55 protein-coding genes and 3 pseudogenes (2 of these 58 cut by a window edge) are annotated in these 55,617 nt (G+C 70.5%); 26 read left to right on the top strand and 32 right to left on the bottom strand.

The genetic code is table 11. The annotated features are described in order from the left end of the window. From M2157_RS18645 to M2157_RS18630, 4 genes are all read right to left on the bottom strand, one after another. Positions 1-268, bottom strand: partial view of a nucleoside triphosphate pyrophosphatase gene (locus tag M2157_RS18645; protein WP_280865760.1) — the 5' portion only. 353 nt of this gene lie to the left of the window's left edge; only the first 268 of its 621 coding nucleotides appear in the window; its start codon is at positions 266-268; its stop codon lies beyond the left edge, outside the window. 4 nt (positions 269-272) lie between these two features. Continuing rightward, positions 273-401 (bottom strand): hypothetical protein, encoded by a 129-nt coding sequence (locus M2157_RS18640; protein WP_280865759.1) that lies wholly within the window; start codon positions 399-401, stop codon positions 273-275. A gap of 75 nt (positions 402-476) precedes the next feature. Continuing rightward, entirely contained in the window at positions 477-686 is a 210-nt protein-coding gene (locus tag M2157_RS18635) for an acyl-CoA carboxylase epsilon subunit (protein WP_280862899.1), read from the bottom strand. Between the two features lie 17 nt (positions 687-703). Next, positions 704-2,296 carry an acyl-CoA carboxylase subunit beta gene (locus tag M2157_RS18630; RefSeq protein ID WP_280862898.1) on the bottom strand — a complete coding sequence of 531 codons (1,593 nt, stop codon included), beginning with the start codon at positions 2,294-2,296 and terminating at the stop codon, positions 704-706. 111 nt (positions 2,297-2,407) lie between these two features. Between M2157_RS18630 and M2157_RS18625 the strand changes: the two genes are divergently transcribed. After that, positions 2,408-3,271, top strand: a complete 864-nt coding sequence (locus M2157_RS18625; protein WP_280862897.1) for a biotin--[acetyl-CoA-carboxylase] ligase — start codon at positions 2,408-2,410, stop codon at positions 3,269-3,271. Between the two features lie 151 nt (positions 3,272-3,422). Then, complete coding sequence (locus M2157_RS18620; protein WP_280862896.1) at positions 3,423-4,517, top strand: adenylate/guanylate cyclase domain-containing protein; 1,095 nt, start codon at positions 3,423-3,425, stop codon at positions 4,515-4,517. On the opposite strand, the gene M2157_RS18615 is transcribed toward M2157_RS18620, so the two are convergent. After that, positions 4,514-5,155, bottom strand: a complete 642-nt coding sequence (locus M2157_RS18615; RefSeq protein WP_280865758.1) for a hypothetical protein — start codon at positions 5,153-5,155, stop codon at positions 4,514-4,516. The genes M2157_RS18620 and M2157_RS18615 overlap by 4 nt on opposite strands. Positions 5,156-5,352: 197 nt before the next feature. Between M2157_RS18615 and M2157_RS18610 the strand changes: the two genes are divergently transcribed. The 3 genes from M2157_RS18610 (at position 5,353) to hutH (ending at position 9,900) form a co-directional block, all read left to right on the top strand. Then, positions 5,353-6,174: an enoyl-CoA hydratase-related protein gene (locus tag M2157_RS18610; protein ID WP_280865757.1), complete on the top strand. Its 822-nt coding sequence runs from the start codon at positions 5,353-5,355 to the stop codon at positions 6,172-6,174. A 926-nt stretch (positions 6,175-7,100) separates the two neighbouring features. Beyond that, positions 7,101-8,249: a GGDEF domain-containing protein gene (locus M2157_RS18605; RefSeq protein ID WP_280862893.1), complete on the top strand. Its 1,149-nt coding sequence runs from the start codon at positions 7,101-7,103 to the stop codon at positions 8,247-8,249. Between the two features lie 82 nt (positions 8,250-8,331). Continuing rightward, on the top strand, positions 8,332-9,900 hold the full coding sequence (gene hutH / locus M2157_RS18600; RefSeq protein ID WP_280868234.1) for a histidine ammonia-lyase: 1,569 nt from the start codon (positions 8,332-8,334) through the stop codon (positions 9,898-9,900). A gap of 43 nt (positions 9,901-9,943) precedes the next feature. Here hutH and M2157_RS18595 read toward each other — a convergent pair whose 3' ends face one another. Both M2157_RS18595 and M2157_RS18590 read right to left on the bottom strand, forming a co-directional pair. Then, positions 9,944-10,702: a hypothetical protein gene (locus tag M2157_RS18595; protein ID WP_280865756.1), complete on the bottom strand. Its 759-nt coding sequence runs from the start codon at positions 10,700-10,702 to the stop codon at positions 9,944-9,946. A 42-nt stretch (positions 10,703-10,744) separates the two neighbouring features. Next, the gene (locus M2157_RS18590) at positions 10,745-11,026 is read right to left on the bottom strand and encodes an LPXTG cell wall anchor domain-containing protein (RefSeq protein ID WP_280863808.1); all 282 of its coding nucleotides are present in this window, start codon (positions 11,024-11,026) and stop codon (positions 10,745-10,747) included. A 130-nt stretch (positions 11,027-11,156) separates the two neighbouring features. Between M2157_RS18590 and M2157_RS18585 the strand changes: the two genes are divergently transcribed. Together M2157_RS18585 and M2157_RS18580 are read left to right on the top strand one after the other, a co-directional pair. Next, positions 11,157-11,501, top strand: a complete 345-nt coding sequence (locus M2157_RS18585; protein ID WP_280862891.1) for a hypothetical protein — start codon at positions 11,157-11,159, stop codon at positions 11,499-11,501. Positions 11,502-11,706: 205 nt separating this feature from the next. After that, a complete protein-coding gene (locus M2157_RS18580) occupies positions 11,707-12,972 on the top strand; it encodes an Ig-like domain-containing protein (RefSeq protein ID WP_280865755.1) in 1,266 nt (421 codons plus the stop codon). Positions 12,973-13,049: 77 nt separating this feature from the next. On the opposite strand, the gene M2157_RS18575 is transcribed toward M2157_RS18580, so the two are convergent. Further along, positions 13,050-13,235 carry a hypothetical protein gene (locus M2157_RS18575; RefSeq protein WP_280865754.1) on the bottom strand — a complete coding sequence of 62 codons (186 nt, stop codon included), beginning with the start codon at positions 13,233-13,235 and terminating at the stop codon, positions 13,050-13,052. 563 nt (positions 13,236-13,798) lie between these two features. Here M2157_RS18575 and M2157_RS18570 point away from each other — a divergent pair. The 3 genes from M2157_RS18570 to M2157_RS18560 all read left to right on the top strand — a co-directional run bounded on the left by M2157_RS18570 (position 13,799) and on the right by M2157_RS18560 (position 19,595). After that, positions 13,799-15,265, top strand: coding sequence for an ABC transporter permease (locus tag M2157_RS18570; protein WP_280865753.1), 1,467 nt, complete (start codon positions 13,799-13,801; stop codon positions 15,263-15,265). A 122-nt stretch (positions 15,266-15,387) separates the two neighbouring features. Beyond that, on the top strand, positions 15,388-16,071 hold the full coding sequence (locus tag M2157_RS18565) for an ABC transporter ATP-binding protein (protein ID WP_266521617.1): 684 nt from the start codon (positions 15,388-15,390) through the stop codon (positions 16,069-16,071). Positions 16,072-16,271: 200 nt separating this feature from the next. Beyond that, positions 16,272-19,595 carry a S8 family peptidase gene (locus M2157_RS18560; protein ID WP_280868233.1) on the top strand — a complete coding sequence of 1,108 codons (3,324 nt, stop codon included), beginning with the start codon at positions 16,272-16,274 and terminating at the stop codon, positions 19,593-19,595. Between the two features lie 65 nt (positions 19,596-19,660). On the opposite strand, the gene sigJ is transcribed toward M2157_RS18560, so the two are convergent. Further along, entirely contained in the window at positions 19,661-20,560 is a 900-nt protein-coding gene (gene sigJ / locus M2157_RS18555) for an RNA polymerase sigma factor SigJ (RefSeq protein WP_280865752.1), read from the bottom strand. Positions 20,561-20,664: 104 nt separating this feature from the next. On the opposite strand from sigJ, the gene M2157_RS18550 reads away from it, so the two are divergent. From M2157_RS18550 to M2157_RS18540, 3 genes are all read left to right on the top strand, one after another. Beyond that, a complete protein-coding gene (locus M2157_RS18550) occupies positions 20,665-21,144 on the top strand; it encodes a nuclear transport factor 2 family protein (RefSeq protein WP_280862886.1) in 480 nt (159 codons plus the stop codon). Beyond that, on the top strand, positions 21,141-21,683 hold the full coding sequence (locus M2157_RS18545; protein ID WP_280862885.1) for a YceI family protein: 543 nt from the start codon (positions 21,141-21,143) through the stop codon (positions 21,681-21,683). The genes M2157_RS18550 and M2157_RS18545 overlap by 4 nt, the downstream gene beginning before the upstream one ends. Positions 21,684-21,747: 64 nt before the next feature. Further along, complete coding sequence (locus M2157_RS18540) at positions 21,748-22,518, top strand: antibiotic biosynthesis monooxygenase (RefSeq protein ID WP_280862884.1); 771 nt, start codon at positions 21,748-21,750, stop codon at positions 22,516-22,518. 7 nt (positions 22,519-22,525) lie between these two features. Here the strand turns inward: M2157_RS18540 and M2157_RS18535 are convergent, their stop codons facing one another. Then, positions 22,526-23,428, bottom strand: coding sequence for a helix-turn-helix transcriptional regulator (locus M2157_RS18535; protein WP_266521631.1), 903 nt, complete (start codon positions 23,426-23,428; stop codon positions 22,526-22,528). 183 nt (positions 23,429-23,611) lie between these two features. Between M2157_RS18535 and M2157_RS18530 the strand changes: the two genes are divergently transcribed. Continuing rightward, the gene (locus tag M2157_RS18530; protein WP_266521634.1) at positions 23,612-24,652 is read left to right on the top strand and encodes an NAD(P)-dependent alcohol dehydrogenase; all 1,041 of its coding nucleotides are present in this window, start codon (positions 23,612-23,614) and stop codon (positions 24,650-24,652) included. 368 nt (positions 24,653-25,020) lie between these two features. Here the strand turns inward: M2157_RS18530 and M2157_RS18525 are convergent, their stop codons facing one another. The 3 genes from M2157_RS18525 to M2157_RS18515 are packed head-to-tail and all read right to left on the bottom strand — an operon-like array spanning position 25,021 to position 28,176. After that, positions 25,021-26,076 (bottom strand): iron ABC transporter permease, encoded by a 1,056-nt coding sequence (locus M2157_RS18525; protein ID WP_280868232.1) that lies wholly within the window; start codon positions 26,074-26,076, stop codon positions 25,021-25,023. A 56-nt stretch (positions 26,077-26,132) separates the two neighbouring features. Next, complete coding sequence (locus M2157_RS18520; RefSeq protein WP_280868231.1) at positions 26,133-27,065, bottom strand: iron ABC transporter permease; 933 nt, start codon at positions 27,063-27,065, stop codon at positions 26,133-26,135. 58 nt (positions 27,066-27,123) lie between these two features. Continuing rightward, positions 27,124-28,176: an iron-siderophore ABC transporter substrate-binding protein gene (locus tag M2157_RS18515; RefSeq protein WP_280862883.1), complete on the bottom strand. Its 1,053-nt coding sequence runs from the start codon at positions 28,174-28,176 to the stop codon at positions 27,124-27,126. 309 nt (positions 28,177-28,485) lie between these two features. Between M2157_RS18515 and M2157_RS18510 the strand changes: the two are divergent. Both M2157_RS18510 and M2157_RS18505 read left to right on the top strand, forming a co-directional pair. Beyond that, a pseudogene (locus M2157_RS18510) lies at positions 28,486-29,723 on the top strand (transposase). 15 nt (positions 29,724-29,738) lie between these two features. After that, positions 29,739-30,110 carry a VOC family protein gene (locus M2157_RS18505; RefSeq protein WP_280868230.1) on the top strand — a complete coding sequence of 124 codons (372 nt, stop codon included), beginning with the start codon at positions 29,739-29,741 and terminating at the stop codon, positions 30,108-30,110. A 39-nt stretch (positions 30,111-30,149) separates the two neighbouring features. On the opposite strand, the gene M2157_RS18500 is transcribed toward M2157_RS18505, so the two are convergent. The 3 genes from M2157_RS18500 to M2157_RS18490 all read right to left on the bottom strand — a co-directional run bounded on the left by M2157_RS18500 (position 30,150) and on the right by M2157_RS18490 (position 32,956). Then, positions 30,150-30,602 (bottom strand): SRPBCC domain-containing protein, encoded by a 453-nt coding sequence (locus M2157_RS18500; RefSeq protein WP_266521643.1) that lies wholly within the window; start codon positions 30,600-30,602, stop codon positions 30,150-30,152. A 133-nt stretch (positions 30,603-30,735) separates the two neighbouring features. Beyond that, the gene (locus M2157_RS18495) at positions 30,736-31,656 is read right to left on the bottom strand and encodes a DUF5829 family protein (RefSeq protein WP_280868229.1); all 921 of its coding nucleotides are present in this window, start codon (positions 31,654-31,656) and stop codon (positions 30,736-30,738) included. A 184-nt stretch (positions 31,657-31,840) separates the two neighbouring features. Then, positions 31,841-32,956, bottom strand: a complete 1,116-nt coding sequence (locus M2157_RS18490; RefSeq protein ID WP_280862881.1) for an AI-2E family transporter — start codon at positions 32,954-32,956, stop codon at positions 31,841-31,843. Positions 32,957-33,123: 167 nt separating this feature from the next. On the opposite strand from M2157_RS18490, the gene msrA (M2157_RS18485) reads away from it, so the two are divergent. Further along, a complete protein-coding gene (gene msrA / locus M2157_RS18485) occupies positions 33,124-33,636 on the top strand; it encodes a peptide-methionine (S)-S-oxide reductase MsrA (RefSeq protein WP_266560245.1) in 513 nt (170 codons plus the stop codon). A gap of 44 nt (positions 33,637-33,680) precedes the next feature. Here the strand turns inward: msrA (M2157_RS18485) and M2157_RS18480 are convergent. The 4 genes and pseudogenes from M2157_RS18480 to M2157_RS18465 all read right to left on the bottom strand — a co-directional run bounded on the left by M2157_RS18480 (position 33,681) and on the right by M2157_RS18465 (position 36,821). Next, positions 33,681-34,687: pseudogene (locus M2157_RS18480) on the bottom strand (MerR family transcriptional regulator). Positions 34,688-34,690: 3 nt separating this feature from the next. Then, complete coding sequence (locus M2157_RS18475; protein WP_280865751.1) at positions 34,691-35,374, bottom strand: HEAT repeat domain-containing protein; 684 nt, start codon at positions 35,372-35,374, stop codon at positions 34,691-34,693. Positions 35,375-35,449: 75 nt separating this feature from the next. Then, positions 35,450-36,043, bottom strand: a complete 594-nt coding sequence (locus M2157_RS18470; RefSeq protein WP_280865750.1) for a hypothetical protein — start codon at positions 36,041-36,043, stop codon at positions 35,450-35,452. Between the two features lie 31 nt (positions 36,044-36,074). Then, positions 36,075-36,821 (bottom strand): SDR family oxidoreductase, encoded by a 747-nt coding sequence (locus M2157_RS18465; RefSeq protein WP_280865749.1) that lies wholly within the window; start codon positions 36,819-36,821, stop codon positions 36,075-36,077. Positions 36,822-36,928: 107 nt separating this feature from the next. Between M2157_RS18465 and M2157_RS18460 the strand changes: the two genes are divergently transcribed. Continuing rightward, on the top strand, positions 36,929-37,768 hold the full coding sequence (locus M2157_RS18460; protein ID WP_280862877.1) for a helix-turn-helix transcriptional regulator: 840 nt from the start codon (positions 36,929-36,931) through the stop codon (positions 37,766-37,768). Between the two features lie 552 nt (positions 37,769-38,320). Here the strand turns inward: M2157_RS18460 and M2157_RS18455 are convergent. Next, a complete protein-coding gene (locus tag M2157_RS18455; RefSeq protein WP_280865748.1) occupies positions 38,321-38,836 on the bottom strand; it encodes a DUF4291 domain-containing protein in 516 nt (171 codons plus the stop codon). After that, positions 38,787-39,164 carry a helix-turn-helix domain-containing protein gene (locus tag M2157_RS18450; RefSeq protein WP_280863802.1) on the bottom strand — a complete coding sequence of 126 codons (378 nt, stop codon included), beginning with the start codon at positions 39,162-39,164 and terminating at the stop codon, positions 38,787-38,789. Before M2157_RS18450 ends, M2157_RS18455 begins: the two co-directional genes overlap by 50 nt. A gap of 101 nt (positions 39,165-39,265) precedes the next feature. On the opposite strand from M2157_RS18450, the gene M2157_RS18445 reads away from it, so the two are divergent. Further along, positions 39,266-39,931, top strand: a complete 666-nt coding sequence (locus tag M2157_RS18445) for an NAD(P)-binding domain-containing protein (protein WP_280862875.1) — start codon at positions 39,266-39,268, stop codon at positions 39,929-39,931. A gap of 49 nt (positions 39,932-39,980) precedes the next feature. On the opposite strand, the pseudogene M2157_RS18440 reads toward M2157_RS18445, so the two are convergent. From M2157_RS18440 to M2157_RS18425, 4 genes and pseudogenes are all read right to left on the bottom strand, one after another. Further along, a pseudogene (locus M2157_RS18440) lies at positions 39,981-40,136 on the bottom strand (DUF4291 family protein); the annotation flags it as partial. Positions 40,137-40,298: 162 nt separating this feature from the next. Further along, positions 40,299-40,637: a hypothetical protein gene (locus M2157_RS18435; protein ID WP_280865747.1), complete on the bottom strand. Its 339-nt coding sequence runs from the start codon at positions 40,635-40,637 to the stop codon at positions 40,299-40,301. After that, the gene (gene msrA / locus M2157_RS18430; RefSeq protein WP_280865746.1) at positions 40,630-41,295 is read right to left on the bottom strand and encodes a peptide-methionine (S)-S-oxide reductase MsrA; all 666 of its coding nucleotides are present in this window, start codon (positions 41,293-41,295) and stop codon (positions 40,630-40,632) included. The genes M2157_RS18435 and msrA (M2157_RS18430) overlap by 8 nt, the downstream gene beginning before the upstream one ends. A gap of 184 nt (positions 41,296-41,479) precedes the next feature. Continuing rightward, positions 41,480-42,598, bottom strand: a complete 1,119-nt coding sequence (locus M2157_RS18425; protein ID WP_280865745.1) for a hypothetical protein — start codon at positions 42,596-42,598, stop codon at positions 41,480-41,482. 194 nt (positions 42,599-42,792) lie between these two features. Between M2157_RS18425 and M2157_RS18420 the strand changes: the two genes are divergently transcribed. After that, the gene (locus tag M2157_RS18420; protein ID WP_280862871.1) at positions 42,793-43,950 is read left to right on the top strand and encodes a cystathionine gamma-synthase; all 1,158 of its coding nucleotides are present in this window, start codon (positions 42,793-42,795) and stop codon (positions 43,948-43,950) included. A 12-nt stretch (positions 43,951-43,962) separates the two neighbouring features. Here M2157_RS18420 and M2157_RS18415 read toward each other — a convergent pair whose 3' ends face one another. From M2157_RS18415 to M2157_RS18405, 3 genes are all read right to left on the bottom strand, one after another. Next, positions 43,963-44,211 (bottom strand): hypothetical protein, encoded by a 249-nt coding sequence (locus M2157_RS18415; protein ID WP_280862870.1) that lies wholly within the window; start codon positions 44,209-44,211, stop codon positions 43,963-43,965. Positions 44,212-44,272: 61 nt separating this feature from the next. Continuing rightward, entirely contained in the window at positions 44,273-44,776 is a 504-nt protein-coding gene (locus M2157_RS18410) for a sigma factor-like helix-turn-helix DNA-binding protein (RefSeq protein WP_280862869.1), read from the bottom strand. 139 nt (positions 44,777-44,915) lie between these two features. Next, positions 44,916-45,419, bottom strand: a complete 504-nt coding sequence (locus tag M2157_RS18405) for a MarR family transcriptional regulator (protein ID WP_020118471.1) — start codon at positions 45,417-45,419, stop codon at positions 44,916-44,918. A 162-nt stretch (positions 45,420-45,581) separates the two neighbouring features. Between M2157_RS18405 and ilvA the strand changes: the two genes are divergently transcribed. From ilvA to M2157_RS18390, 3 genes are all read left to right on the top strand, one after another. Continuing rightward, positions 45,582-46,811, top strand: coding sequence for a threonine ammonia-lyase (gene ilvA, locus M2157_RS18400; RefSeq protein WP_280865744.1), 1,230 nt, complete (start codon positions 45,582-45,584; stop codon positions 46,809-46,811). A 183-nt stretch (positions 46,812-46,994) separates the two neighbouring features. Beyond that, positions 46,995-47,975, top strand: a complete 981-nt coding sequence (locus M2157_RS18395) for an ATP-binding cassette domain-containing protein (RefSeq protein ID WP_280865743.1) — start codon at positions 46,995-46,997, stop codon at positions 47,973-47,975. Beyond that, the gene (locus tag M2157_RS18390; protein WP_280862866.1) at positions 47,972-48,817 is read left to right on the top strand and encodes an ABC transporter permease; all 846 of its coding nucleotides are present in this window, start codon (positions 47,972-47,974) and stop codon (positions 48,815-48,817) included. Before M2157_RS18395 ends, M2157_RS18390 begins: the two co-directional genes overlap by 4 nt. A 66-nt stretch (positions 48,818-48,883) precedes the next feature. On the opposite strand, the gene greA is transcribed toward M2157_RS18390, so the two are convergent. Further along, the gene (gene greA, locus M2157_RS18385) at positions 48,884-49,384 is read right to left on the bottom strand and encodes a transcription elongation factor GreA (protein ID WP_057607641.1); all 501 of its coding nucleotides are present in this window, start codon (positions 49,382-49,384) and stop codon (positions 48,884-48,886) included. Positions 49,385-49,552: 168 nt separating this feature from the next. Next, on the bottom strand, positions 49,553-49,951 hold the full coding sequence (locus M2157_RS18380; protein ID WP_280862865.1) for a DUF4307 domain-containing protein: 399 nt from the start codon (positions 49,949-49,951) through the stop codon (positions 49,553-49,555). A 136-nt stretch (positions 49,952-50,087) separates the two neighbouring features. Between M2157_RS18380 and mca the strand changes: the two genes are divergently transcribed. Next, positions 50,088-50,948 (top strand): mycothiol conjugate amidase Mca, encoded by an 861-nt coding sequence (gene mca, locus M2157_RS18375; protein ID WP_280868228.1) that lies wholly within the window; start codon positions 50,088-50,090, stop codon positions 50,946-50,948. Beyond that, on the top strand, positions 50,941-51,201 hold the full coding sequence (locus M2157_RS18370) for a hypothetical protein (RefSeq protein WP_280862864.1): 261 nt from the start codon (positions 50,941-50,943) through the stop codon (positions 51,199-51,201). Before mca ends, M2157_RS18370 begins: the two co-directional genes overlap by 8 nt. 168 nt (positions 51,202-51,369) lie before the next feature. On the opposite strand, the gene M2157_RS18365 is transcribed toward M2157_RS18370, so the two are convergent. Then, the gene (locus M2157_RS18365) at positions 51,370-54,573 is read right to left on the bottom strand and encodes a tetratricopeptide repeat protein (protein ID WP_280865742.1); all 3,204 of its coding nucleotides are present in this window, start codon (positions 54,571-54,573) and stop codon (positions 51,370-51,372) included. Positions 54,574-54,723: 150 nt separating this feature from the next. Between M2157_RS18365 and M2157_RS18360 the strand changes: the two genes are divergently transcribed. Continuing rightward, positions 54,724-55,617: the 5' portion of a thioredoxin domain-containing protein gene (locus M2157_RS18360; protein ID WP_280862862.1), read on the top strand. The gene runs 1,137 nt beyond the window's last position; only the first 894 of its 2,031 coding nucleotides appear in the window; the start codon lies at positions 54,724-54,726; its stop codon lies beyond the right edge, outside the window.

Genomic DNA, 55,617 nt, shown 5'->3' with positions numbered 1-55,617 from the left:
CCGGCTTGCCCAGTGCCTCGCCGTCCAGGTCGAGCACCGAGTCGCAGCCGATCACCAGCGCACCCTTGACCTCGGGCTTCGCGGCCACGACGGAGGCCTTCGCCTCGGCGAGGGCGAGTGCGAGATCGGCGGGGGTGGGGGCGGTGACGGCGTCCTCGTCGACCCCGCTCACGAGTACCTCGGGGGTGAGGCCCGCCTGCCGCAGCAGGTTCAGGCGGGCGGGCGACTGGGAGGCCAGGACGAGTCGGCGGCGCGGCTGGTCGGTCATGCGGTCAGCGTAGTCCGATCACAATCATCGCGAGCACCATGGCCATCGCCAGGAAGATGCTCAGACGCCGAAGCATCTCCTGCGTGTCGCGCAGTTCCTTCGGCGGTTCGTTCTCGGGATCGGACCACAGCATGGTTTCCAGCGTGCGGCGATTTCGCGGAGGGCGCCTGAGTACGCGTACTCAACTTCTCCGAAACGGTCCGGGGCCCTACCCCGGCCAGTAGGTGCGCGCCCATGAGGTGGGCCCTGGCTGGGGCAGGTGATGGCCCGCGATCCGTGACGGGTCGGACCACGCGGCGCTTTGCTCCTCGGCGCCGGACGGCGTTGTCGCCGCCGCCGCGGCGCGTGCCCGGACCACCGCCAGGGCGGCGGCGAGCTCCTCCGGGGTGGGGTTACCCCGTACGACCTTGATGTTCATGACGGCTCCCGGCAGGGCTAGAGGGGGATGTTGCCGTGCTTCTTGGGGGGCAGGGACTCGCGCTTGGTGCGCAGCTGGCGCAGTCCCCGGACCACATGGCGGCGGGTGTCCGACGGCATGATCACGGAGTCGATGTAGCCGCGCTCGGCCGCGATGTAGGGGTTGAGGAGGGCGTCCTCGTACTCCTGGATCAGGCGGGCGCGGGTCGCCTCCAGCTCTCCGGCCGCCTCCGCCTCCGCGATCGTGCGGCGGTGCAGGATGTTGACCGCGCCCTGGGCGCCCATCACGGCGATCTGGGCGGTCGGCCAGGCGAGGTTGAGGTCCGCGCCGAGGTGCTTGGAGCCCATGACGTCGTACGCGCCGCCGAAGGCCTTGCGGGTGATCACCGTGATCAGGGGAACCGTGGCCTCGGCGTAGGCGTAGATCAGCTTGGCGCCGCGGCGGATGATGCCGTCGTGCTCCTGGTCGACGCCGGGGAGGAAGCCCGGCACGTCGACGAAGGTGATCACCGGGATGTTGAAGGCGTCGCAGGTGCGGACGAAGCGCGCCGCCTTCTCGGACGCGGTGATGTCGAGGCAGCCGGCGAACTGCATCGGCTGGTTGGCCACGATGCCGACCGGGTGGCCCTCGACCCGGCCGTAGCCGGTGAGGATGTTCGGCGCGTACAGCGGCTGCGTCTCGAAGAACTCGGCGTCGTCCAGGATGTGTTCGATCACCGTGTGCATGTCGTACGGCTGGTTCGCGCTGTCCGGGACGAGCGTGTCCAGCTCGCGGTCCTCGTCGGTGATCGCGAGGTCCGCCTCCTCCGGGTAGACCGGCGGCTCGGAGAGGTTGTTGGACGGCAGGTACGACAGCAGCTGCTTGACGTACTCGATGGCGTCCTTCTCGTCCCCGGCCATGTGATGGGCCACGCCGGACACCGCGTTGTGGGTGCGGGCGCCGCCCAGCTCCTCGAAGCCGACGTCCTCACCGGTGACCGTCTTGATGACGTCGGGGCCGGTGATGAACATGTGCGAGGTCTGGTCGACCATGACCGTGAAGTCGGTGATCGCCGGGGAGTACACGGCCCCGCCGGCGCAGGGACCGACGACCAGGCTGATCTGCGGGATGACACCGCTCGCGTGGGTGTTGCGGCGGAAGATCTCGCCGTAGGCGCCGAGGGAGGCCACTCCCTCCTGGATCCGGGCGCCACCGGAGTCGTTGATGCCGATGACCGGACAGCCGGTCTTCAGCGCGAAGTCCATCACCTTGACGATCTTCTGGCCGTAGACCTCGCCCAGCGCGCCGCCGAAGACGGTGAAGTCCTGGGAGAACACGGCGACGGGGCGGCCGTCGACCGTGCCGTAGCCGGTGACGACACCGTCGCCGTAGGGACGGTTGTTCTCCAGGCCGAAGTTGGTGGAGCGGTGCCGGGCGAACTCGTCCAACTCGACGAAGGAACCCTCGTCGAGGAGGAGCTCGATGCGCTCACGGGCCGTCAGCTTGCCTTTGGCGTGCTGCTTCTCGACGGCGCGTGCGGAGCCGGCGTGCGTCGCCTCGTCAATACGACGCTGGAGATCCGCGAGCTTGCCCGCGGTGGTGTGAATGTCGGTCGCTTCCGGCTCGGACATCGGGATCGCGGCTCCCTGCCTGCTCAAAAGGGGGGACGGTTACTCATCCGTAGAGTAGTGGTGGCCCTGGGAATCAGCAGTGCGGCGTTTCACACACCTAGGGTGGCTTGCATGACGCCGCGAGATGCTTCAGGAGACGACAGCCGTTGGTCGGACCTCGACCGGCCGCCCCTCAACGCGGCCGCGCTGCGCCGCGGGCTGGTGCGGGAGGGCGGGCTGTGGTCCGGGATCGAGGTGGTGGCCGGCACCGGCTCCACCAACTCCGACCTGGTCGCCCGTGCCGGCGCGGGCAAGGCGGCCGAGGGTGCGGTCCTCGTCGCCGAGGAGCAGACCGCGGGACGGGGCCGCCTGGACCGCCGGTGGACCGCGCCGCCGCGATCGGGCTTGTTCTTCTCCGTTCTGCTGACGCCCGGTGAGGTGCCGGTGGCCCGCTGGGGCTGGCTGCCGCTGCTGACGGGGGTGGCGGTGGCGACGGGCCTGTCCCGGGCCGCCGGTGTCGACACGGCCTTGAAGTGGCCCAACGACCTGCTGGTGACCGTGGGCGGCGAGGAACGCAAGGCCGGCGGAATCCTCGCGGAGCGGGCGGGCGAGGACGGCGTCGTCGTGGGCGTGGGCATCAACGTCACCCTCCGGGAGGACGAGCTGCCGGTCCCGACCGCGGGTTCGCTGGTGCTGGCCGGAGCGGTGAGCACGGACCGGGACCCACTGCTGCGGGCCGTCCTGCGCTCCCTGGAGGAGTGGTACGAGCGGTGGCGCACGGCGGCGGGCGATCCGACGGTGAGCGGACTCCAGGAGACGTACGCGGCAGGGTGCGCGACGCTGGGAAGAACGGTACGGGCGGAGCTGCCGGGCGACCGCTCACTGGTCGGCGAGGCGGTCGCGGTGGACGGCGACGGCCGTTTGGTGATCGCGACGGAGGAAGGGGTACAGGAGCCGGTGGGCGCGGGAGACATCGTGCACCTGCGACCGGCGTAGGCATCGACACCCCCTGCAGACGACCGAAGACATCAGCCACCCACGATCTCCCCGCTCCACCTGACGGAGTGAGGACGTGAGCTGGCGCACACCTGCCGTACAGTTGAGGCCGGTCGATACCTGACCGTGACAGATCGGAAGGGCAGCAGGCGTGACCGCAGACGACACGGGCTCCGGCGCGGACGCGACCCCGCACCCGCTCGCCGTGCGTCTCGAGCAGCTCATCCTCGGCGCAGAGCGGCGTTACACCCCTTTTCAGGCGGCCCGCACCGCCGGTGTCTCCATGGAGCTGGCCACCCGCTTCTGGCGGGCGATGGGCTTCGCCGACGTCGGCCAGGCCAAGGCGTTCACCGAGGCGGACGTCCTCGCACTGCGCCGGCTCGCCGGTCTCGTCGAGGCGGGGCTGCTGAGCGAGGCCATGGCCGTACAGGTGGCACGGTCCACCGGGCAGACCACCGCCCGGCTCGCCGAGTGGCAGATCGACTCCTTCCTGGAGGGCCTGACCGAGCCCCCGGAACCCGGCATGACCCGCACCGAGGTGACCTACCCGATCATCGAGCTGCTCCTGCCCGAGCTGGAGGAGTTCCTCGTCTACGTCTGGCGCCGCCAACTCGCCGCATCGGCAGGGCGGGTCGTGCAGGCCGCCGACGACGAGGAGATGGTCGACCGGCGCCTGTGCGTCGGCTTCGCCGACCTCGTCGGGTTCACGCGGCTGACCCGCCGGATGGAGGAGGAGGAGCTCGGCGAGCTCGTCGAGGCCTTCGAGACCACCGCCGCCGACCTCGTCGCCGCGCGCGGCGGGCGGCTCATCAAGACGCTCGGTGACGAGGTGCTGTACGCGGCCGACGACGCGGCGGTGGCCGCCGAGATCGCCCTGCGGCTGATCGAGACCATGGCCAACGACGAGACCATGCCCGAGCTGCGCGTCGGCATCGCCTTCGGCACGGTGACCACCCGTATGGGTGATGTCTTCGGTACGACGGTGAACCTCGCCTCCCGGCTGACCTCGATAGCTCCCCGCGACGCCGTTCTCGTCGACAGCGCCTTCGCGGAGGAGCTGATCCGCACCGGCGAGGCGCCCGCCTCCGAGGCCGAGGCGGCCGAGGCCGCGGCCACCGCCGAGAAGGAGGGCGAGGAGCCGCCGACGTACCGTTTCGCGCTCCAGCCGATGTGGCAGCGGCCGGTGCGAGGACTCGGCGTCGTCGAGCCCTGGCTGCTGACCCGCAGGGACGTGGCTCCCTCCTAGCCGCGCTGCCGCACGCACAGGCCGATGATCGGTACGCACAGGCCGGGCGCGGGCTGGGTCGTGCGAGTGGGCTGCGGCGTGGGTGCCGGTGCCGGTGGGGGAGTGGTCCGGGCCGGTCGCGGGGCCGTGGTCGTCGGCGGTGAGTGGGGCGTGGTCGACGCCGTGGGGGTCGGTGCCGGGGTGTTCGGCGCCTCCGGGATCGTCGTGGGGGCCGCCGCGAGGGGCAGTGGTACGGCGGTCGCGGATCCCGTCGGGGCCTGCCGGACGCCCGGTGTGGGCGTCGCGGAGATCCCGCCCATCGCCGTGGTCGACGACGGGCTCGCCTGCGGGGCGGGGCCCACGGTCGCGGCGGCGTTCGTGGCTCGGTCCGTGCCGGTGTCGATGTCCGTGTCCGCGCCCGGGGCGGCCTGAGGGTCCGCCTCCGTCGCGCCGAAGCCGCCCACTCCGGCGTCAGGGGTCATCCGTACGAGGCTCAGGGCGCCGGCCGCGAGGGCGAGGCCGCCCGCCGCGAGCAGGGCCTTGCGGGGGCGGGGCTTGCGGTGGCGGCCGCGCGGTCCGAACAGGCGGGTGGTGCTGTCGGTGCCGGTGCCGTCCGCCCCTTCTGTTGCCGTCTCCGCTGTCGTCATCGTCGCCGTCATGCTTCCTCCCCTGTGCCTGCGCCCCCGTGCGCTGTGGCGGGGCGCACGTTATGCGCTGCTGTGGGCGGTGGGTGGGGAGTTGGGCGGGATGTCACTCGTACGGGGTGTCGGGTGGATCGGCGGGAACCTTTCGCGGTGGTGGTGGGGCTGCGATGATCGGAGCGTTCTTGTTAACTCGCGTTAACCGGGAGGGTGTCATGAGTGAGGAGCGGTTCGGGGAGTTCGTGCTGGTGCGGCGGCACGGGGAGGGGGACGGCGGTACCGGGGAGGGGAGCGTCGCCGAGCTGGTTCTCGATCGGCCCAAGGCGATGAACGCCGTCTCCACGGAGATGGCGCGGTCCGTTGCCGCCGCGTGTGCCTCGCTGGGGGGTGACGAAGGGGTGCGGGCTGTCGTGGTGACCTCCACGCATGAGCGGGCGTTCTGTGTCGGGGCGGATCTGAAGGAGCGGAACTCCTTCAGTGACGCGGAGCTGCTGCGGCAGCGACCGGTGTCCCGGGGGGCGTACACGGGGGTTCTGGAGTTGCCTGTGCCGACGATCGCCGCGGTGCACGGGTTCGCGTTGGGCGGGGGGTTCGAGCTGGCGCTGGCGTGCGACCTGATCGTGGCCGACCGTACGGCGGTGGTGGGGTTGCCGGAGGTGTCGGTGGGGGTGATCCCCGGGGGCGGGGGGACGCAGTTGCTGCCTCGGCGGGTGGGGGCGGCGCGGGCTGCGGAGCTGATCTTCACCGCGCGGCGGGTGGAGGCGGAGGAGGCGCAACGGCTGGGGCTGGTGGATCAGCTGGTGGACGCTGGGGAGGACCGGGCGGAGGCGCTTGCGCTGGCGGCCCGGATCGCCGCGAACTCGCCCGTGGGGCTGCGGGCGGCGAAGCGGGCGCTGCGTCTCGGGCAGGGGCTGGACCTGCGGGCCGGGCTCGAGGTGGAGGACGCGGCGTGGCGGGCGGTGGCGTTCTCGGGGGACCGGGCGGAGGGGGTGGCGGCGTTCAACGAGCGCCGGGCGCCGAGGTGGCCTGGACAGTGACGGTGCCTCTGCCTCCGGCGGTTGGGCGGGTTTGCTGCGGGTTCGGTGGGGGCGGGCGTTGTGCGCAGTTCCCCGCGCCCCTGAGTGCCTGCGGCGGCCCGTTTCGGCCTCGGTGGGGGCTGGTGTAGCGCGTGGGGTTCGGTGGGTGGGTCGGGGCCGGGGTGGGGGGTATCCGTCCTCGGTCCGGCGGCTCGGCCTCTTGAGCAGGGCTCGGTGACGGACGCCGGCCGCTGCGGGCGGACACCCCCCACCCCGTCCCCTTCGCGCCGTACGCGGCGAACGGCCCGTCGTGGCGCGCGGTGCGGCGAACGGTCCGTCGGGGCGCGCGGTGCGGCGAACGGTCCGTCGTGGCGGGCCAGGCAGCGAACGGTCCGTTGTGGCGCGTGAGGTGGGGATCGGTCCGTTGGGGCGGGGGGTGTGGCTACCGGTCCGTCGTGGCGCCAGGTGGCGAACGGTTCGTTGTGGCGCGTGAGGTGGGGATCGGTCCGTTGAGGCGCGGGGTCCACCGGGCGGGCGGTGCGGCGAACGGTCCGTCGTGGCGCCGGTGACTGCAACTCCCCAGGGGCGCGGGGAACTGCGCGACCGGCCACCACGGACCCGCAGCCGCCCGACAACCCGACCCGGCACCCCGTAGGCGCCCCGCCCAAGCCCCGCGCACGCGGCCCGCGGGGAACTGCGCGACCGGCCACCACGGACCCGCAGCCGCCCGACAACCCGACCCGGCACCCCCCATAGGCGCCCGGCCCAAGCCCAGCGCAGCTGCCCGCGGGGAACTGCGCGACCAGCCGCAACGGACCCGCAGCCGCCCGACAACCCGACCCGGCACCCCCACAGGCGCCCCGCCCAAGCCCAGCGCCGCGTCCCCGTGTTCTCGAACGGCCCAACCACAACCGAGCCCCCACCCGAATCCTCCCTAGCCTGGAGTGATGGGTGAGGACATCCGGCTGGCCGCCGTCGTGGCGTTGGCTCAGGGCATGGCGGCGGCCCACGGCTCGCGGGAGGCGTGGCGGGCCGCCGCCGCTGGGGCGTGCCGTGCGCTCGGCGGGAGCTTTGCCGCGTTGTCCGTGTGGGAGCGGGAGCTCGGGCGGCTCAGGGTGCTGGTGAACGTGGGGGAGCTGGCCGCCGGTGAGGAGGAGTTTCCCGACGGTGAGGCCTACCCCGTGCACCAGTTCCCGGAGATCACCGAGTTTCTGCACGAACGGTGGGCCGGGGGCGGCGAGCCCAACGCGTGGGTCGAGACGGCGGAGGGGCCTGCGGCCGGGGGGCGGCCCGGATATGTGCATCAGCGTGTCGCCGCGCTGCGCAGGAGGGGGCGTGGGAGCTGTGTCGTCGCTCCCATCGTGCTCAACGGACGGGCGTGGGGGGAGCTGTATGTGGCCCGGCCCGCCGGTGCCCCCGTCTTCGGCCGGGAGGACGCCGACTTCGCCACCGTTCTGGCCGCCGTGGTCGCCGCCGGGATCGCCCAGGCGGAGCGGCTGGAGGAGGCGAGACGGCTGGCGTTCACGGATGCGCTGACCGGGCTCGCCAATCGCCGTGCCGTTGATGTGCGGCTCGACGAGGCCGTCGACCGGCACAAGAGGGACGGTGTCGTCGTCAGCCTCGTCGTGTGTGATCTGAACGGGCTCAAGCGGGTCAACGACACCCGCGGGCACGCCGTGGGCGACCGGTTGCTGGAACGTTTCGGCTCGGTGCTGTCGCTGTGCGGGGCCATGCTGCCGGGTGCCCTCGCCGCGCGGCTCGGCGGAGACGAGTTCTGTCTGCTCGCCGTCGGCCCGGCCGCCGACGACGTGGTCAGGGCGGCCGATGAACTCTGCCGGCGGGCCGGGGAGCTGGAGCTGGGCGAGGGGGTGGCCTGTGGGGTCGCCTCCACCGCGGATCCGATCGGGCCCGTCCGCTCCGCCCGGCGGCTGTTCCGGCTCGCCGATGCCGCGCAGTACCGGGCCAAGGCCGAACGCGCCACCAAGCCCGTCGTCGCCGGGCGGGCAGGGCCCGACGATCCCGTCGTACGGCTGGCCGACGCCGCTCCTTCCGGGGAGACGCCCGAGCGGCGGCAGTTCCGGGGGCGGCAGCCCTGAGGGGGTGCGTACATGTAAGGGGCGTAACCCCGACCCAGTAGTGACATCCTGGAATTCAATGCGTACGCTCCTGAATATGGATATGCACACTGTGGTGGTGGGGACGTCCGGGGTCACCGCGTCCGACGTCCTTGCCGTGGCACGAGGCGGTGCCCGCGTCGAGCTCTCCGAGGAGGCGGTCGCCGCTCTGGCCGCGGCCCGCGGGATCGTGGAGGCCCTGGCGGCCAAGCCCGAGCCCGTCTACGGCGTCAGCACCGGCTTCGGCGCCCTCGCGACCCGGCACATCAGCCAGGAGCTCCGCGCCCAACTGCAGCGCAACATCGTCCGTTCGCACGCCGCGGGGATGGGACCGCGGGTGGAGCGGGAGGTCGTACGGGCGCTGATGTTCCTGCGGCTCAAGACCGTCTGTTCGGGACACACGGGGGTGCGGCCCGAGGTCGCGCAGACCATGGCCGACGTGCTCAACGCCGGGATCACACCGGTGGTCCACGAGTACGGTTCGCTCGGCTGCTCCGGCGATCTCGCGCCGCTGTCCCACTGTGCCCTCACGCTCATGGGGGAGGGGGACGCCGAGGGGCCGGACGGTGTTGTGCGGGCCGCCGGTGAGCTGCTCACCGAGCACGGGATCGAGCCTGTCGAACTGCGCGAGAAGGAGGGGCTCGCCCTTCTCAACGGCACCGACGGCATGCTCGGCATGCTGGTCATGGCGCTCGCCGATCTGGACCTGCTCTACAAGTCCGCCGACATCACCGCCGCCCTGTCGCTGGAGGCCCTGCTCGGTACCGACAAGGTGCTCGCTCCCGAGCTGCACGCCATCCGGCCGCATCCGGGGCAGGGGGCCTCCGCCGCCAACATGCTGGCCGTGCTGAGGGGTTCGGAGCTCACCGGGCATCACCAGGACGACGCCCCCCGCGTCCAGGACGCCTACTCCGTGCGCTGTGCCCCACAGGTCGCCGGGGCCGGGCGGGACACCATGGCGCATGCGCGGCTGGTGGCGGAGAGGGAGTTGGCGTCCGCGGTCGACAATCCCGTTGTCCTGCCTGGGGGCACCTCCCAGGCTTTCGGCTCTGGGGGAGGCCGCGTCGAGTCCAACGGCAACTTCCATGGTGCGCCCGTCGCTTACGTTCTCGACTTCCTCGCCATCGCCGTCGCCGATCTCGCGTCGATCGCCGAGCGGCGCACCGACCGGCTGCTCGACAAGAACCGGTCCCACGGGCTGCCGCCGTTCCTCGCGGACGACGCCGGTGTCGACTCCGGGCTGATGATCGCCCAGTACACGCAGGCCGCGCTGGTCAGCGAGTTGAAGCGGCTGGCCGTACCGGCGTCCGCGGACTCGATCCCGTCGTCCGCGATGCAGGAGGACCACGTCTCGATGGGGTGGTCGGCCGCGCGCAAGCTGCGCACCGCCGTCGACAACCTCACCCGGGTCCTCGCCGTCGAGCTCTACGCCGCCTCGCGCGCCGTCGAGTTGCGCGAGGGCCTGAGCCCGGCGCCGGCGACGCAGGCCGCCATCAGCGCCGTACGCAAGGCGGGTGTCGAGGGTCCCGGTCCCGACCGGTTCCTGGCGCCGGACCTCGCCGCGGCGGACGCGTTCGTGCGGGAGGGGCGGCTGGTCGAGGCGGTGGAGACGGTCACCGGGCCGTTGCGGTAAGGGGGACGGGCCCCGCCGTACGACGACGGCGGGGCCTGGAGCGCTACTTGAGCTTGCCCACCTGCGCGTCGATCACAGCGAGCGGGACGGCTGACGTCTTGCCGCTCTCCATCGAGGCGAAGTCGACCGAGTAGTACGTGGAGACGACGGTGCCGACGCGCACCGCCTCCACGGTGAAGGTTCCCGTGCCCTCGCCGTCCATGTCGGCGCCCAGGACGAAGGCCACCGAGTCGTCACCCCTGCCGGAGGCCTTGCCCGTGGCGACCTTGGTGATCTTCATCTCCTCGCCCTGGGCCGTGATGCCGAACCCGCCGGAGCAGGGGGCGATCCCGTCGGAGACGGCCTTGAGGGCCCTCGCGGCACCATCGCCCTCGTACGAGGACAGGCCCACGCTGGTCATGGTGACGTTGAAGGAGTTCCCGACGCGCTCCTCCGACGTGACGGTGTTGCTCGCGCCCGTGTCGGAGTCGCCCGGGGGCAGGCCGGTCAGGGCGTAGGCGAGCGGGGCGCACGCGGCCTTGTCCGTCTTCAGCTCGCCCCGGGACTTCGGCAGGGTGTCGTCGCCGTCGGCGATCTTGTCCCTCGGCAGGTCGCTCTGGACGAGCAGCAGCTTCTCCAGCTCGGCCGCGCCGAGCGCCTTCGCGGCGGCCGTGGTCGGCGAGGCGGACGCCTCCGACGGCCGGGGGCTCTCGGATGCCTTCGAGTCGTCGTCCGAGCCGCCGCTGCACCCCGTGATGAGCGCGAGCGACAGCACGCTCACGGCCGCCGTGACACCTGTGCGCACCGTCGATGATCTCTTCATGCGCGGACTATGAAGGTCGCGTCAAGAGAACGTCAAGCCCGTTTAAAACCCCAGCCGTTCGCGGCGTACCGAATAGACGACGAAGCCCGCACCCAGAGTGAGGAACAGCGTGCCGCCGACGACGTACGGCGTGGTGTCGAAGCTGCCGGTGTCGGCGAGCCGGGTGTCGTCCACGGACGTCTCCGCGCTCGTGGTCGTGACCCGCGCCTGTGCCGTGGCCTGCGGGGACGGCTCTGTTCTCGCCGGGCTGTCCTGGGTCGCGTTGGCGGACGGGACGAACCACAGGGCACCCAGAAGGGTCCCCGCGGCGGTGGCGGTCAGCAACGGACGGCGAACGGATGACACGGAATATCGATCCCCTTGTGGTGCTGGCGAATTGGCCGTGTGGGGCGATGTTAGTGAAAGGCGCGGGTCACGGGAAAGTCACGGGAGCGGTGGGCTTTACGCTCCGGGCATGAGCACTGAAGAGACATCACGTTTTGTACGGCTTCGGGTGGAACTCGTCGTCGAGGTCGACGACCAGGACGCCGTGACCCGGGCCGCGCTGGCGCGGATCGCGGAGGATCCGGACATGCCGGACGACGAGCGGGCGCACGCCGAGGGCGCTGTGACGGAAGACACTGCGGAGGCCCTCGCCTATCTCGTGGACCCGTTCGACCTGGTCGGGGACCTGACAGGCGTCGAACTGGCCCAGGCCTCCTGGAGCAGCGAGCAGATCGACTACGACCCGGATTCGCCGGACTGGGACCTCGACGAGGATGATGTCCAGGAGGACGAGGAAGAAGAGGCCGTCGGCTGAGCGCGCTTGGGGAAATCGTGATCCCGGGCGGCAACCGTCGCCCGGGGTTTCGTCGTCTCATGGGTCGCACGCACCGACAGACACACCCTCCGCCACGGCGGACGTGGTGTGCCCCACACCTTCTCAGAAGGTGGAACGGGACGAACCGGTCGTAGCGTTTAGGTTTTATTGACGGGGACTCTCGTGGTTTCGGGATTCGGCAACGATGGAGAAGCGTGTGATGACGGTCAGTAAGCGGCGCAGGGGCTTGACGGTCGCGTCCGCACTGCTCGGCGGGGTGCTGGTGCTCTCGGCCTGTTCCGGTGGCGACGACTCCTCGTCGAACGGCAGCGGCGGCGACACCTCGCAGGCCAAGGCCGACGAGGCGGCGGCCAAGAAGAGCTCCCAGGCCGAGATCAAGATCACGCCCAAGGACGGCACGGACAACGCCTCCATCAACAACTCCGCCGCCGTCACCGTGAGCAAGGGCACGCTCACCGACGTGTCGATGACGACGGCCGACGGCACGAAGGTCGCCGGCGAGCTGTCCGCCGACAAGACCAGCTGGAAGCCCGACACCCAGCTGGAGCGCTCCACGACCTACAAGGTCGCCGCGGAGGCCAAGGACTCCGACGGACTCGTGGCCCACGAGAACGCCTCGTTCACGACGGTCTCCCCGGCCAACAGCTTCATAGGCAACTTCACGCCGGAGGACGGCTCGACGGTCGGCGTGGGCATGCCGGTGTCGATCAACTTCAACAAGGAGATCACCAACAAGGCGGCCGTGCAGAAGGGCATCACGGTCTCCTCCAGCAGCGGCCAGGAGGTCGTCTGCCACTGGTTCTCCACCGTCCGCATGGACTGCCGTCCCGACGAGTACTGGAAGGAGAACTCCACCGTCACGCTGAAGCTCGCGCTCGACGGTGTCGAGGGCGCCTCCGGTGTCTACGGCGTCCAGCAGAAGACGGTCACGTTCAAGATCGGCCGCAACCAGGTCTCGTACGTCGACGCCAAGACCAAGCAGATGAAGATCACGCACAACGGCCAGACGATCAAGACCATCCCGATCTCGGCCGGTTCGCCGGAGAACAAGACGTACGAGGGCGTCATGGTGATGTCGGAGAAGTTCAAGGAGACGCGCATGAACGGCGCGACCGTGGGCTTCACCGACGACGACGGCAAGGGCGAGTACGACATCAAGGACGTGCCGCACGCCATCCGGCTCACCAACTCCGGCACCTTCGTGCACGGCAACTACTGGGGCGCCAAGTCCGTCTTCGGCAACGTGAACACCAGCCACGGCTGCGTGGGCCTGTCCGACACCAAGGGCGCCAACGACACCGGCACGGCGGGTTACTGGTTCTACACCAACTCGATCGTCGGCGACGTGGTGGTCGTCCAGAACACCGGCGACAAGACGGTGGCCCCGGACAACGGCCTCAACGGCTGGAACCTGAACTGGGCGGACTGGAAGGCGGGGTCGGCGGTCTGACCGACGCCGGCCGACTGACGCGGGAAGGCGGTCACCCCTCGGGGTGGCCGCCTTCCGCGTTTCCTCCTGCGGTTGCGCTACGCGTCCGGGCCGAGTGAGGCGAGGTCGAAGGAGTCGCTGATGGCCTGGTATCCGTCCGTCGTCGGATTGACGTGGTCACCGGAGTCGAAGTCGGCGGGGGCGGTGTCGTTGCCCAGCTTCAGGGCCTGCGGGTCGGCCGTACTGGCCGTGCCGGTGACCGCCACGACCGACTCCGCGTCCACGTAACTCACGGTGGGGGACGTGAAGTCGAGTTGATCGGTGATCCAGATGTTGGTGTCGATGCGGTTCTGGTCGACGGCCGCGGTGCAGGGACTGAAGCCGTCGCAGGGGTCAGGGTCGTGAAGACGACCTTGATGCCCCAGCCCTTGAGCTGGTCGCGCAGGAGTCCGAGTGCGTTGCGAGTCCGGCGGGGAGCCGGTCGCGGTCCGCTTCGTCGGCTGTGACGGCCCAGGGTGGATGCTCCGGGGGGTGCTGACACGAACGGGCGCGGCCTCTGCCATCCTCCAGGTCCAACGGGCTCATCACGCTGCGACGGCCTCCTCTGGACGGGTGGGACGAGACCGTACGCCGTTGTTCGACTGAAGCTCCCTTGGTCCGGCGTTGAACCTGCCTGTCCGTCTGGTCGCCGTCTCGTCCGGAGCACAGGTCGGGGACGTCACGACCTCCCGGCAGCCGCAGCACTGACAGGTCCGTCCGGGGCTCTTCCTGGCTCACAGACAGCCTTCTCATGCAGCTCTTATTCGTGGCTTATGGAGTCATCACGCGCCGTACCTAGCTTTCGGCCATGTTCTTCACCTACCTGAGGCGCGAACTGCGCCGCCGCAGAAAGGCGGCCCTCGTCGTCGCCTCCGGGCTCGCGCTCGGGATCGCGCTGGTCATCGTGGTCAGCTCCGTGTCGTCCGGCATGGGGAAGGCCCAGGACAAGGTCCTCCAGTCGCTGTACGGGCTGGGCACGGACATGACGGTCACCAAGGCCGCCCAGCCGCAGGCCGATTCGTCGGAGCGGCCGCGTTTCCGGTTCGACGCGCAGGACAACGGCTCCGACGCGGAGCAGAGCAGCGACCGGGTGCTGGTGCAGGGGTTCCAGACCCTGTCCACCTCCACGGTCTCCAAGGTCGACCAGCAGACCGGGGTCTCGGACGCGGTCGGCGGGCTGAGCCTGCAAGTCATCAAGATCAACGGCCAGTTCACTCGCGGCGAGTTCCAGCAGAACGGCAACGGGGGCGGTGAAGGCGGCGGCTTCGGCCGGAACGGCGGCGGCACCGGCCAGCCACAGGGTGAAGTGCGGGGCGGCGGCGCCGACTTCGACGTCAACAACTACTCCGTCTTCGGCACCGACGTCACCAAGGCGGCCCTCGGCCCGCTGACCTCCTCCAAGATCACCAGCGGCCGTACGTTCACGTCGAGCGAGACCGCCGCCAAGGTCGCCGTCGTCGACTCCGCGTACGCCAAGGAGAAGAAACTCAAGGTCGGTTCCACCGTCACCATCAAGAGCGTCAAGTTCAAGGTGATCGGTATCGCCACCGCGGACAGCGGGGACGCGGCCGCCAACGTCTACATCCCGCTCACCCAGGCGCAGACCCTCAGCGACTCGAAGAACAAGGTCACCACGATCTACGTCAAGGCGACCGACTCGCAGAAGATCGACTCCGTCAAGTCGACGATCCAGAAGAACATCTCGGGTACGACGGTGACGACCTCGGCGGATCTCGCGGACACGGTGTCGGGGTCGCTGTCGACGGCCTCCTCGCTCGCCACCAACGTGGGCAAGTGGCTCTCCATCGCCGTGCTCATCGCCGCCTTCCTCGTCGCCGGTCTGCTGACCTCGTCCGCGGTCTCGCGCCGGGTGCGGGAGTTCGGCACCCTCAAGGCGCTGGGGTGGAAGTCGGGGCGGGTGACCCGGCAGGTCGTCGGCGAGGCGATGGTGAACGGGCTGCTGGGCGGGGCGCTGGGCATCGCGCTGGGTCTGGCGGGCGCGTACGTCGTGACGGCCGTCAGCCCCACGTTGCAGGCCCAGTTGGGCGGCGGCGGTGGCGGCACGGGCGGTCCCGGTGGCGGAGGCTTCGGCGGTGGGTTCGGCCGTCAGGCGGCCGCCAGGACGCTGGACGTCTCCCTGACCGCTCCGGTCAGCCTTACGACGGTGTCGATCGCGGTCGGGCTGGCTGTGGCCGGCGGTCTCATCGCCGGGGCGTTCGGCGGCTGGCGCGCGTCCCGGCTGCGGCCGGCTGATGCGCTGCGGCGAGTCGAGTAGCAGCGTCCGTCGGGGCCGGCCGGGTGCCCAAGGGGCGCGGGGAACTGCGCGACCGGCCCCACCAACCCGCAGCCGAACACGAACCGCACCAGCCCGAACCCCACCCACCCCGGAGCACTCACATGTACGAACTCAGAAGCGTCACCAAGCGCTACTCCCGAGGCAAGGACACCGTCGACGCGCTCGCCGGTGTCGACCTCACCATCGCCGACGGGGACCGTCTCGTCATCCAGGGCCCCACGGGCGGCGGCAAGTCCACCCTGCTCCAGATGCTCGGCGGACTGGACAAGCCCACGGAAGGCGAAGTCGTGCTCGATGGCACCGACTTGGCCAAGCTGTCGGAGGCCAGGCTCACCAAGGTCCGCAGCGAGAACATCGGCTTCGTCTTCCAGTCCTTCAACCTCATCCCCACCCTCACCGCCCAGGAGAACGTCGAGACCGCCCTCGTACCCCTCGGCGTGAAGGGAAAGGAGCGACGGGAGCGGGCGGCCGAGGCCCTCACCTCCGTCGGGCTCGGCGAGCGCCTGAGGCATCTGCCCTCCGAGTTGTCCGGCGGACAGCAGCAGCGGGTGGCCATCGCCCGGGCCCTCGTCAAGCAGCCGAAGGTACTCCTCGCCGACGAACCCACCGGCAACCTCGACGAGTCGATGCGCGACGAGATCATGGACGTACTCGAACGCATGTGGAAGGAGCTGGGGCTGACCTTCATCATGGTCACCCACGACTCCGCCATCGCGAAGAAAGCCCCGCGTCTCGCCACGATCCGCAAGGGCAGGATCACGGTGAAGGAGAACGCCGCCTCCTGAGCGCGGAGCCTCAACTCCCCCTGAATCCGGCAGTCTTGTAACAGACTTTGCTGTCGGGCAGTTGTCTATTGAGGTCGTGATCACCCCTCGGCATACTTCGAGCACCGGGGGGTGCACGTATATACGTGCGAGTCTCCCCCCGCCCGGGTGAACGGGGAATTCACCCGGTCCTTCTGCAAGGGGGAAACTTGCGCAGACAAGTGAAAAAGGCATGCGCGGCCACGATCGCCGCGGCGGCCGCGGTAGCGCTCGCGGCGGGCATGACCAGCCCGGCGTCGGCGGACGCGCAGCAGACGGCGAGCGTCGCGCAGACCAACAAGGCGCAGCTCACGCCCAAGCACCGCATCACCCTGATCACCGGTGACCGCGTCGTCGTGGACGCCAAGGGCCGCGTCGTGGGCCTGGAGCCCGCGAAGGGCCGCGAGCACATACCCGTTCAGCTCCGCAAGGCCGACGGCCACACCTACGTGCTGCCGTCCGACGTCGTCCGCCTGGTGTCGAGCGGCAAGCTCGACCAGCGGCTGTTCGACGTCACCGAGCTCAACAAGGCCGCCACCCGCAAGTCCCAGAGCAAGGGACTGAAGGTGATCGTCGGCTACAAGGGCGCGGCGAGCACGGCCAAGGGCGACGTCCGGGACGCGGGCACGCTCCGCCACTCCCTGACCTCCCTGAACGCCGACGCGGTACAGACGCCGAAGGAGGACGCGCCCGAGCTGTGGGACGCCGTCACCAACGGCGACAAGACCGCCTCCGGCATCGCGCACGTCTGGCTCGACGGTGTCCGCAAGGCCAGCCTCGACAAGTCCGTGCCGCAGATCGGCGCCCCGACCGCCTGGGCCAAGGGCTACGACGGCAAGGGCGTCAAGATCGCCGTCCTGGACACCGGCGTCGACGCGACCCACCCGGACCTCAAGGACCAGGTGATCGCGTCGAAGAACTTCTCCACCTCCGCCGACGCGACCGACAAGTTCGGCCACGGCACCCACGTCGCCTCCATCGCGGCCGGTACCGGCGCGAAGTCGGGCGGCAAGTACAAGGGTGTGGCGCCGGGCGCCAAGCTGCTCAACGGCAAGGTGCTCAGCGACGACGGCTACGGCGAGGACTCGGAGATCCTCGCCGGCATGGAGTGGGCGGCCGAGCAGGGCGCCGACGTCGTCAACCTCAGCCTGGGCGGCGGCGACACCCCCGAGATCGACCCGCTGGAAGCCGAGGTCAACAAGCTCTCGCAGACCAAGGGCATCCTGTTCGCCATCGCCGCCGGCAACGAGGGCGACTTCGGCGACCAGACCATCGGTTCCCCGGGCAGCGCCGCCTCGGCCCTGACCGTCGGCGCGGTCGACGACAAGGACAAGCTGGCGTCCTTCTCCAGCACCGGCCCCGGCCTCGACGGGCAGATCAAGCCCGACGTGACCGCGCCCGGCGTGGACATCACCGCGGCCGCCGCTCCCGGCAGCCTCATCGCCAAGGAGGTCGGCGAGAAGCCGGCCGGTTACCTCACCATCTCCGGTACGTCGATGGCGACCCCGCATGTCGCGGGCGCGGCGGCGATCCTCAAGCAGGAGCACCCGGACTGGGACTACGCCGAGCTGAAGGGCGCCCTGACGGGCTCCACGAAGGGCGGCAAGTACACCCCGTTCCAGCAGGGTTCGGGCCGTATCCAGGTCGACCAGGCCATCAAGCAGACCGTCATCGCCGACCCGGTGTCGGTGAGCTTCGGCACGCAGTCGTGGCCGCACACCGACGACAAGCCGGACACCAAGAAGGTGACGTACCGCAACCTCGGTACGAAGGACGTCACGCTGAAGCTGTCGTCGACGGCCACCAACCCGAAGGGCCAGGCCGCTCCGGCCGGCTTCTTCAAGCTGGGCGCCACCACGGTGACGGTCCCGGCGAACGGCGGCACGGCATCCGTCGACCTCATCGTCAACACGAAGCTGGGCGGCACGCTCGACGGTGCCTACTCGGCGTACGTGACCGCGACGGGCGGCGGCCAGACCGTCCGCACGGCGGCCGCGGTGCAGCGCGAGGTCGAGTCGTACGACGTCACGCTGAAGGTCCTCGGCCGTGACGGTCAGCCGACCAAGAACTACTCGAGCGACCTGAGCGGTATCTCCGGCCTCGGCAACGGCAAGTGGTACACGCCGTACGACGAGGACGGCACCGTCACCGTGCGCGTGCCCAAGGGCGGTTACGTCCTCAGCACCACGACCTTCGTGGACCCGGAGGACGTCACCAAGGGCACCGACTGGCTGGTCCAGCCGAAGCTGAACGTCACCAAGAGCACGACGGTCACGCTGGACGCCCGCAAGGCCAAGCCGGTCGACATCACCGTGCCGGACGCGGCCGCCAAGTCGGAGTTCGCCTCGCCCGGCTTCCAGATCGAGACGCCCAACAGCGGTTACGGCTTCGGCTGGTTCCTGGACTCGTACGCGGGCTTCAACACCGCGCACATCGGTCCGCAGGTGACCGACGGCTCGCTCACCCAGCAGTTCGACGGCCACTGGAGCAAGGGCGCCACCGAGCAGTACGACACCGTCGCCGGCGGCAAGGTCAAGCAGTTCGCCACCGGTTACACCAAGCACTACAAGGCGAGCGAGCTGGCCAAGGTGAAGGTCGGCATGGGCGCCGCCGCCAGTGGCAAGAAGGGCTCGATCAACGCCGTGGGCTGGCTGCCCGGCTCCTTCTCCGCCTCCTCGATGGGTATCCAGCAGACCCTGCCGGGCACCCGCACCCTGCACCTGTCCACCCTCAGCGGTGTGAAGTGGCAGATGGACTTCGAGCAGGACGGTGGCGTCGACCCGGACGGCTTCCCGCTCGCCGAGGCGTTCTACACGCTCGGTGCCTCGCAGTCCTTCCAGGGCGGCAAGTCCTACGGGAAGACCTTCAACACCGCGGTCTTCGGCCCGCATCTCAACGCCGACTTCGGTCTGTTCCGCAACGGCAACGAGATCCTCGGCTCGCTCCCGCTGTTCGCGGACGGCCAGGGCCACGCCGGCTCGTCGCTGTTCACCTCGGTCAACACGACGCTGTACAAGAACGGCGTCAAGGTCGGCTCGAACGACGACCCGCTGTTCGGCGAGAAGACCTTCAAGGTCCCGGCCGGCCAGGCCTCGTACAAGCTGACGACCTCGGTCAAGCGCAGCGTCAAGGTCGCGGCGGCCTCCACCCGGATCGACGCCAGCTGGACGTTCTCGTCCAAGAAGACCGCCGACTTCACCAAGCTGCCCGCCTCCATGGTCCGCTTCAACGCGGCCACGGGTCTGGACAGCAGGGTCGAGGCCGGTAAGACGGTCAAGATCCCGCTGACCGTCGAGGGCTCCGCCAAGGGCTCCAACCTGAAGTCCCTCGCGGTGTACGTGTCGTACGACTACGGCCAGACCTGGAAGAAGGTCACGGTCTCGGGCGGCAAGATCACCGTGAAGAACCCGGCGAAGGGGAAGGCCATCTCCTTCCACGCCAAGATCGCCGACAAGAAGGGCAACAAGTCGACGATCTCGATCTACAACGCCTACTACGGGAAGTGACCTGTAGGAAGCGGTAGTTGAGGGGCCCGTCGGAAGCACCGCTTCCGGCGGGCCCCTCGCGTGCCTCAGCCCGCCGTCCAGGGCCGCAGCTTTTCCGGGTTCCGTACCGCCCAGATACGGGTGACCCGGTCGTCCTCGACATCGAGGGCGAGGACCGCCTGGACGGTGTCGTCCACCTGGACCACCAGGCCCGGCCGGCCGTTCACCGTGCGTTCCAGGAGGGCCGTCTCGGGGGCGCCGGTGAGGAGACCGGCCAGGAAGCGGGCGATCGGCTCACCGCCGTGCAGCGGGACGGGCAGGGCGGTGACGAGGCCGCCGCCGTCGCTGGTCGCCACGGCGTTCGGGTCGAGGAGCTGGACGAGAGCGCCGATGTCCTTCGCCTGCCAGGCCTCCTTGAAATCCCGCACCACGCCCGCGTGCCGGGCCGTCGACGTCGTGGGGGGCCGGGCCTCGCCCACGCGCCGGCGGGCCGAGACGGCCAGCTGACGGCAGGCCGCCGGGGTACGGCCGACGATCTCCGCCACGTCGGCGAACGGGTAGCGGAAGACGTCGTGCAGGACGAACGTCACCCGCTCGGCCGGGGTCATCGACTCCAGCAGCACGAGGAAGGCCATCCCGACCGACTCGTCGAGCGTGACCCGGTCGGCGGGATCCACCGGGGTGCCGGCCCACTCCGTGCTGTCCGGCACAGGCTCCGGGAGCCACTCACCGACGTACCTCTCCCGCCGGGCCCGCGCCGAGCCGAGCACGTCCAGGCAGATCCGCCCGGCGACCGTGGTCAGCCAGCCGCCCGGCGACCTGATCGCCGCCTGCTGCTCGGGCGGCATGGCGTACCAGCGGGCGTACGTCTCCTGCACGACGTCCTCGGCGTCCGCGAGGGACCCGAGGAGCCGGTACGCGAGATTGATCAGCCGGCGCCGCTCACCCATGATCGCGCTCAGGGCCGGCTCGGACGGTGTGCTCATGACGGTCGCCTCCTTTGCCGGTACGACGAGACCACACCCCGAAAAGTGAGGTCCTCACATTCTCGGTGGCCGTGTCGTCGTAGCGGAGAGACCGAGGAGGAACCATGACCGATCTGCGGGCCATCGCCGACCGCATCGAGATCCAGGCACTGGCGGGAGAGTTCACCGACGCGGGGATGCTGCGGGACTACGACCGCCTCGCCGCGCTGTTCGCCGAGGACGGCGTCCTGCGGATACCCGCCGCCGGCGTCGAGTTCACCGGCCCCGAGGAGATCCGCGAGGGGATCGAACGGCTGCGGGGCGTGTGGGAGTACTTCGTGCAGACCGTGCACCCGGGAGTGGTCGGGGTCGACGGCGACAGCGCGTACGGACGGGCGTACATCGTGGAGTTCGGGCGGATGCGCGACGGCAGTTCACACGCCAACCACGCCCTGTACCACGACCGCTACCGCCGCACCCCGGACGGCTGGAGGTTCACCGAGCGCTCCTACGAGATCCGCTACCTCGACACCACCGCGCTCACGGGCGCCCCGCCCGAGCCCGGACTGACCGTGTCCCTTCCCGCCGGGAGCGCCGAGGCATGACGGCCACGACCGGAGCCGGAGAGCTGACCGGCGACTACGTCCTCGACACCGCCCGCACCCGGCTCGGCTTCGTCAGCCGGTCCCTGCTGGTCATGAAGGTGCGCGGGCGGTTCGAGGAGTTCGAGGGGAGCGCCCGTCTGGACGGTGACGACCCCTCGCGGTCCGCCGTCCGGCTCACGATCCGGGCCCGGAGCATCCGGACCGACCACGACAAGCGCGACGAGCATCTGCGCGGCGGCGACTTCCTGGACGCGGACCGCCACCCGCTCCTCACCTTCTCCTCGACCGCCGTGGCACCGGCCGGCCCGGGGTTCCGGGTCACCGGCGACCTGACCGTGCGGGGCATGACCAGGACCGTCGTCCTCGACCTCGAGCGGACCGGCACCGGGACCGACCCCCAGGGTGCCCTCCGGCTCGGATTCGCGGCCAGGGGCACCCTCGACCGCGGGGACTGGGGGATCACCTGGGGGCGGGGCATGATCGCCGGGAAGGTGGCCCTGGAACTCGACGTGGCCGTGGTCCGGCGCGGCCCGGGGTGAGCCCACAGCGAACTCCGTGTCGGAGGGGCAGCTTCCGGCGGGGTGTCCGTGTTTGTGTGAGGCCATGACCACAGAGACCGTCGAGTACATCCGCTACCACATCCCGGAAGACCGCTCGGCGGAGTTCCTGTCCGCCTACACGCACGCCGCGACCCAGCTGGCGGCGGCCCCGCAGTGCGTCGACTACGAACTGGCGCGCTGCGAGGAGGACTTCGAGCACTTCGTCCTGCGCATCACCTGGACCTCCACCGAGGACCACCTGGAGGGCTTCCGCAAGTCGGAGCTCTTCCCGGACTTCCTCGCCGAGATCCGGCCGTACATCGAGAACATCGAGGAGATGCGCCACTACAAACCGACGACGGTCCGCGGCCGGGGCGCCGCCGTGCCCACCCTGTTCGCGTGGGCGGGCGGCGCGGAGGCCTTCGGCCGGCTCACCACGGTGTTCTACGAGAAGGTCCTGGCCGACGATCTACTGGCCCCGGTGTTCGAGGGGCTGGCCCCCGAGCACGCCGAGCACGTCGCCCTCTGGCTCGCGGAGGTCTTCGGCGGCCCGGCCGCCTACTCCGAGACCCAGGGCGGCCACGGCCACATGGTCGCCAAGCACCTGGGCCGTGGCATCACCGAGCCGCAGCGCCGCCGCTGGGTGAACCTCATCCAGGACGCGGCCGACGAGGCCGGCCTGCCCACCGACGCGGAGTTCCGCTCGGCGTTCCTCGCCTACGTGGAGTGGGGCACCCGGCTCGCGGTCCACTTCTCAGGACCGGACGCCACGCCGCCGGCGGAGCAGCCGGTGCCGAAGTGGAACTGGGGAGCGGCGCCGCCGTACCAGGGCTGAGACCGGCTCAGGAGTGCGCGGACTCGCCCGCCCGGGTCGCGTCCGCGCCCCAGCTCGCCAGCAGCCTGAGCGCCTCAGCCGACGGCGAGCCCGGTTCCGCGTGGTAGGTGATCAGGGCCTGCTCGGTGCCGTCGGACAGGGGGAACGACTCGAAGTTCAGGGTCAGGTCACCGACCAGCGGGTGGCGGAGCTGCTTGACGCCGAAGTTCTTCTCCTTGACGTCGTGCGTGGCCCACAGCCGCCTGAACTCCTCGCTCTTCACGGAGAGCTCGCCGACCAGGGCGGACAGCCGCGGGTCGTCGGGATGGCAGCCGGCGTCCATGCGCAGGTAGCTGACCACGTCGCTGGCCTTCTGCTCCCACGGCACGAACAGGTTCTGGTACTCCGGCCGCAGGAAGATCAACCGGGCCCAGTTCCGCTCCTGCGCCGGGAGCTCGGCCCAGTCCCCGAAGACCGCCGCCGCCATCCGGTTCCAGGCGACGATGTCCGACCGCCGCCCCGAGACGTACGCCGGAACGTTGATCGAGTCCAGCAGCTGCCGGATCGACCCGCGCACCTGCTCGGTGCGCGCGGTCGTCTTCTTCTTGTGCTGTTTGGGCTTCGCCAGATGCGTGAGGTGCGCGCGCTCGGCGTCGGTCAGCCGGAGCGCGCGGGCGATGGCGTCCAGGACCTCCGCCGAGACATTGCGCCCGTTGCCCTGCTCCAGGCGCGTGTAGTACGCCACCGAGACGCCCGCCAGCTGCGACAGCTCCTCGCGGCGCAGCCCCGGTACCCTGCGGTGCCGTCCGAAGTCCGGCAGCCCCACGTCCTCCGGCTTCAGCCGGGCCCGCCGGGTGCGCAGAAACTCGCTGAGCTCGGCGCGCCGGTCCAGTGAGCGGCCCCCGGGCAGTTCCTCGGCCATGTCGTCCATACGTCAAGTATTCACGGTCGTACGCCCACCATCCTGTCCCCGCCAGTAGTAGGACCGCCGAACGTACGCAAAGCTGTGGCCTGGGTGGGCGTCGATTCATGGGGCAGGCTGTGGAGCGTGCCCGGACGGATGGACAAGACAGAAGGCAGCCGGGCACGCACTCTCCCGAGGAGAACCACCCTCATGACCACTGTTGCCGCATACGCCGCCCCCGCCTCGAAGGCTCCGCTGGAGCGCACCACCATCGAGCGCCGGGCGGTCCGCGAGCACGACGTCCTGATCGACATCAAGTTCGCCGGCATCTGCCACTCGGACATCCACCAGGCCCGCGAGGGCTGGGGCGAGGCCATCTTCCCGATGGTCCCGGGCCACGAGATCGCCGGCGTCGTCTCCGAGGTCGGCCCCGGCGTCACCAAGTACCAGGTCGGCGACCGGGTCGGCGTCGGCTGCCTGGTCGACTCCTGCCGTGAGTGCGACAACTGCAAGGCAGGCCTCGAGCAGCACTGCACCGGGGGCTCGGTCGGCACGTACAACGCCATCGGCAAGGACGGCGAGCCCACCTACGGCGGCTACTCCGAGAAGGTCGTCGTCGACGAGAACTTCGTCGTCCGGATCCCCGAGGGCCTGGCCCTCGACGAGGCCGCCCCGCTGCTGTGCGCCGGCATCACCACGTACTCCCCGCTCAAGCAGTGGGGCGCCGCCCCCGGCAAGAAGGTCGCCGTGATCGGCCTGGGCGGTCTCGGCCACATGGGCGTCAAGATCGCGCACGCGCTCGGCGCCGAGGTCACCGTCCTGTCGCAGTCCCTGCGCAAGAAGGACGACGGCCTGAAGCTGGGCGCGGACCACTACTACGCGACCAGCGACGAGAACACCTTCAAGGAGCTGGCCGGCACCTTCGACCTCATCCTCTCCACGGTCTCGGCCCCGCTGGACTTCGGCGCCTACCTGAGCCTGCTCAGGACGGGCGGCGCGCTGGTCAACGTGGGCGCCCCCGAGGAGCCCATCGCGCTGAACCTGTTCTCCCTCATCGGCGGCAACAAGACCCTCGCCGGTTCGATGATCGGCGGCATCGCCGAGACCCAGGAGATGCTCGACTTCTGCGCCGAGCACGGCATCGGCTCCGAGATCGAGCTGATCGCCGCGTCGGAGATCAACGAGGCGTACGAGCGGGTCGTCAACAGCGACGTGCGCTACCGGTTCGTGATCGACACGGCGACGATCTGATCCGCATGGCGTGAACGAAGGGCCCCGGTCTGATGCCGGGGCCCTTTGGCGTGCAGGTGGGGTGTGCCGGGGGGGGGCTTCGGTGTGCGGCTGGGTCGTGCCGGAGATGCTTCGGTGTGCGGCTCGGTCCCGCGGGAGGGCCTTCAGCGCACGGCTCACTCCCGCGGGGCGGGGCTTTGGGCGTACGGCTTGCTTCCGCCGGGGGCCTTCGGTGAAAGGCTCGCTCCGCGGGAGGGCCTTCGGGGTACGGGTCGTTTCGGCGGGAGGTGCCTCGGTGTACGGGTCGCTCCTGCGGGGCGGGGCTACGGGCGTACGGCTTGCTCCGGCCGGGGGCCTTCGGGGCACGGCTCGCTCCCGCTGGAGGTCCTTCAGCGTACGGCCGTCCGCCGACCCAGCAGCCACAGCAGATACGGTCCGCCGACCAGCGAGGTCAGCGCACCGACCGGGATCTCCAGCGGGGGCAACAGTGTCCGCGCGGTGAGATCGGCGGCTACCAGAACGACGGCACCCGTCAGCGCCGAGCACAAAAGCGGCAGCTGGGGCGTCCGGGTGAGCCGCCGGGCCAGCTGCGGCGAGGTCAGCGCGACGAACCCGATCGGCCCCGCGGCACCGGTCGCGGTGGCGGCGAGCACCACCCCGAGCACGGTCAGCCCGAGCCGCACCCGGTCCACCCGCACGCCCAGCGCGGCGGCGGTGTCCGCGTCGAGCCCGAGCGGCCGCACGGCCCTGCTCGCCCACGCCAGCGCGGGCAGACACACCAGGAGTACGACGCCCAGGGGCCCCGCCTGCTGCCAACCCCGCCCGTTGAGGCTCCCGGTCAGCCACAGCTTGACCTGCTCGGCGGCCTCGAGTTCGGAGTCGGTGAGATACAGCTGCACGACGGCGGACAGGGCGACCCCGATCCCCACACCGACGAGCACGAACCGACCGGTCTGCATACCGCGCCGCCAGGCGAGCACGTAAACGAGGGCTGCTGCCGCAAGTCCGCCCCCTACCGAGACGAGGGGCATGGCCCCGGGTGAGGAGACGACCCCGGTGGCAAGGGCTAGCACGGTCGCGGCGGCCGCCCCGTGCCCGACGCCGATCACGTCGGGGCTGGCCAGAGGATTACGGGTGACGGTCTGCACGAGCGCCCCGGACAGCCCGAAGGCCGCCCCGACGAGAGCGCCGAGCACGATCCGGGGCACGCGGAGTTCGTTGACGACCAGGTCGTAGGGGCCGGATCCGCTGCGAAGGGTGCGCCAGACCTCGGTGGGGGAGATGTACGTCTGGCCGAGGGAGGCGGAGGCGGTCATGACGGCGAGGAGGAGGGTGAGCAGGACGAGGGCGACGAGGACGGACCGACGGTGGATGACGAGCGACAACCGGGGATGGGGCCGCAGGACAAGGGTTCGGCTGCGCGACCGGCCCCCACCGGCCCGCAGTCGCGAGACCACCTGGCGAGGTACCTCCGTAGGCGCCGCAGCACTCCGGGAACCGTTCACGACACAGCCCCCCGACGCCGTACGAGAACCACCAGCACAGGCACCCCCACCAGCGCGGTCATGACACCCGCAGGCACCTCCGCGGGAGCCCGCACGACCCGCCCCACCACATCCGCCCCCACCAGCAACGCGGCCCCGAGCAACGCCGACAGCGGCAGCACCGCCCGGTGCCCGCCCGACACGAGCCGCCTGGCCAGATGCGGCACCGCGAGCCCCACGAACGCGATCGGCCCCGCCGCGGCCACCGCCGCCGCGGTCAGCAGCGCCGCCCCCAGCGCCGCGGCCCCCCGCACCCACGAGACCCGGTGCCCGAGCGCCCGAGCCGTCTCGTCGCCCAGCGCCAGCGCGTCCAGTCCCCGCGCGCACCCAAGCACCAGCACAGCCCCGACGACGAGAAACGGCAGTACCCGTACGACCGTCCCCGCGTCCCGTCCGCTCAACGCCCCCACCTGCCAGAACCGGAACTGGTCGAGGGTCGCCGAACTCGACGTCAGGACAACGGTCGTGCCCCCGGCGGTCATCGCCGACAGCGCCGTCCCCGCGAGCGCCAGCTTCACCGGCGACGCCCCGCCCCGCCCCCGAGCCGCGATCCCGTACACGAGGCAGGCCGCGAGAACGGCTCCGGCGAAGGCGTACCAGACATACCCGGAGAACCCGTTCGTGAGCCCGAGCCCGATGGCGGCCACGACCCCCGCCGCGGCCCCCTGACTCAGCCCGAGGATCCCGGGATCGGCGAGCGGATTGCGCGTCACGGCCTGCAGCGCGGCCCCCGCGACTCCCAGCGCCGCTCCCGCCGTCAGCCCGATCTCGGTCCGCGGCACCCGCAGCGACCGTACGACGAGCGCGTCCGGCGACCCACCGCCGTGCAACAGGGCGTCCACGACGGCGGACAGCGGCACCGCCCGGGTCCCGACCGCGAGGCTGAGCATCCCGGCGCAGGCCACCGCGAGGACGGCCGCAGGCCAGGCGAGACGACGTATCACGCGACTACTTGCCGATGGCGTCGGCGAGTTGGGAGATGACGAGCCGCGCGGCGGACGGGCCGGCGTTGAGGTACCAGGGGTCGTCGTCGACTTTCACGGCCTGCCCGGCCGTCACCGCCTTCATCGACTTCCACAGCGGCCCGGCCACGACGCTCTCGGCATCCGTCTTCGACGCGTCCCCCTGCACGGAGTAGAAGATCCAGTCCCCGTCGGCGGTGTCGATGCTCTCCGCGCCGATGTCCTCCGAGATGGCCTTGAACTGCTGGGACTTGGGCCGGGAGAGCCCCATGTCGACGGCGATGGACCCGGTGAACGAGGACACGCCGAACATCCGGGTGCGGTCGGGAGTGAAGCGGACCATGGAGACGGCCGGGTCGCCCTCGATCATCTGCCCCTTCGCCCGGGCGTCGTCGACGATGTCGTCCAGCAGCTTCCGCGCCGCCTCGCCCTTGCCGACCGCGTCGCCGACGAGCAGCAGGTCACGCTTCCAGTTGATGCCGTTGCCGGCGGTGATCACGGTGGGCGCGATCTTCGACAGCTTGGGGTAGAGGTCGCCGAGGGAGTCGTTGGCGAGGATGAGATCGGGCTTGGCGGCGGCGAGGGTCTCCAGGTTGGGGGCCTGCCGGGTGCCCGCGTCGGTCATGCCGTCGAGCCGCTTCTTGTCCGTGGGGAAGGCGTCCGCGAGATAGCCGGGCACGAGCCCGGCGTTGTCGGCGCGGGTGGTGGCCGTGGGGACGACCCCCAGGGACAGCAGGTCGTCGAGCTGCCCGGTGCTGAGCACGGCGATCCTCTTCGGCCGGGCCTCGACCGTGGTCCTGCCCTCGAAGTGCGTGACCGTGCGCGGGAACGTCCCGTCGGTGTCCTGGTCGGAGCCCATACCGTCGGCGAGGGTGCTCGGTGCGGCGGAGGGGCCTTCGGAGGCGCCCAGCACGGGGTTGCGGTCACCGGCCGCCTTGTCGGCGGTCCCGTTCGTCCCCGACGAGGACGACGAGCAGCCGGCGAGCAGCCCTCCGACGACGGTCGCGGCCACGACGGCCTTCACTGCTGCTGCACGCACGGTTGCTCCGGGGAAGTACTGGGGCCGATGGGCCTGAGACTGTGGGGGAGGTTTGCTAAGGCAAGGCTTACCTTAACCCGTGGCGGAGTAGCCTCTGAACGAGGAGGTAGCGATGACCGTTCAGCTTGTTTCTTGCAAGGAACCCCGGGCGTTCACGCCCGGGAGGAATCGCATCCTGGATCAGGCGGCGCGGAGCGGCCGGGTCACTGGTTCGCTCGAGGGTCCGGCACGCGACCGTGTGTCACTCGTTCAGGTGATCAACTTCGAACGTGCGGTGGTCTGTCGAGTGGGTGTGTACGTTCGGTGCTTGTGAAGCTGGTGGTGCAGGTCAGGCTGCTGCCGACGCCCGAGCAGGCGGCGGCACTGGAGGCAACCCTGCGCGCCTGCAACAAGGCCGCCTCCTGGGTGAGCGAAGCGGCCTTCGCGCGCGGTGAGTTCAAGAACTTCGCCCTGCGCCGACACACCTACGACACCGTCAAGTCCCGCTGAGAGCTGGGCGCCCAGGCCGCCCAGCACGTCTCAAGAAGACATGCGACGCGTACACCACCCTGAGGGCGAACCTGAAGGCCGGAAACCTCGGCAGGCCCGGCTCCACGCGCTACCGCCGTGCCGCCGAGAAGCCGGTCGTCTTCCGCCCGCAGGGGGCGCAGCCTTACGACGACCGCATGCTGTCCTGGCAGATCCCGGATCGAACGGTGTCGATCTGGACCACTGGTGGGCGGCTCAAGAGCGTTGCGTTCACCGCCTCGACTGAGCAGCTGGCCACCCTGGACCTGTACCGCAAGGGTGAGTCCGACCTGCTGGAGCGGGACGGCATGTGGTTCCTGAACGCCACCTGTGAGGTGCCCGAAGCCCCCTTGAACACCGAGCCGGTGGACTTTCTCGGCATCGACCTGGGCATCGTGAACATCGCCACCACCTCCGACGGCGAGATCATGACCGGGCGCGAGCTCAACCGGATCCGCGTCCGTGAGCGCGGCCTGCGCGCCAAGCTGCAGAAGAAGAACACCCCGTCCGCCAAGCGCCGGCTGAGGAAGCGGCGGCGCAAGGAAGCGCGGCGGGCCAAGGACATCAACCACAAGATCGCGAAGCATGTGGTGGCCGAGGCGGAACGCACCGGTCGCGGGATCGCCCTGGAGGATCTGACGGGCATCCGCGAGCGGGTACGGCTTCGAAAGCCCCAACGGGCCACCCACTCCAGCTGGTCCTTCGCCCAGCTGGGGCAGTTCATCGCGTACAAGGCACGTCGGGCGGGGGTTCCGGTGGTGCACGTCGATCCGGCGTACACCTCCCGCGCCTGCGCCGAATGCGGCCACATCGACAAGGCGAACCGGGTCTCGCAGGCCTGGTTCGCGTGCCGGAGCTGCGGATTCGTTGATCACGCAGACAGCAACAGCTCCCGCAACATCCGCGCCAGAGCGTGGGAGTTGTGGCGACGCGGGGCCCAGTCAGCGGCCCCTGCCCCGCCCCGGACACCTCGGGGCGGGACTGGACGCAAACGCAGCATCACCGCCAGTGATGCCCGTTGTGCAAGCCCGGCGCTTTAGCGCTGGGTAGTTGACCTGAACCACACCATCGTCGCCGCACACGACAAGCACGCCTCGGCCCGCTTCCTGGCCGACATCCTGGGCCTGAGGGTGAGCCCGCAGTATGGCCCCTTCGTCCCGGTCGAGATCCCCAACGGCGTGACCCTCGACTACATGGACACGAGCGACGAGATCACGCCCCAGCACTACGCGCTCCTCGTCACCGAGGACGACTTCGACACGATCTTCGCCCGGGTCCAGGAGGCGGGGCTGACCTACTGGGCGGACCCCTTCCACCACCGCCCGGGCGAGATCAACCGCAACGACGGGGGCCGGGGCGCGTACTTCGACGATCCCAACGGCCATCGGCTGGAGATCCTGACGAGGCCGTACGGCAGCGGGGGCTGACGTTCTCCGAGGGGCACGGGCGGGTCAGCGGGCCGTGCATCAGCCCTTCGCCCCACCGGCCAGGAAGGCGCCCAGGCTGTCGAGAAGCATGGTGCTGCCCTGCTCGGCCATGTCGCGTTCCTCGACGGTGTCACAGGTCTGGCGGAGCACGATCTGCGTACTGCGGTCGCCCTGCTCCTCGAGTTTCATGGTCATGACCGCGGGCGCGGGCTTGCCGGGTACGTCCATACCGACCACCAGAACGCGGTTCTCGTCGACGTCGAGATAGGAGCCGGTCAGCGGGAACTGTCCGCCGTCGGGTGTGACCATCGTGGCCTTCCACGCGCCGCCCGGCCGTACGTCCATCTCGACGGAGCCGGGAGCGGCGTAGGCCCACTGCGCGTACTGGTCGGCGGTGGTCCACGCCCGCCACACCCGCGCCGCCGGAGCGTCCAGCGTTCGGGTCAGCTCGTAGGAGAAGCCGTTGGCCGGGGTCGTCTGCTCGGTGCTCATGCTTCGTCGCCTCGTTTCATGCCTCGCGGAACTGTCGCGCCTGTAGACGTCCGCGGGCACGAGGACTCATCGGTGTGCCGGGCTTTTTCGTCCGGTCTCGGGGTGCGCCCCGCGTCGGGGGCGCACCCACTGTCTACCGAGTGCCGTTGCCGGCGAACGTCCACACGGCATGGCTGCCGGGGCCGACGGTGAGGGTCGAGTGGCCGATCTGCTCCACGTGCCGGTCCTTCTCGGGCCGGTTGAGTGACATCTCGACCCGCTGCAACCCCTCTTGTTCGCGCGGGACGGCGTCGAACCTGATCGTGGTGCCGCCGCCCTCCGCGACGACGCCACCGCCCGGCACGTTCTTGACGGCGAACCCGCCGGCCCGCAACAGCGGCACGTTGTCGGCGAGGTCGCCCTCGGTGACGGCGAAGCGGACGTAGGTCACGTCACGCATCAGGTGGGTGCGGTAGTCGTCGGACAGGACACGCTCCCTGCCGACGTCGCCGGGGAAGCTGGCGGGCTCGGTGTTGCTGCGAGGGTCGGCGAAGTACTCCGGCCGGTACTCCATCGCCCAGGCCTGGAAGGCGTCGTACTCGGTGGTGGGGAGGATGGCGTCGAACCACGGCACGGGTACACCGTCACCGAAGTCGCGGGTCTGGAGGAACTCGACGGGGTCGGCGACCCCCTCGCTCTTCAGTCGCTCGGTGACCGTCGCCAGGTCTCCGTCCCGTTCGGTCGACAGGCCGAGCCCGCCGGAGCCGAGGGTGCCGTCCGGGCCGGCGATGTCACCGACTCCGAACAGTTCCAGGTAGGTCTGGCGGCCCATCAGGTAGCGGCCGGTCCAGGTCTGTCCGCCGGTACCGGTCGTGGTGCGGACCTGGAAGTTGGCGAAGTCCCTCAGGTAGTCGGAGTGTTCGATGGCATTGGCGGTCTCCCGGTCGAGAACCCCGTAGGAGTGGTTGTAGAACAACAACTGCCGGTCTGAAGAGGGCCGGCTCCCTTCGGCCTGTGCCGTCCCCACAGCACCCCCGAGCGCTCCGGTGACGGCCAGAGCGAGTACGACGATCATCCGTAATGTCCGATGAATCAGCATGCAGGCGATCGTAGGGCGGGGAGGCTGCGGCCGCGGTTCATTTTCAACGAGGCCGAAATGCTTGACACCTGGGGTTCGACGAGGTGCCGCATGGCACCGCCCGACGGCCGTCGGCTCGGGCCACGGCGTGGGCGGTCGCCTCGAGGGACGGGACCGCTCCTCAGGACGGGACGGCGATGCCGGTCTCCGGCTCGTCGGTGCCCGGATCGTGTGACGGCTCCTGGAGCTGCTCGCGCACGTAGTTCCAGATCACCGCGATCAGCGCGGCGACCGGTACCGCGAGCAGACTCCCCACGATTCCGGCGAGGCTGCCGCCCAACGTCACCGCCAGCAGGACCACCGCCGCGTGAAGGCCGAGCCCCCGGCTCTGGATCATGGGCTGGAACACGTTGCCCTCGAGCTGCTGCACCACCACGATGATGGCCAGCACGATCAGCGCGTCCGTCAGGCCGTTGGAGACCAGCGCGATGAGAACCGCGACGAAACCGGCGAAGAAGGCACCGATGATCGGCACGAACGCGGAGACGAAGGTCAGCACCGCCAGCGGGAGCACCAGCGGAACCCCCAGGATCCACAGGCCCAGGCCGATCAGGACCGCGTCGATCAGGCCGACGGCCGCCTGGGAACGTACGAAGGAGCCCAGCGTGTCCCAGCCGCGCGCGGCCACGGTCGGGACGTCGGTGGAGAGCCGACCGGGCAGCTGACGGGCGAGCCACGGCAGGAACCGCGGGCCGTCCTTGAGGAAGAAGAACATCAGGAACAGGGCCAGGACGCCGGTGACCAGGCCGTTCACCACGGTGCTCACTCCCGTGACGACAGCGCCGACCATGCTGCCGAGACCGTCCTGCGCTCGGGAGACCGCGGAGTCGAAGGCCTTGTCGATCTGGGCGTCACCGATGTTCAACGGCGGCCCGGAGGCCCACTCGCGCACCTTCTGGACGCCGTCGACCACCCCGTCGGTCAACTCGCCGGACTGGGACGCCACCGGCACCGCGATCAGGGCCACGACCCCCGCGGCGACCAGCAGGAACAGCACGGTCACCGTCGACGCCGCGAGAGCGGGCTTCCACCCGCGGCGCAGCAGGAAGCGGGTCGGCGGCCAGGTCAGCGTGGTCAGCAGCAAACCGATCACGAGCGGCCACACGACCGACCACATCCGGCCCAGGACCCACAGGCTCACCGCGAGCATCAGCAATATGAGCAGCAACTCCGCGGAGGCCCGCGCCGACGTGCGCAGCGCTGAGCGGGTTCTCGTGGAACTCAAGTTGGAGGTCACGGGGGGACCCTATGGGTACTCACGTCACACCGGCACCATGGCTGCGTCACCCTGCGGCCGTGGAATCGCCCGGCGCCCTCGCGCGTTGTGGGGGAGTGGGCAGCGGGCAGGGGTGTCGGCGTTGTGCCGGCCGAGCGGCTCGAGTGAGCAGATATGGGAGGACAGCGATGGCTGCGCAGACACAGAGGGCCGTGTTGGCGGGCGGATGTTTCTGGGGCATGGAGGAACTGATCCGCCGGCTTCCGGGCGTGACGGCGACCAGGGTGGGATACACCGGGGGCGACGTGCCGAACGCGACGTACCGCAACCACGGCACGCACGCGGAGGCCATCGAGATCCTCTTCGACCCCGAGAAGACCGACTTCCGCACGCTCCTGGAGTTCTTCTTCCAGATCCACGACCCGAGCACCAAGAACCGCCAGGGCAACGACATCGGCCTCAGCTACCGCTCGGCGATCTACTACGTGGACGACGAGCAGAAGCGGATCGCCGAGGACACGATCGCGGACGTCGACGCCTCGGGTCTGTGGCCGGGCAAGGTCGTCACCGAGGTGGAGCCGGTGGGCCCCTTCTGGGAGGCCGAGCCCGAGCACCAGGACTACCTCCAGCGTTACCCGGACGGTTACACCTGCCACTTCCCGCGCCCGGGATGGCGGCTGCCCGCCCGCGCGGAGGGCTGACCGCGAGGCGGGCCCGCAGGCCTGCTCCGCCGCGGCGAGATCCGTCACCGTGCCTCGCGGAGCCGAAGAAGATACGTCGCGGTCAGCGCGACGGCCGGGTCGGCGTCGTACGACAGCTCCACGAGGGCGCGTGCGGCCGTGGCTCCGGGGATGTCCGCCAGCGCCTGGGTCAGCCGGGCGCGGGCGGGCGCCTCGGCGGCGCCGTGGGCGAGGCGGCCGACGAGCCCGGTGGCGATCCGTTCCGCGGTCGCGGTGTCGCCCGCCAGCATGCTCAGTGCGTCGGCCGCGTCGGTGTCGTTCCGCCCCGCCACGATCATGTCGATGAGCGCCGGGACGGCATCGGCCACGCCACGCGTCCCGAGCGCCAGCGCCGCCTGGCCGCGGACCACGGCATCGGGGTCCGCGAGAGCCTCACGCAACCCGGCGGCGGGCTCCTCACCCGGCATCTCGGCCAGGGACCGAACGGCACGTTCCCGTACCGCGGCCGACGGTGAGCCGAGACCCTCCGCCAGCAGTGCCGCGCTGCCGTCGCCCGATCGTGCCAGCGCCCATCGAAGGGCTCCGGCGACGTTCGGATCCGTCTCCCTGAGGACCGCCTCGACCAGGGCCTCCACCGGCACGCGCGGATCTCGTCGACCGAGGACAGCGCGGCACGCTGGCGGGCGGCGGCGCTCTTCGACCCCAGCGCCCGAAGCATCACGACGACCTGGAGTACGTCCTCCCAGCCGGCGGGTTCCGCGGCATCGATCCGGCGGAGCCGCGTGAGCAGCTCGGTCTCGGCCGCGATGCGTTCGCGCGTCTGACGGATGAGGTCCTCGACGAGCGCCGAGGGTGCGAAGCCGGGATCGTCGAGCGCGCGTCCGATCTCACGCAGCGACAGTCCCAGCGACCTCAGGCTCTCGATGTGGAAGATCCGCCGGATGTCGTCGCCGGAGTACTCCCGATACCCGGAACCCGTACGACCCGAAGGGCGCAGCAGGCCGAGCGACTCGTAGTGCCTGAGCATGCGGGCACTGACCCCGGACCGTCGCGCCACCTCACCGATCAACACGCCCTATCGTCCCTCCCGGCCGTTCCCGCCGAGGGCCACTACGCGCTTCGCCTCCTCGATCGCGAACTCGAATCCGGCATCAGGGTCGCTCAGCAGCCGTTCCGTGGCCAGCGCGTGCGTGCGCACATGTCGGTCAGGGGCCGTCGTCGCGGCACGCAGTACCGGCAGCACGACCTCACCCAGCGCGACCAGCGCCCTGCTGAGGCTCAGCTGCGTCTCGCGCTCGCCGCGGCCGAGCTGTGTCGCCAGTACCGTGGCCAACCCGGACTCCTCGCCTTCCGGCACCAGCACGACCGCGGTCCGCCAGGCACTGCGCGCCACCTCGTCGTCGCCGTCGGACAGGAGCGCCCTGGTGATCGCAGGCCAGGCCCGCCGGTCCCCGATCTTGGACAGCGTGTGCAACGCCTGGCTCCGCGCCTGCGCACGCTCCGAGCCGACTTCGCGGAGCAGCGCGGGGAGCGTCACGGACACCGGGTGGCGGGTCAGGGCCCAGGTGAGCATGTCCCGGACGTAGAACTCGGGTTCGACCCCGCACCGCTCGACGAGCCTGTCGACGAACCGCGGATCCGGCGCCGTACCGACCGCGAGGGCCGCCCGCAGCCGTACGGAGGAACGACCGTCCTCCAGCCCCTGAAGCGCGCGCACCGCCCCCGCGTCCTGTTCCCGTTCCTGTCCCTGTTCCGTCATGGTCACCGAGACCACCTCCTGAGCAGGCAGTGAAGGGCTTGTCACGGTGTCAAGGTCAAGCGCACCGAACCCGAATCACGGACGCGGCGGGCGCCTCCACAGGGATACGTCGCTGCTCGTCGCCACGGCGAGGGTGCGGCCGGAGGGGGAGAAGCCGACGGCCCGGAGCTCGGAGTAGTCGGAGTGGAAGACGTGCCACCACCGCTCGCCGTGCGGACCACGGTGGGGCATGCCGCTGCCCTGGGAAAGCAGGACGCGGTGGTTGGGCCAGACCGGCGAGACGACCTCCACATGCCAGCCGTCGGCGGTGGTGGAGTGGAGTCCACCGCCGTACAGCCCGGCGATGTGCACCCTGCCGCCGGCGACCGGCCCGAGGCCGGGGCAGGTCAGATCCGCTGCCGCATCCGGCGTGCCGGTCTCGGGATCGGGGTCCCGGTCGCGGGCGATCCTCGCGCCGGTGAGGGCGTCGAAGAGACCGTGACCGGCGGTCGAGACGACCATCAGCAGGTCGTTGCCGCTGTCGGGGTGCGTGGCGAACCCGATCCCGAGCAGCCCTCCGACGGCGGCGCACGGCTCGAACACCGGCTGCCAGGGAGCGGGCGCGGGAAGCACGGGGACCGCCGCCAGCCGGTCCCGCAAGTCCCGCTGGTAGGGGGAGGGTTCCGTCACCTCACCATGATCCCCCTCCGGTGGGTCGCGCTCAGGCCTGCGCAGTGGGCCGTACGACGATCTCGCTCACATCGACCGTCGCGGGCTGTTCGACCGCGAACGCGATGGCCCGGGCGATCGCGTCGGGAGGGATCGCGATCTCGTCGCGCATCTTCGTGATCTCCGCCCTGACCCGGCTGTTGGAGGACGCCTCGGCGAACTCGGTCGCGATGGGACCGGGCGAGACGGTGGTCACCCGCACGGACTCGCCCGCCTCCTGGCGCAGCCCCTCGCAGATGGCCCGGACCGCGAACTTCGTACCGGCGTAGACCGCCATGGTCGGGACGACGCGGAACGCGGCCGTGGACGCGACGGTGACGAAGTGACCGCCGCCCTGCGCGCGGAAGACCGGCAGCGCGGCGCCGATCCCGTGCAGCACGCCCTTCACGTTGACGTCCACCATGTGGTCCCACTCCTCGACACGCAGATCGTCGAGGGGAGAGATGGTGCCGACCCCGGCGTTGCCGACGAGCACGTCGAGCCGGCCGAAGGACTCATGGGCCAGCGCGACCAGGGCGTGCAGGTCGTCCCGCCGGGTCACGTCGGTGCGGATCTGTACGGCCGTACCGCCCGCCTTCTCGATCCGGGCCACCAGCTCCGCCAGCCGCTCGGTCCGACGGGCGCCGAGAACGAGCCGCGCCCCACGTTCGGCGAGCAGGAGGGCGGTCGCCTCGCCGATGCCGCCGCTCGCTCCGGTGATGGCCACGACTTTGCCGTGGAGTCCGTCGGTCTCGGCCATGATGCGGTCCTCTCGTGGTGTGCGGTCTGAGCTCTCACCTCAGTCTCGCCAGGGATTAGCCTGGTATCCAGAGTGTGTTTATCCTGGAATCAGAGGTGCTACGCGTCATGTCCGAGCAGCCCGACCGCCGCACCCAACTGGGCAGCTTTCTGCGCAGCCGCAGGGAGCGCCTCACTCCTGACGAGGTCGGTTTGCCCCGCACCGGCCGCCGTCGGACGCCGGGCCTGCGCCGGGAGGAACTGGCCCTGCTGGCCGGGATGAGTGCCACTTGGTACACGTACCTGGAGCAGGGGCGGGACATCCGCCCCTCCGAACAGGTGCTGAACGCGCTCGCGGCAGCCCTGCGGCTCGATGCGCACGAGCGTGATCACCTGTTCCACCTCGCCGGGCACGGCCCGGCGACACCCGGGCCCGAGGAGCCCGAGGCGCTCACCAGGGAAGCGGCCGCGGTCCCTCACCTGCTCCAGCCGAACCCGGCGTACGTCATCGCCGGCAACTACGACGTCCTGAGCCACAACCAGGCGGCCGAAGAGCTCTTCCCGGGCCTTGTCGACGACACCGGACGCCCGCCCAACTTCGTTCGCTGGGTCTTTCTGGAGCCGGTCGCCCGGTCCGTCGTCATCGACTGGGAACCCGAGGCCCGCGGCCTCCTCGCCCGCCTCCGCACCCTGTCCACCCGCCACCCCGACGACCCCCGCTACACCCGCCTGGTCCGGGAACTGCACGAAGGCAGCCCCGAAGTAAGGGCCTGGTGGCCCCAGTACGACATCCAGCCCCGCCACAGCGGCCGCAAACGCCTGCACCACCCACTGCACGGCCCGACCGAGTACGCGTACACCGCGTTCCACCTGGCCGAAGCGCCGGAACAGACACTCGTGGTCTATGCCGACAGCTCCACCACCGAAAGCCTCGAACGGCCGACCGCACACCACACACGACGCCGATGATCACCGGGACACAGCCCATCGAGGGTCACGGCGACGCCCGACGGACGTGACGCACCTCGGCCTCAGCCGTCGGCAACGCACCGGCCTGACCAGCGCGCGCCTTTATCGGCTGATCAGCAACGGAGGTGGGCCGTGTCCCCATGGATGCGCTATGGCGTTCGCGTGCCGGCTCCCGTCAGGGTCAGGACCCCGCACGACCGCCCACGCCTCGAACAGCGGTCTGACGGGCTCCCAGCCCGGCCCAGGCGAGAAGTGGCACAAGACCGTCGGCTGGTCGGTCCCGTACTCAGGGAGTTCACCAACCCGCACCTCGCCCTGCATGAGTCACTCGGTCTGGGTCACCCCTGGGTCCCCTGGACTCGACACCGAAAGCGCGGCCATCCAGGTTGCCCGTGGTGCGACCGCACAGGTTCACCGTACTGGCCCACCGCTGCGACGCGATCGTAGGCGTGTTCCCGTACGAGTCAGCTGACCTGGGGTGGCGCAGGACGGTAGCTCAGAGGGCCGTGACGTCTCCGTGGGCTCCGGTGCGGGCCTGATGCCCGTCGGGCGTCATCCCAGGACGTTGGCAAGCAACTCGTCTCCAGCGGGATAAGGGCGTTCCTGGGGGAGCAGTCGCGTGGCGGCGGTCAAGTCGTCTCCGCTGACGAGGGCACGGATCTCGTGGGCGAGCGGGGTCACGTCGCGGATGGCGACCGTCCACTCGTCCGCGTAGAGCCGTACAGCTTCACCGGAGAGACCCAGTTGCAAGGACCGATACCGCAGGGGCTGGAGGCGCAGGTCCCGCTCCGGGTCCCACTGCACGCGAGCGGGCGCCCGCTTCAACTGGCGCTGCCACGTGGCTCGGTCGGCGTGCACTCCGCGGACGTAGCTCGACAGACACGCGTTGCGCAGCGCCCGATCGAAGCCGTCACGGCTGATCTCGACCGCGAGAACGGTCTCCTGCCCCTCTTTGGTGCCCCAACCGCAGCGGTACATCATCCACAGGAACGACGGCTTGATCCATGTCAAGCTTCGCTCACAGACCTCTTGCGGTACTGCTCTCCTGGGCTTCAAGAAGTTCGTCACCGTGCTCGATCGCCCAGCGTCCAAGCGCCATCATCGGGCCCTCGACCAGGCTCTGCCCCAAGCCGGTCAGGGCGTAGTCGACGCGTGGCGGCGCCTCGGGATGTGCGTGGCGCTCGATCAGTCCGTTCGCGAGCAGGCGGTGCAAGGAGTCGGTCAGAACCTTGTCGCTGATGCCGCCGATCGCGGCGTGCAACTCGCGGCGTCGGTGCGGTCCCAAGCGAAGCGCCGCCAGTACGACGGGATCCCAGGTATGGGCGAAGAGATCGGTGGCCGCGCGCAAACGGCAATCAGCAACAAATTCATAGCAGTGGGCGTCGTGATCAGTCATCTCGCCATCCATCATCGCGCGCCGGTCACGCACTGATCGGTGCGTAACGCCTTCCCTACCGTGACCACCCGACCCGACCACTTTGGGAGAGGCACAGACAGATGCGTATCGGGATTCTGGGGACAGGGACACTGGCGGCGGCCCTGGGTGAGGGCTGGGCACGTGCGGGGCATGAGGTGGTGATCGGCGGACGGTCGCAGGTCAAGGCGGAGAAGCTTGCTGAGCGGCTGGACCACGAAGTGCTCGCTGTCGCACCGCGTGAGGCGGTCACCGGGCGCGATGCGGTGCTCCTCGCCGTGTCTTGGGACGGTGTCGAAGAGATGCTCGGAATGGTCGGCGCGTCCGACGGCGTGCTCCAAGGGATGCCATTGATCGATCCCACGAACGCCGTTACGCATGGCGTCGGCACTCTGCTCACTGAACACGGCGAGGCGATGGCGGGGCGGATCGCCGGACTTGCTCCGGGAGCCCGGGTCGTGAAGGCGTTCCATCTCTTTCCCGCTGACCAGTGGACGAGCCCGATCGGTGGTGGCCAGTCCCGCGTGACGGTGGCGATGTGCGGCGACGATGCGACCGCGCTGCAAGTCGTCGGTGAACTGGTCCGTGACGTCGGCGGAATCCCGGCGACGCTGGGGACGCTTGATCGCGTCCGCCAGTTGGAGGAGGTGGCGGGATTCGTGATCGGCTTGGCCTTCGCAGGCTTCGACCCTGGCTCCGCCGTCCCTCACGTCCCCTCGAACGACAGGCGCGCCGACTCACAGAGGTAGGCGCATCTCTCACACGCTCGATGATCTGCCACGACAGGGTCTGTGAACGCGGCTTGATGATCCACGTCATCCTGTCCCGCTTCCACGCGGCGGGGAAACGGCCGTCGCGGGCGGCGGGCAGCCCGATTTCCGGGGAGTACGCCTGGTAGACGGTGATCGTGGATTCCGAGTGGGCCGCACGGATCCGGTGTTGCGGTTCTTCCATGGCGTACAGCGTGGAGTCGGCCGGTTCAGGCGGCCACTGATTTTCTCGGGCAGGAAGCCCCAGGTTCGTCCCGAGCGGATCACCAAGCCTGCCCGTCCCGCCGATCCCGCAGGAGCCGGCCAGGCTCTTGTCGAGGTACCGCTGGTGCGTGCGCCGGGTTGCTCAGCGCTCGATGAAGCGGGGGTCCGGCCATGTCGAGATCGGTGCGTCGGAGACCGAGTGGATCCCCAGGAGCGACAGGTAGCCGTCCTCGGAGCAGACCATGGCACCGGCCCGGTGCGGGGTGGTGTAACCGGCCTCCACAGCCGGATTGTCGTGCGGCGGCGCGGGAGCGACCGCTGTACGGTCCACCTCCAGATCGACCGTCGCGCAGCCGCACCCGCATCGGCCCGACACGCGTGCGTGGGGAACCTGGGCCAGCAGGGCGCCGCTTACCGGATCCGGGCCGGACAGCAGCGCCCGCAGGGTCGCCGTGGCCTCCGGCGACAGCGGCTCAGCCATCGGCCTTGGCCACGCCGATCGGGCAGGAGACCCCGGTCCCGCCGATCCCGCAGTAACCCGCCGGGTTCTTGTCGAGGTACTGCTGGTGGTACCCCTCCGCCGGATAGAAGGTCCGGCCCGTCGCGGGGAGGATCTCCGTGGAGATCCTGCCGTGGCCCGAGGACGTGAGGACCTGCTGGTAGGCGGCTCGGGAGGCCTCGGCCGCGGCTGCCTGCTCGGGAGTGTGGGTGTGGATCGCCGAGCGGTACTGGGTGCCGACGTCGTTGCCCTGGCGGAAGCCCTGCGTCGGGTCGTGGGCCTCCCAGAAGGTCTTCAGGAGGCGCTCGTACGAGATGAGGGCGGGGTCGAAGACCACGCGGACCGCCTCCGTGTGGCCGGTGAGGCCCGAGCAGACCTCCTCGTACGCGGGGTTCTCGGTGTAGCCGCCCTGGTAGCCGACCAGGGTCGTCCACACCCCCACCGGGAGCCGCCAGAACGTGCGCTCGGCGCCCCAGAAACAGCCCAGGCCGAAGTCGGCGATCTGATAGCCCTCGGGGTAGGGGCCGAGCAGCGGGGTGCCGAGGATGGTGTGGCGGTCGGGGAGCGTGTACATCGGCTCGGGGCGGCCCTTCAGCGCCTGCTCGGGGGTGGGCAGGACGGGCGTACGGCCGAACAGCATGATGTGGGCTCCTTCGTACGTGCGCGTCGCACAGGGATGCGGGTCGGCACCGAGAACGCTTCCGCGCGGGGCCGCATTCCGACAAGCCCGACGTGGAGGTGAGTTCGCCGGCCTGAGCCCGCCGTCAGTCCGAAGGTGCCGTGCCCGCCCGCCGGATCACCCTCGTACCGCCACGGTGGCGCGATCACTGCGCCAGCGTCGCCGGACTCCCGCCGTTCGCCTCGTACCCCGCCACCGCCAGTGCCCGGTATATCGCGAACTCCGCGGCCGGATCGGCGGACAGCGTCCAGGGCAGGGCACCGACATGGCCGTCGATGTGGACGAGCTGGCTCATGGCCTCCGCCCAGCGCTCGCCGCGCACGAGGAAGAAGACCAGCAGATGACGGACGTGGGCCAGCATCGGATCGTCGGCGCGGGCCGAGTGGACCGCGTGCAGCGCGCCGTGGATGGCCTTGGTCACGACCTCGCTCCGGTAGAAGCCGCTGACCAGGTTCACCTCGGGCAGGTGCTCGAAGACCGCGAACAGTGGCATCGCGGCGAGGAGGGAGCCATGCGGGGCCCGGGCGGCGGCCGCCTCCGCGAAGCTGTACGCCAGCTCCCGCGAGCCGTGCCACTTCTCGCACCAGTAGTGCAGCGCGGCCAGGTGCGCCCCCATGTGGGCCGGGGCGCGGTCCAGGATCTTCAGCCACAGCTGCTCGAACTCCGCCTGCGAATAGGCCAGTCCGCGCGCCACGGAGAGCTCGACGATGTACGGGACCGGATCGCCCGGCGCCAGCAGCGCCGCGTCGCCGCAGGCCACCTTCGCCTCCTCCATGATGATCCGGAACTCGTCCGTGCCCGGCGTCGAGGTCCGCCACGCCTGATGGACCAGGAACTCCGCGTGCACGGCCGCGCCGCCCGCGTCCTTGGGCTGCTCGGCCCGCCACACCCGCAGCCACTGCCCGCCCGGTGCCTCGCTGACCCCGCCCGGACGCTGCTGCAGCTCCAGCGAGGCGGCTCCGGCGAAGGCCTGCACACGCTGCCAGCGCAGCTCGCCCTCCCGCTCGGTGCCGGCGAGGAGTTGGGAGGCCGCCTTGTAGTCCTGTGTGCGCTGCACCAGGTCCAGGACGTCCAGCAGATCCTGGTCGGGGCCGGGCATGCGGATGTCCAGCTCCTCCTGCCGCACGAAGCCGTAGTCCTCCGGGTCCGCGGCGTCCGGGTGGCCCGCCGGGACCTGTTCGATCCCGCCTCGCCTGCGCCGCAGGAACGGAAGCAGCACGAAGCCCAGCATGACCGCCGCCATCAGGACCCAGAGAATCTCCATGCCTCAAGAGTTCCAGACGCCGCCGACAATTGCCCAACCCGGTCGGCGCCCTGTGGAAAACTCCCGGAGCGGCCCGAATGTCCTGGGGGAAACTCCCCGCGGCCGGCCCGAACGCCTGGGGAAAACCCTGCCGTACGGCCGTGCGGAGCCCGCCGTCCGTCATCGGCCCCCCGGGCGGACTACCCTCGGAGCCCATGAGCGACAGGCACATCAGTCAGCACTTCGAGACCCTCGCGATCCACGCGGGCAACACCGCGGACCCCGTCACCGGAGCGGTGGTCCCGCCGATCTACCAGGTCTCGACCTACAAGCAGGACGGCGTGGGCGGTCTGCGCGGCGGATACGAGTACAGCCGCAGCGCCAATCCGACCCGCACCGCCCTGGAGGAGAACCTCGCCGCCCTCGAAGGCGGCCGCCGGGGCCTCGCGTTCGCGTCCGGACTGGCGGCCGAGGACTGCCTGCTGCGTACGCTGCTCAGCCCCGGCGACCACGTGGTCATCCCCAACGACGCGTACGGCGGCACGTTCCGCCTCTTCGCGAAGGTCGTCGCCCGATGGGGCGTCGAGTGGTCGGTCGCCGACACCAGCGACCCGGCCGCCGTACGGGCCGCGATCACCCCGAAGACCAAGGTCGTGTGGGTGGAGACCCCCTCCAACCCCCTGCTCGGCATCACCGACATCGCCGCCGTCGCCCAGATCTCCCGGGACGCGGGCGCGAAGCTCGTCGTCGACAACACCTTCGCGACGCCCTACCTCCAGCAGCCGCTGTCGCTCGGCGCCGATGTCGTCGTGCACTCCCTGACCAAGTACATGGGCGGCCACTCCGACGTCGTGGGCGGCGCCCTGGTCACCGCCGACGAGGCACTCGGCGAGGAACTGGCGTACCACCAGAACGCGATGGGCGCGGTCGCCGGGCCCTTCGACTCCTGGCTGGTGCTGCGCGGCGCCAAGACGCTGTCGGTGCGCATGGACCGGCACAGCGAGAACGCCACGAAGGTCGCCGACATGCTGACCCGGCACGCGCGCGTGACGCAGGTGCTCTACCCGGGCCTGGAGGAGCACCCCGGTCACGAGGTCGCGGCCAAGCAGATGCGGTCCTTCGGCGGCATGGTCTCCTTCCGGGTGGAGGGCGGCGAGGAGGCGGCCGTCGAGGTCTGCAACCGCGCCAGGATCTTCACGCTGGGGGAGTCCCTGGGAGGCGTCGAGTCGCTGATCGAGCACCCGGGCCGTATGACGCACGCGTCCGTGGCGGGCTCGGCGCTCGAGGTCCCCGCCGACCTCGTGCGCCTGTCCGTGGGCATCGAGAACGTCGACGACCTGCTGGAGGACCTCCAGCAGGCGCTCGCCAAGTAGGCCGGGCGGGGCTCACCAGCCCCTCATCGGTGGAGTCGTCGTGGACGGCGGCTCCACCCAGGGGCGCGCGGTCAGCGCCCACACCACGAACGCCACACTCGCGGCGAACATCAGCAGCCACATGATCCGGCGCGCCGCTGTCCTGCGCCTGAGCATGCGCGATCCACGCCGTACGACGTCCCCGTACAGATCCGCGGGCACCTGCGGCGCTCCCCGTTCCATGATCTGCCGCACGGCGGCCTCACGCTGGGTCCGGTTCACGCGCACCTCCCGGGGTGACGCGGGTGTCTCACGGCACGGCCGCCACTCCCGTCCCCTCTCCTCATGACGCCGCCACCTTCGCCTTCACCACGGCCGGTGCGGGCCCGCGCGCCGGGTGCAGCAGCGTGGCCGTCGCCCGGTCGCAGATCGTGTGAACGCGTTCCGCCGGCAGGCCGAGCAGGGCCGCCGCCTGTTCCTCGGCCACACCCTCGTAGAGGCGCAGCACCAGGATCAGCCGCTCCTGGGGGGCGAGCCGGGACAGCGGGCTGTCGGGGTGCGTGCGGCCGCGGAGCAGGACGCCGTGGCGGCGCCATGCTCCGTGTGCGAAGCGCAGGGCGAGGTGCTGGCGGGCGCGGTCGTAGGGATCCTCACCACGCAGCCGGTCCCAGCACGCGTACGTGTGCGCGAGCGCGAGCGTCAGCAGGCGTCGCGCGCGCGGGTTGTCGTCCGGTGCCTCCGCGGTCAGGAGCGTCGCGGCGTGCAGCAGCCGCCCGGCAGCGCCCGCGACGAACGCCTCGAACTCCCGGGCCCGACGTGTGCCCTGGACCACCTGCCGTTGCCGCACCGCACCTCCCCGCCTGCGGAGGGCCGTACGACGGCTTCGTACGACCAGGAGGACCCGGTCTCAGAGGACCCGGTCTCATATGAGGCCCGGCACGGCCGTCCGGTCAAGAGGCGGGGCGGTACACGCGTGCGCGCGGCGCCTAAGAGGACTGCGCCTCCGGTCCCGGGACCCCCTGGACCGCCATCCGGGAGGAGAGGGCGGTGTTGAAGCGTGTGAGGAGCGTGCAGAACGCCTCGCGCTCCTCCGGCGCCCAGTCGTGTGTCAGCTCGGCCATCAACTGACGCCGTGATGAGCGCACTTCCTCCAGCCGGGACTGCCCGCGCGGGGACAGCTGGAGCACCACCGCGCGTCCGTCCTCGGGGTGCGAGGTGCGCTTGACCAGCCCGGTGTCGACGAGCGGCGCCACCTGCCGGGTGACCGTGGACGAGTCGATCCCCATGCTCGCCGCGAGCGCCTTGACGCCCATCGGGCCTTCCTTGTCGAGCCGGTTGAGCAGCAGGTACGCGGCGCGGTCCATGGAGTTGCGCACCTGCCCCACCCCGCCGAGCCGGGTCTGTTCGGCACGACGGGCGAAGACCGCCACCTCGTGCTGCAGGGTGTCGAGGAGACCGGTGTCACCGACGGTCGTCATGTCCATCGACATTTCAGGTGTTGTGGGCATGGCCGGGGGCTCACTTCATGAAGGGCTGCTGGGTTGGGGGACAGGGTACGCGGCCCGGAGGCAGGCCGTACCGGCGCTGAGTAAACCCGTCTCGGACGTTGGTCACAGCGCGAGCACGCACGTGTGAACTGCGAGACTTGAGTCATGAACTACCGCAAGGCCCACCCCGTGCCGCCGGTGACCCTCGACGACGTGCGCGGTGCGCAGAAGATGCTGTCGGGCGTGGCGCGGACGACCGCGATGGAGGGCAGCCGCCATCTGACCCAGCTGGTGGGCGCGCCGGTGCACTTCAAGTGCGAGAACCTCCAGCGGACGGGGTCGTTCAAACTCCGCGGTGCCTACGTCCGGATCGCCGGACTGCTGCCCGAGGAGCGGGCCGCGGGTGTCGTGGCCGCGAGCGCCGGTAACCACGCGCAGGGCGTCGCGCTGGCGTCCACGCTGCTCGGCGTGCGCTCCACGGTGTTCATGCCGAAGGGCGCCCCGCTGCCGAAGATCAGCGCCACCAGGCACTACGGCGCCGAGGTGCGTCTGCACGGTCAGGTGGTCGACGAGACGCTGGCCGCCGCACAGGAGTACGCGGACGAGACGGGCGCGGTGTTCATCCATCCCTTCGACCACCCCGACGTCATCGCGGGCCAGGGCACGGTCGGCCTCGAGATCCTGGAGCAGTGCCCCGAGGTGCGCACGGTCGTTCTCGGGATCGGCGGCGGCGGACTCGCGGCCGGTGTCGCGATCGCAGTGAAGGCCCTGCGGCCGGACGTGCGGATCGTGGGTGTGCAGGCGGCCGGCGCGGCCGCGTATCCGCCCTCGCTGGCGGCCGGGCGCCCGATGTCGATCGAGAACCCGGTGACGATGGCCGACGGCATGAAGGTCGGGCGGCCGGGGGACGTGCCGTTCGGGATCGTGGACGAACTCGTGGACGAGGTGCGCACGGTGACGGAGGACGAGCTGTCCGCCGCGCTGCTGCTGTGCCTGGAGCGGGCCAAGCTGGTCGTCGAGCCGGCCGGGGCGAGCCCGGTCGCGGCGCTGCTGAGCGACCCGGGCGCCTTCGAGGGGCCGGTCGTCGCCGTGCTGTCCGGCGGCAACGTCGACCCGGTGCTGCTGCAGCGGGTGCTGCGGCACGGCATGGCCGCGCAGGGCCGCTACCTGGCCGTTCGGCTCCGGCTCACGGACCGGCCCGGTGCCCTCGCGACGCTCCTCGGGGTGTTGTCAGTGGTCGACGCTAATGTCCTGGACGTGAGCCACGTCCGGACCGATCCACGGCTCGGGCTCGCGGAGGCGGAGGTCGAGCTGCACCTGGAGACGAAGGGGCCGGAGCACTGCGCCGAGGTCGGCCGAGCCCTCCGCGAGGCGGGCTACACGGTCATCGACTGAGGTCAGGACCCCCTCCAGCACGCAGGAGTCACTCTTTCGAGCAAGTCCATTGAGAGACGCGATACATCGCGTTATGGTGTGTCTCGTGCCGCCGCTCACACCGCCCGCGGAAGAAAATGACGGGCGGGAGAAAGCGCACAAACCTAGGCTTTCCCAAGAATCCCCGACGACGTGGAGACTCATATGCCTGGCGCCATCTATGCCGAAGGCCTGGTCAAGACCTTCGGTGACGTAAGGGCTCTGGACGGCGTCGACCTCGATGTCCCCGAGGGCACCGTCCTGGGCCTCCTCGGACCGAACGGCGCGGGCAAGACGACGGCCGTCCGCTGCCTGACGACTCTCCTGAAGCCGGACAGCGGCTCGGCGGTCGTCGCGGGCGTCGACGTCCTCAAGCACCCCGACGCCGTGCGCCGCTCCATCGGCCTCTCCGGCCAGTTCGCGGCTGTCGACGAATACCTCACCGGCCGCGAGAACCTGCAGATGGTCGGTCAGCTCTACCAGATGAGGGCGAAGCAGGCGAAGGTCCGCGCGATCGAGCTGCTGGAGCAGTTCGACCTCGCCGACGCCGCCGACCGCCCCACCAAGACCTACTCCGGGGGCATGCGCCGCCGCCTCGACCTCGCGGCCGCCCTGGTGGTCTCACCGCCCGTGATGTTCATGGACGAACCGACGACCGGTCTCGACCCACGCAACCGACAACTGCTGTGGGAGGTCATCAAACAGCTGGTCTCCGCGGGCACCACCCTGCTGCTGACCACCCAGTACCTCGAGGAGGCCGACCACCTCGCCCACGAGATCGCCGTCGTCGACCACGGCCACGTCATCGCCACGGGTACCTCCGACCAGCTCAAGGCCCGCACCGGCGGCGAGCGCGTCGAGGTCGTCGTGCACGAGCGCGAGCACATCCAGGCCGCCTCGGAGATCCTGCGCGGCTTCGGCAAGGGCGACACCTCGGTCGAGGACCACATGCGCAAGCTCACCGTGCCCGTCACCGGCGGCGCCAAGCTGCTCGCCGAGGTCATCCGCGAACTCGACACCCGCGGCATCGAGATAGACGACATCGGCCTGCGCCGCCCCACCCTCGACGACGTGTTCCTGTCGCTGACGGGACATGCGGCCGAGGCGAAGGACGAGGACAACGACAAGAAGGAGGACGCCAAGTGAGCGCCGTCACCGACACCGCGCGGGTCGCGGCTCCCGGCAACCCCCTCAGCCAGTCCGTCCGCGACTCGCTGGTCATCGCCAAGCGCAACCTGATCCGGATGTCCAGAATCCCCGAGATGGTCATCTTCGGCCTCATCCAGCCGATCATGTTCGTGGTGCTGTTCAGCTACGTCTTCGGCGGCTCCATGAACATCGGCGGCACCACGGACTCCTTGGTCTACCGCGAGTTCCTGATGGCCGGCATCTTCGCGCAGACCGTCACCTTCGCCACCGCGGGCGCCGGCGCGGGGATCGCCGACGACATGCACAAGGGGCTCATCGACCGCTTCCGCTCACTGCCCATGGCCCGCGGCGCGGTGCTCACCGGACGGACGCTCGCCGACCTGGTGCAGACGGCGCTGACCCTGTTCGTGCTGGCCATGGTCGCCCTGCTGGTCGGCTGGCGCACCCACACCAGCATCGGCGAGGTACTCGGCGCCTTCGGTCTGCTGCTCCTGCTCGGGTACGCGTTCACCTGGGTCGGCGCCCTGATCGGCCTGTCCGTGCGCACGCCCGAGGCGGCCACCTCGGGTGGGCTGATCTGGCTCTTCCCGGTGACGTTCATCTCGAACGCGTTCGTGGACTCCAGCCGCATGACCCCGTGGCTGCAGCACGTCGCCGACTGGAACCCGTTCAGTGCCACGGTCCAGGCCTGTCGCGTGCTGTTCGGCAACCCCGGTGTGTCCCCCTCCGACGCCTGGCCCATGCAGCACCCGGTCTGGGCCTCGCTGATCTACTCGATCCTGATCATCGTCATATTCAGGACCCTGGCGGTCCGCAAGTACCGCTCGGCCACCGCATGACAGAGCCCCCGGCGCCGCGAGGGCGCCGGGGGCCCGCCAAGGACAGACGGTGGACCGGGGTCGGGGTCAGCCGTTGTAGGGCTCGGCCTTGAGGATGGTCACGGAGGCCTTCTTGCCGTTCGGCAGCTCGTACTCCGCGTCCTCACCGACCTTGTGGCCGATCACGCCGGAGCCCAGCGGGGACTGCGGCGAGTACGTCTCGACGTCCGCGCTCGCGTACTCGCGGGAGGCGAGCAGGAAGGTCATGGTGTCGTCCTCGTCACCGTCGAAGGCGATCGTCACGACCATGCCGGGCGCCACGGTACCGTCCGCGGACGCCGGAGCCTCACCGACCTTGGCCTTCTCCAGGAGCTGAGTCAGCTGGCGGATGCGGAGCTCCTGCTTGCCCTGCTCTTCCTTGGCCGCGTGGTACCCGCCGTTCTCGCGCAGGTCCCCCTCCTCGCGCGCGGCCGCGATCTTCGCGGTGACTTCCTCGCGCGCGGGACCAGACAGGTACGCCAGCTCTTCCTTGAGCTTGGTGTACGCCTCCTGGGTCAGCCAGGTGACGTCTTCGCTGGTCTGGGTCACAGGTGCTCCTCGTAGGTACTGGGAATACAAAGCATCGCCCTACCCAGAAGAATGTGCCTTCACGGATGGGCGAAACCACGAGCCTAACAATTCAGTGGCCGAAGGGGGAGGACATAAGCCATCAGAAATACGTCAGCGCAGGTCAGCGGCCACGTATCGAGGGTGACGTCAGTCGGCGTGACAGCCCAGCAGCTCGGCCGTGGTGCCCGGGGCCGTCGTACGGAGCGTGACGAGCTTGTCGATGCGGGTGGCGTCACCACCGAAGCGGAAGTCGGCCCGGCCCACCTCGGAGCCGTCCGCCGCCTGGGAGCGGATCGTGCAGTAGCCGGAGGTGCCGGAGTCCTTGCGGACCTCCAGATGCACCTGCACCGCGGATTTCTGCGCGTCGAACGTGATCACCTCTGCGCTGATCTTGTTCTCGACGACGTAGTGGTAGGCGAAGTAGCCGATCAGCGCGAGCAGGAGGGCGCCGAGGACGGCACCGGCGATACGGAGCTTGTGGTCGGCACGCTCGTCCGAGGAGCGGCCGTAGCGTCCCTCGGGCAGCTGGGTGCTCGCCGTGCTCATGATCGTCTCCTGGTAAAGCAAGGCCGTGGAATTAATCGCCCCCCGATTCGGTCACTATAGAAGCCGCCGTTCGCACCCGAAGACACCGGGGCGCCGACTTACTGAGGATTGAGTCTTGACTGACCAGCTGCGACTGATGGCCGTGCACGCCCACCCCGACGACGAGTCGAGCAAGGGCGCGGCGACCATGGCGAAGTACGTGTCCGAGGGGGTGGACGTGCTGGTCGTGACCTGCACGGGCGGGGAGCGCGGCTCCATCCTCAACCCGAAGCTTCAGGGCGACAAGTACATCGAGGAGCACATCCACGAGGTACGCAAGAAGGAGATGGACGAGGCCCGCGAGATCCTCGGCGTGGGGCAGGAGTGGCTCGGCTTCGTCGACTCCGGCCTGCCCGAGGGTGACCCGCTGCCGCCGCTGCCCGACGGCTGCTTCGCCCTGGAGGACGTCGACAAGGCGGCCGGTGAGCTGGTGAGGCAGATCCGCACCTTCCGTCCCCAGGTGATCACCACCTACGACGAGAACGGCGGCTACCCGCACCCCGACCACATCATGACCCACAAGATCTCGATGGTGGCGTTCGAGGGCGCGGCGGACACCGAGAAGTTCCCCGAGTCCGAGTTCGGCCCGGCCTACCAGCCGCTGAAGCTCTACTACAACCAGGGCTTCAACCGCCCCCGCACCGAGGCGCTGCACCACGCGCTGATCGAGCGCGGCATGGAGTCGCCGTACGGGGACTGGCTCAAGCGCTGGGACGAGTCGCCGATGCGCGACCGCACCCTGACCACGCACATTCCGTGCGCGGAGTTCTACGAGATCCGCGACAAGGCCCTGATCGCGCACGCCACGCAGATCGACCCCGACGGCGGCTGGTTCAAGGTCCCGCTGGATCTCCAGAAGGAGGTCTGGCCGACGGAGGAGTACGAGCTCGCGAAGTCCCTCGTCGATACCTCCCTCCCCGAGGACGACCTCTTTGCGGGCATCCGCGACAATGCCTGACATGAGCGCAAGCGCAAGCCTGGCAATGACGCACCTCGCGACCCTCGCCCAGGAGGTCGACGAGGACAAGGTCACCCCCGGCGTCCTCGGCTTCATCGTCTTCGCGGCGATGGCCCTGGCGGTGTGGGCCCTGATGAAGTCCATGAGCAAGCACATGGGCAAGGTCGACTTCAAGGAGTCCCCGGACGAGGGGGCCTCCGGCAAGGAGACCACCGACAGCCCGTCCGGCAAGACCTCGCCGGCCAAGGGCTGAGCCACGCGGCGGCGACGGGAGGGGACACCCGAGGCCCCCTCCCGTCAACGGCCGTGCTCGGCCGACGGCAGCAGCCGATGGGCCGCCCACGCCGAGGGCGTACACCGCCTAGCACAGGCGCGGGCGCAGGCACAGACACGGGGCCGCCGGGCAGACCGACCGCGCACCTCAGCCCCGCGCCGGCGCCACCGCCACCCCCATCACCTCACGGGCATGCCGGTTCGGGACCATGCCCAGCCGCCATGCCTGCCACCCGGTGTCGAGGTTCACGCCCCGCTCCAGCAGCAGTCCGTACGCCCCCACGTAGTCGTCCAGTTTCTCGTCCCGTGCCCCGTGCTCCCGGCGGCTCAGTTCCGCCAGTTCCTCCTGGGCGACCGCCGCGCCGATCTCCACGCCGCCCGGCGCCGCGTACGGCAGCAGGGTGCAGCGCAGGAAGCGGGCCCAGTCCTCGCCCCGCTGGTCGCCGTAGGAGGCGAACAGAGCCGCCGCCTCGTCGCACAGGGCGAGGGCCTGGGGGGTACGGCCGTTGCCCGCGTCCACCACCGCCAGTTCGAGGCAGGTCCACGCCTCCCCGTGGGCGACGCCGATGCGCTGGAAGTCGGCGCGGGCGTCGACCAGGAGCTGGCGGGCGAAGCCCGAGTTGCGCAACGAACCCGTCTGCGCGGCGCGCTGGTCGCGGGTGACACGGGCCGAGTGGTGGCGGGCGCAGGCCAGGCCGTAGACGTCCCGCATACGGGAGAACATCGTCCGCGAGCGCTCCAGCTCGCGGACCGACAGATCCAGGTTGCCCGTCTCCTCCAGCGCCTGGCCCAGGTAGTACACCGTCCACGCCTCGCCGCGCGCGTCCTCGTTGTCGCGGTGGCGGGAGGCCGCCTGGCGCAGGCCGTCCACCGCCGCCGACGGGTCCCCGGCCACCAGGCGGGCCCGCGCCAGCTGGGTCAGCGCCCACGCCTCGCCGCGGGCGTCGCGGGTGCGGCCGTACAGGTCGAGGGCTGTTCTCAGCTCCGTCTCCGCGCGCGGCACGTCGCCCATGCGCAGGGCCAGCTGGCCGAGCTGGAAGTGGGCCCAGGCCTCGCCGTGGACGGACTCTCCGGCGCGGTGCAGGACCAGGGAACGGGTCAGCAGGTCCTGTGCCTGCTCGACGCGGCCGCGGTCGCGTTCGACGGCCGCCAGGGCGTGCATGGTCCAGGCGCGGTCCGTGGCCAGTTCGGGAGGTGACTGGAGGGCCAGTGCCTCCTCGAGCTTCGCCGCCGCCTCGGTCAGATGGCCCTGGTGGTGGAGGGTGATGCCCAGGGAACACAGGGCGCGCGCGGCGCCCGCGTCGTGGTGGGCCTCCATGTAGAGGTCGACCACCGAGGTCAGTGTGGTGCGAGCCTTGTCGAGCTCGCCCAGCTGGCGGGCGGCGATACCGGTGCGCCACTGCACCGAGCGAACCAGCAGCCCCTGGTCCACCGCCTGCGCCAACTCGCTGATCTCGCCCAGGCGGTAGAGGTCGCCGCGCAGCAGGCAGTAGTCGCACAGCGCGCCCAGGAGGTTGAGGACCGCTCCCTGGTTGACGCCCTCCGCGTGCCTGAGCGCCGCCGTGATGAAACTCGACTCGTCGTCCAGCCAGCGCAGCGCCTCGTCGAGGGAGGTGAAGCCGTGCGGACTGAAGCGGTCCGAGCGGGTCGACATGTTGCCGTCGACCAGACGCAGCACGGAGTCGGCGAGGTCGGCGTAGTTGACGATGAGGCGTTCCTGCGCGGCCGTGCGCTCGGCCGGTTCCTCCTCGTCCAGCAGTCTGGCCTGGGCGAAGGCGCGGACCACGTCGTGGACGCGGTAACGGCTCCCGCGGACGTGGTCGATGAGGCCCGCGCGGGCCAGCGCCACCAGGTGCCGGGTCGCCTCCGTCTCGTCGGTGGCCAGCAGCGCGGCGGCCGCGGCGGCGCCGAGCGAGGACCGGCCGGCCAGCGCGAGGCGGCGCAGCAGCCGGCGGGCCTGCTCCGACTGGTCGGTGTAGCGGAGCCACAGGACGCGTTCGACGGGCCCGACCGGGCCGTACGCGCCGAGATCGGTGGCCAGCTGGCGCGGGGAGCGGGGACCGAGGGACGAGCCCGCTATGCGCAGGGCCAGGGGCAGGCCGCCGCACAACTCCCTGATCCGGTCGGCGGACTGGGCGTCATAGGGACCGCCGGCGGACTGCGCGGCCGCGTCCAGGAGCTCCTCGGCGCCCGCCGCGTCCAGCGCGGTGACCGGGAGTTCGTGCACCTGGGCGGCGAGGTCCGACGGCAGGCCGAGCGGCTCGCGCGCGGTGACCAGGACCAGGCTGTCGGAACGCTCGGGGACGAGCGTGCGGACCTGCTCGGGGTCCGAGGCGTCGTCCAGCACGATCGTCACCGGCAGGCCGGTCAGATGCTGGTGGTACAGCTCGCTCAGCCGCTTGACCTGCTGGTCGGGCGAGGAACGCTCACGGAACAGCAGCTGCTCGCGCGGGGCGCCGAGCCGGTTCAGCAGATGCAGCAGCGCGTCCCGGGTGGAGAGCGGGGACTCCTCCGGGTTGTCGCCGCGCAGGTCCACGACGCAGGCGCCGCGGAAGTAGTCCTTGAGGTCGTGCGCCGCCCGCACGGCGAGCGCCGTCCGGCCGCTGCCGGGCGGTCCGTGCAGCACGACCACCGTGGGCCGGGTCTCGGTCGTCGCGCGCGAGGCCTGCACCCACTGCCGGATGCGGCCCATCTCCGTCCGACGGTCCGCGAACTCGCTTATGGGCTCCGGGAGTTGCCCGAACGACTGCTCCAGCACACTCCTGCCGCGGGCCGCCGCGCTCTTGTCCGTGCCGCGCAGCCGCGGGCCCGCCTTCTTCGGGCCGGTCGACGCGCTCAGCACCCGCTGCTGGTCGAGGAAGGGCCGGATGCCCCGTACCTCCAGGGCCGTCAGCCACTGGAGCCGGAGCTGCTCCGGGCCGCCGGGCTGGCCGATGGCGCCCGCCCGGTGGTGCGCGGCCGGCAGATGCGAGCCGGCCACCTTCACCACGGTCGCCGCCGCGGCCACGACGCCCACGGTCACGCCCGCGCCCAGCGCGGTGCCCGTGTCGGTGCCGAGCGCCAGGTCGGCCACGGCAGCAGCCATGGCGGCGACCGCGGCCACCAGCAGAGGAGTCCCGGACGCCTCCTTGGAGTACCGCTGCCAGAAGGTGAGTTGACCTGCCTGCGCCTCGTCCAGCGCGCGTGTGTAGGCCTCGTACTCCTCGGCGGCCGTCTGCGCCATCGCGTCCAGTGATCCCCGGGCCCGCGCGAGCAGTACGGCCCCGTCGACCCGTCCGCCCGAACGCCGCACCTCCTCCTCCACGGCCCGGCCCAACAGCCGTTCGGCTTCCGCCCGATGACTGTCCCGCATGTCACTTCCCCCTCCGGCGGCAACGGCTTTCTTGGTCAAGTGTGCTGCGGACGGGGCATCGGGGCGAGAGGGCCGCACCGGGAAGCTCGACGGCGCCGTCGGGACACGCCTGACGCCTGACCCGCGGGGTACTGCGGCAGGATGGACCCCATGCCGAACCGACTGGCCCACGAGACGTCCCCCTACCTCCTCCAGCACGCGGACAATCCCGTCGACTGGTGGCCCTGGTCGGCCGAGGCCTTCGAGGAGGCCCGGAAGGCGAACAAACCCGTTCTGCTGAGCGTCGGATATTCGAGCTGTCACTGGTGTCACGTCATGGCACACGAGTCGTTCGAGGACCGGGTCACCGCCGACTTCCTGAACGAGCACTTCGTCAGCATCAAAGTCGACCGCGAGGAACGCCCCGACGTGGACGCCGTCTACATGGAGGCCGTGCAGGCCGCCACCGGGCAGGGCGGCTGGCCCATGACCGTGTTCCTCACGCCGGACGCCGAGCCCTTCTACTTCGGCACCTACTTCCCGCCTTCCCCCCGCCAGGGCATGCCCTCCTTCCGGCAGGTCCTGGAGGGTGTCCGGGCCGCCTGGACCGACCGGCGGGACGAGGTCGCCGAGGTCGCCGGGAAGATCGTGCGGGATCTCGCCGGGCGGGAGATGTCCTACGGCGACGCGCAGGCACCCGGCGAGGAGCAGCTCGCCGCGGCTCTGCTCGGGCTGACGAGGGAGTACGACGCGCAGCGCGGCGGATTCGGCGGGGCGCCGAAGTTCCCGCCGTCCATGGTCGTGGAGTTCCTGTTGCGGCACCACGCCCGCACCGGCGCCGAGGGTGCCCTCCAGATGGCCCGGGACACCTGCGAGCGCATGGCCCGCGGCGGCATCCACGACCAGCTCGGCGGCGGCTTCGCCCGCTACTCCGTCGACCGCGACTGGATCGTGCCGCACTTCGAGAAGATGCTCTACGACAACGCCCTGCTGTGCCGTGTCTACGCCCATCTGTGGCGGTCCACCGGCTCCGACCTCGCCCGTCGGGTCGCCCTCGACACGGCC

The organism is Streptomyces sp. SAI-127 (assembly GCF_029894425.1).
Taxonomy (GTDB): Bacteria; Actinomycetota; Actinomycetes; order Streptomycetales; family Streptomycetaceae; genus Streptomyces.
Note: the sequence above shows the minus strand (reverse complement) of the source record. Positions and strands in the feature narration are given on the sequence as shown.

Bases quoted from the DNA above. Each gene is read 5' to 3' on its own strand.
- msrA (WP_266560245.1), top strand. From the start codon at position 33,124: ATGGCTGCGCAGACACAGAGGGCCGTGTTGGCGGGCGGATGTTTCTGG.
- M2157_RS18395 (WP_280865743.1), top strand. From the start codon at position 46,995: ATGCCTGGCGCCATCTATGCCGAAGGCCTGGTCAAGACCTTCGGTGAC.
- M2157_RS18545 (WP_280862885.1), top strand. From the start codon at position 21,141: ATGACGGCCACGACCGGAGCCGGAGAGCTGACCGGCGACTACGTCCTC.
- sigJ (WP_280865752.1), bottom strand. From the start codon at position 20,560: ATGAGCACACCGTCCGAGCCGGCCCTGAGCGCGATCATGGGTGAGCGG.
- mca (WP_280868228.1), top strand. From the start codon at position 50,088: ATGGCCGTGCACGCCCACCCCGACGACGAGTCGAGCAAGGGCGCGGCG.
- M2157_RS18625 (WP_280862897.1), top strand. From the start codon at position 2,408: ATGACGCCGCGAGATGCTTCAGGAGACGACAGCCGTTGGTCGGACCTC.
- M2157_RS18640 (WP_280865759.1), bottom strand. From the start codon at position 401: ATGCTGTGGTCCGATCCCGAGAACGAACCGCCGAAGGAACTGCGCGAC.
- M2157_RS18580 (WP_280865755.1), top strand. From the start codon at position 11,707: ATGGAGAAGCGTGTGATGACGGTCAGTAAGCGGCGCAGGGGCTTGACG.
- M2157_RS18550 (WP_280862886.1), top strand. From the start codon at position 20,665: ATGACCGATCTGCGGGCCATCGCCGACCGCATCGAGATCCAGGCACTG.
- M2157_RS18595 (WP_280865756.1), bottom strand. From the start codon at position 10,702: ATGAAGAGATCATCGACGGTGCGCACAGGTGTCACGGCGGCCGTGAGC.
- M2157_RS18365 (WP_280865742.1), bottom strand. From the start codon at position 54,573: ATGCGGGACAGTCATCGGGCGGAAGCCGAACGGCTGTTGGGCCGGGCC.
- M2157_RS18605 (WP_280862893.1), top strand. From the start codon at position 7,101: ATGGGTGAGGACATCCGGCTGGCCGCCGTCGTGGCGTTGGCTCAGGGC.
- M2157_RS18420 (WP_280862871.1), top strand. From the start codon at position 42,793: ATGAGCGACAGGCACATCAGTCAGCACTTCGAGACCCTCGCGATCCAC.
- M2157_RS18435 (WP_280865747.1), bottom strand. From the start codon at position 40,637: ATGGCTGAGCCGCTGTCGCCGGAGGCCACGGCGACCCTGCGGGCGCTG.
- M2157_RS18585 (WP_280862891.1), top strand. From the start codon at position 11,157: ATGAGCACTGAAGAGACATCACGTTTTGTACGGCTTCGGGTGGAACTC.
- M2157_RS18465 (WP_280865749.1), bottom strand. From the start codon at position 36,821: ATGGCCGAGACCGACGGACTCCACGGCAAAGTCGTGGCCATCACCGGA.
- M2157_RS18370 (WP_280862864.1), top strand. From the start codon at position 50,941: ATGCCTGACATGAGCGCAAGCGCAAGCCTGGCAATGACGCACCTCGCG.
- ilvA (WP_280865744.1), top strand. From the start codon at position 45,582: ATGAACTACCGCAAGGCCCACCCCGTGCCGCCGGTGACCCTCGACGAC.
- hutH (WP_280868234.1), top strand. From the start codon at position 8,332: ATGCACACTGTGGTGGTGGGGACGTCCGGGGTCACCGCGTCCGACGTC.
- M2157_RS18530 (WP_266521634.1), top strand. From the start codon at position 23,612: ATGACCACTGTTGCCGCATACGCCGCCCCCGCCTCGAAGGCTCCGCTG.
- M2157_RS18405 (WP_020118471.1), bottom strand. From the start codon at position 45,419: ATGTCGATGGACATGACGACCGTCGGTGACACCGGTCTCCTCGACACC.
- M2157_RS18445 (WP_280862875.1), top strand. From the start codon at position 39,266: ATGCGTATCGGGATTCTGGGGACAGGGACACTGGCGGCGGCCCTGGGT.
- M2157_RS18460 (WP_280862877.1), top strand. From the start codon at position 36,929: ATGTCCGAGCAGCCCGACCGCCGCACCCAACTGGGCAGCTTTCTGCGC.
- M2157_RS18425 (WP_280865745.1), bottom strand. From the start codon at position 42,598: ATGGAGATTCTCTGGGTCCTGATGGCGGCGGTCATGCTGGGCTTCGTG.
- M2157_RS18635 (WP_280862899.1), bottom strand. From the start codon at position 686: ATGAACATCAAGGTCGTACGGGGTAACCCCACCCCGGAGGAGCTCGCC.
- M2157_RS18610 (WP_280865757.1), top strand. From the start codon at position 5,353: ATGAGTGAGGAGCGGTTCGGGGAGTTCGTGCTGGTGCGGCGGCACGGG.
- M2157_RS18615 (WP_280865758.1), bottom strand. From the start codon at position 5,155: ATGACGGCGACGATGACGACAGCGGAGACGGCAACAGAAGGGGCGGAC.
- M2157_RS18535 (WP_266521631.1), bottom strand. From the start codon at position 23,428: ATGGACGACATGGCCGAGGAACTGCCCGGGGGCCGCTCACTGGACCGG.
- M2157_RS18380 (WP_280862865.1), bottom strand. From the start codon at position 49,951: ATGAGCACGGCGAGCACCCAGCTGCCCGAGGGACGCTACGGCCGCTCC.
- M2157_RS18630 (WP_280862898.1), bottom strand. From the start codon at position 2,296: ATGTCCGAGCCGGAAGCGACCGACATTCACACCACCGCGGGCAAGCTC.
- msrA (WP_280865746.1), bottom strand. From the start codon at position 41,295: ATGCTGTTCGGCCGTACGCCCGTCCTGCCCACCCCCGAGCAGGCGCTG.
- M2157_RS18495 (WP_280868229.1), bottom strand. From the start codon at position 31,656: ATGATCGTCGTACTCGCTCTGGCCGTCACCGGAGCGCTCGGGGGTGCT.
- M2157_RS18450 (WP_280863802.1), bottom strand. From the start codon at position 39,164: ATGACTGATCACGACGCCCACTGCTATGAATTTGTTGCTGATTGCCGT.
- M2157_RS18500 (WP_266521643.1), bottom strand. From the start codon at position 30,602: ATGAGCACCGAGCAGACGACCCCGGCCAACGGCTTCTCCTACGAGCTG.
- M2157_RS18540 (WP_280862884.1), top strand. From the start codon at position 21,748: ATGACCACAGAGACCGTCGAGTACATCCGCTACCACATCCCGGAAGAC.
- M2157_RS18565 (WP_266521617.1), top strand. From the start codon at position 15,388: ATGTACGAACTCAGAAGCGTCACCAAGCGCTACTCCCGAGGCAAGGAC.
- M2157_RS18475 (WP_280865751.1), bottom strand. From the start codon at position 35,374: ATGACGGAACAGGGACAGGAACGGGAACAGGACGCGGGGGCGGTGCGC.
- M2157_RS18570 (WP_280865753.1), top strand. From the start codon at position 13,799: ATGTTCTTCACCTACCTGAGGCGCGAACTGCGCCGCCGCAGAAAGGCG.
- M2157_RS18520 (WP_280868231.1), bottom strand. From the start codon at position 27,065: ATGCTCAGCCTCGCGGTCGGGACCCGGGCGGTGCCGCTGTCCGCCGTC.